The organism is Novosphingobium sp. BL-S-20, assembly GCF_055521635.1.
Genome location: NZ_CM145494.1, coordinates 622,381 through 677,936 on the forward strand (window position 1 = coordinate 622,381; position 55,556 = coordinate 677,936).

The 55,556-nt window shown below is 66.1% G+C and carries 56 protein-coding genes and 1 tRNA gene (2 of these 57 only partly in view); 29 read left to right on the top strand and 28 right to left on the bottom strand.

Going from position 1 to position 55,556, the window contains the following annotated elements:
* The 3 genes from ACZ1II_RS10620 to ACZ1II_RS10630 form a co-directional block, all read right to left on the bottom strand.
* Positions 1-1,134, bottom strand: partial view of an MFS transporter gene (locus ACZ1II_RS10620; RefSeq protein WP_465146400.1) — the 5' portion only. The gene continues 102 nt to the left of window position 1, outside the view; the window shows 1,134 of its 1,236 coding nt (coding positions 1-1,134); it begins with the start codon at positions 1,132-1,134; its stop codon lies beyond the left edge, outside the window.
* A gap of 289 nt (positions 1,135-1,423) precedes the next feature.
* Complete coding sequence (locus ACZ1II_RS10625; RefSeq protein WP_465146401.1) at positions 1,424-2,491, bottom strand: LLM class flavin-dependent oxidoreductase; 1,068 nt, start codon at positions 2,489-2,491, stop codon at positions 1,424-1,426.
* Positions 2,488-3,408: an aldo/keto reductase gene (locus ACZ1II_RS10630; RefSeq protein WP_465146402.1), complete on the bottom strand. Its 921-nt coding sequence runs from the start codon at positions 3,406-3,408 to the stop codon at positions 2,488-2,490. Before ACZ1II_RS10630 ends, ACZ1II_RS10625 begins: the two co-directional genes overlap by 4 nt.
* 30 nt (positions 3,409-3,438) lie before the next feature.
* Here ACZ1II_RS10630 and ACZ1II_RS10635 point away from each other — a divergent pair, with 30 nt between their 5' ends.
* A complete protein-coding gene (locus ACZ1II_RS10635; protein ID WP_465146403.1) occupies positions 3,439-4,527 on the top strand; it encodes a Gfo/Idh/MocA family protein in 1,089 nt (362 codons plus the stop codon).
* Between the two features lie 130 nt (positions 4,528-4,657).
* Here the strand turns inward: ACZ1II_RS10635 and ACZ1II_RS10640 are convergent.
* A tRNA-Cys gene (locus ACZ1II_RS10640) sits at positions 4,658-4,731 on the bottom strand.
* Between the two features lie 73 nt (positions 4,732-4,804).
* A complete protein-coding gene (locus ACZ1II_RS10645) occupies positions 4,805-6,196 on the bottom strand; it encodes an RNB domain-containing ribonuclease (protein WP_465146404.1) in 1,392 nt (463 codons plus the stop codon).
* Positions 6,197-6,334: 138 nt separating this feature from the next.
* Between ACZ1II_RS10645 and mobA the strand changes: the two genes are divergently transcribed.
* Positions 6,335-6,904: a molybdenum cofactor guanylyltransferase gene (gene mobA / locus ACZ1II_RS10650; RefSeq protein WP_465146405.1), complete on the top strand. Its 570-nt coding sequence runs from the start codon at positions 6,335-6,337 to the stop codon at positions 6,902-6,904.
* A gap of 6 nt (positions 6,905-6,910) precedes the next feature.
* Here the strand turns inward: mobA and ACZ1II_RS10655 are convergent, their stop codons facing one another.
* Complete coding sequence (locus ACZ1II_RS10655) at positions 6,911-7,633, bottom strand: winged helix-turn-helix domain-containing protein (protein ID WP_465146406.1); 723 nt, start codon at positions 7,631-7,633, stop codon at positions 6,911-6,913.
* Between the two features lie 196 nt (positions 7,634-7,829).
* Complete coding sequence (locus ACZ1II_RS10660; protein ID WP_465146407.1) at positions 7,830-9,029, bottom strand: LL-diaminopimelate aminotransferase; 1,200 nt, start codon at positions 9,027-9,029, stop codon at positions 7,830-7,832.
* A gap of 217 nt (positions 9,030-9,246) precedes the next feature.
* On the opposite strand from ACZ1II_RS10660, the gene ACZ1II_RS10665 reads away from it, so the two are divergent.
* From ACZ1II_RS10665 to clpS, 3 genes are all read left to right on the top strand, one after another.
* Positions 9,247-11,124 carry a PHA/PHB synthase family protein gene (locus ACZ1II_RS10665; protein ID WP_465146408.1) on the top strand — a complete coding sequence of 626 codons (1,878 nt, stop codon included), beginning with the start codon at positions 9,247-9,249 and terminating at the stop codon, positions 11,122-11,124.
* A 514-nt stretch (positions 11,125-11,638) separates the two neighbouring features.
* Entirely contained in the window at positions 11,639-12,727 is a 1,089-nt protein-coding gene (locus tag ACZ1II_RS10670; RefSeq protein ID WP_465146409.1) for a phasin family protein, read from the top strand.
* A 146-nt stretch (positions 12,728-12,873) separates the two neighbouring features.
* On the top strand, positions 12,874-13,305 hold the full coding sequence (gene clpS, locus ACZ1II_RS10675; protein WP_465146410.1) for an ATP-dependent Clp protease adapter ClpS: 432 nt from the start codon (positions 12,874-12,876) through the stop codon (positions 13,303-13,305).
* A gap of 5 nt (positions 13,306-13,310) precedes the next feature.
* Here the strand turns inward: clpS and ACZ1II_RS10680 are convergent, their stop codons facing one another.
* Entirely contained in the window at positions 13,311-13,817 is a 507-nt protein-coding gene (locus ACZ1II_RS10680; RefSeq protein ID WP_465146411.1) for a hypothetical protein, read from the bottom strand.
* A gap of 340 nt (positions 13,818-14,157) precedes the next feature.
* Here ACZ1II_RS10680 and lptF point away from each other — a divergent pair, with 340 nt between their 5' ends.
* Together lptF and lptG are read left to right on the top strand one after the other, a co-directional pair.
* Positions 14,158-15,384: an LPS export ABC transporter permease LptF gene (gene lptF / locus ACZ1II_RS10685; protein WP_465146412.1), complete on the top strand. Its 1,227-nt coding sequence runs from the start codon at positions 14,158-14,160 to the stop codon at positions 15,382-15,384.
* Position 15,385: 1 nt separating this feature from the next.
* Positions 15,386-16,483 carry an LPS export ABC transporter permease LptG gene (gene lptG, locus ACZ1II_RS10690; RefSeq protein ID WP_465146413.1) on the top strand — a complete coding sequence of 366 codons (1,098 nt, stop codon included), beginning with the start codon at positions 15,386-15,388 and terminating at the stop codon, positions 16,481-16,483.
* A 64-nt stretch (positions 16,484-16,547) separates the two neighbouring features.
* Here the strand turns inward: lptG and ACZ1II_RS10695 are convergent, their stop codons facing one another.
* Positions 16,548-17,639 carry a fatty acid desaturase family protein gene (locus tag ACZ1II_RS10695; protein WP_465146414.1) on the bottom strand — a complete coding sequence of 364 codons (1,092 nt, stop codon included), beginning with the start codon at positions 17,637-17,639 and terminating at the stop codon, positions 16,548-16,550.
* A gap of 147 nt (positions 17,640-17,786) precedes the next feature.
* Here ACZ1II_RS10695 and ACZ1II_RS10700 point away from each other — a divergent pair, with 147 nt between their 5' ends.
* Positions 17,787-18,953, top strand: coding sequence for an N-acetyltransferase (locus tag ACZ1II_RS10700; protein WP_465146415.1), 1,167 nt, complete (start codon positions 17,787-17,789; stop codon positions 18,951-18,953).
* A gap of 24 nt (positions 18,954-18,977) precedes the next feature.
* Here ACZ1II_RS10700 and ACZ1II_RS10705 read toward each other — a convergent pair whose 3' ends face one another.
* Positions 18,978-19,298: a hypothetical protein gene (locus tag ACZ1II_RS10705; RefSeq protein WP_465146416.1), complete on the bottom strand. Its 321-nt coding sequence runs from the start codon at positions 19,296-19,298 to the stop codon at positions 18,978-18,980.
* On the bottom strand, positions 19,295-20,002 hold the full coding sequence (lipB, locus tag ACZ1II_RS10710) for a lipoyl(octanoyl) transferase LipB (protein ID WP_465146417.1): 708 nt from the start codon (positions 20,000-20,002) through the stop codon (positions 19,295-19,297). The genes ACZ1II_RS10705 and lipB overlap by 4 nt, the downstream gene beginning before the upstream one ends.
* 82 nt (positions 20,003-20,084) lie before the next feature.
* Between lipB and ACZ1II_RS10715 the strand changes: the two genes are divergently transcribed.
* Positions 20,085-20,897: a DUF7847 domain-containing protein gene (locus ACZ1II_RS10715; protein WP_465146418.1), complete on the top strand. Its 813-nt coding sequence runs from the start codon at positions 20,085-20,087 to the stop codon at positions 20,895-20,897.
* Positions 20,898-21,129: 232 nt separating this feature from the next.
* Here the strand turns inward: ACZ1II_RS10715 and ACZ1II_RS10720 are convergent, their stop codons facing one another.
* From ACZ1II_RS10720 to ACZ1II_RS10740, 5 genes are all read right to left on the bottom strand, one after another.
* Positions 21,130-21,762, bottom strand: a complete 633-nt coding sequence (locus ACZ1II_RS10720) for a class I SAM-dependent methyltransferase (protein ID WP_465146419.1) — start codon at positions 21,760-21,762, stop codon at positions 21,130-21,132.
* Between the two features lie 102 nt (positions 21,763-21,864).
* A complete protein-coding gene (arsC, locus tag ACZ1II_RS10725; RefSeq protein WP_465146420.1) occupies positions 21,865-22,209 on the bottom strand; it encodes an arsenate reductase (glutaredoxin) in 345 nt (114 codons plus the stop codon).
* Positions 22,206-22,778, bottom strand: coding sequence for a (2Fe-2S)-binding protein (locus ACZ1II_RS10730; RefSeq protein ID WP_465146421.1), 573 nt, complete (start codon positions 22,776-22,778; stop codon positions 22,206-22,208). Before ACZ1II_RS10730 ends, arsC begins: the two co-directional genes overlap by 4 nt.
* Before the next feature lie 82 nt (positions 22,779-22,860).
* Positions 22,861-24,882: a TonB-dependent receptor gene (locus ACZ1II_RS10735; RefSeq protein WP_465146422.1), complete on the bottom strand. Its 2,022-nt coding sequence runs from the start codon at positions 24,880-24,882 to the stop codon at positions 22,861-22,863.
* Positions 24,883-24,888: 6 nt separating this feature from the next.
* Positions 24,889-25,581 (bottom strand): fumarylacetoacetate hydrolase family protein, encoded by a 693-nt coding sequence (locus tag ACZ1II_RS10740; RefSeq protein WP_465146423.1) that lies wholly within the window; start codon positions 25,579-25,581, stop codon positions 24,889-24,891.
* A gap of 313 nt (positions 25,582-25,894) precedes the next feature.
* Here ACZ1II_RS10740 and ACZ1II_RS10745 point away from each other — a divergent pair, with 313 nt between their 5' ends.
* A complete protein-coding gene (locus ACZ1II_RS10745; RefSeq protein ID WP_465146424.1) occupies positions 25,895-26,404 on the top strand; it encodes a YqgE/AlgH family protein in 510 nt (169 codons plus the stop codon).
* A gap of 14 nt (positions 26,405-26,418) precedes the next feature.
* Here ACZ1II_RS10745 and ACZ1II_RS10750 read toward each other — a convergent pair whose 3' ends face one another.
* The 4 genes from ACZ1II_RS10750 to ACZ1II_RS10765 all read right to left on the bottom strand — a co-directional run bounded on the left by ACZ1II_RS10750 (position 26,419) and on the right by ACZ1II_RS10765 (position 30,224).
* The gene (locus ACZ1II_RS10750) at positions 26,419-26,982 is read right to left on the bottom strand and encodes a nucleotidyltransferase family protein (RefSeq protein WP_465146425.1); all 564 of its coding nucleotides are present in this window, start codon (positions 26,980-26,982) and stop codon (positions 26,419-26,421) included.
* Positions 26,979-27,992 (bottom strand): XdhC family protein, encoded by a 1,014-nt coding sequence (locus ACZ1II_RS10755; RefSeq protein ID WP_465146426.1) that lies wholly within the window; start codon positions 27,990-27,992, stop codon positions 26,979-26,981. Before ACZ1II_RS10755 ends, ACZ1II_RS10750 begins: the two co-directional genes overlap by 4 nt.
* A 91-nt stretch (positions 27,993-28,083) precedes the next feature.
* A complete protein-coding gene (locus tag ACZ1II_RS10760; protein ID WP_465146427.1) occupies positions 28,084-28,806 on the bottom strand; it encodes a murein L,D-transpeptidase catalytic domain-containing protein in 723 nt (240 codons plus the stop codon).
* Between the two features lie 173 nt (positions 28,807-28,979).
* A complete protein-coding gene (locus ACZ1II_RS10765) occupies positions 28,980-30,224 on the bottom strand; it encodes a polyhydroxyalkanoate depolymerase (protein ID WP_465146428.1) in 1,245 nt (414 codons plus the stop codon).
* Between the two features lie 188 nt (positions 30,225-30,412).
* On the opposite strand from ACZ1II_RS10765, the gene ACZ1II_RS10770 reads away from it, so the two are divergent.
* From ACZ1II_RS10770 to ribA, 8 genes are all read left to right on the top strand, one after another.
* A complete protein-coding gene (locus tag ACZ1II_RS10770; RefSeq protein WP_465146429.1) occupies positions 30,413-32,305 on the top strand; it encodes an ABC transporter transmembrane domain-containing protein in 1,893 nt (630 codons plus the stop codon).
* A gap of 203 nt (positions 32,306-32,508) precedes the next feature.
* The gene (locus ACZ1II_RS10775) at positions 32,509-34,581 is read left to right on the top strand and encodes a M13 family metallopeptidase (RefSeq protein ID WP_465147280.1); all 2,073 of its coding nucleotides are present in this window, start codon (positions 32,509-32,511) and stop codon (positions 34,579-34,581) included.
* A 182-nt stretch (positions 34,582-34,763) separates the two neighbouring features.
* Entirely contained in the window at positions 34,764-35,576 is an 813-nt protein-coding gene (locus tag ACZ1II_RS10780) for an undecaprenyl-diphosphate phosphatase (protein WP_465146430.1), read from the top strand.
* 15 nt (positions 35,577-35,591) lie between these two features.
* Positions 35,592-36,386, top strand: a complete 795-nt coding sequence (ppk2, locus tag ACZ1II_RS10785; protein ID WP_465146431.1) for a polyphosphate kinase 2 — start codon at positions 35,592-35,594, stop codon at positions 36,384-36,386.
* A gap of 304 nt (positions 36,387-36,690) precedes the next feature.
* Entirely contained in the window at positions 36,691-36,858 is a 168-nt protein-coding gene (gene rpmG, locus ACZ1II_RS10790) for a 50S ribosomal protein L33 (RefSeq protein ID WP_021232219.1), read from the top strand.
* A gap of 63 nt (positions 36,859-36,921) precedes the next feature.
* The gene (locus ACZ1II_RS10795; protein WP_465146432.1) at positions 36,922-37,578 is read left to right on the top strand and encodes a LolA family protein; all 657 of its coding nucleotides are present in this window, start codon (positions 36,922-36,924) and stop codon (positions 37,576-37,578) included.
* A gap of 505 nt (positions 37,579-38,083) precedes the next feature.
* Positions 38,084-38,872 carry an exodeoxyribonuclease III gene (xth, locus tag ACZ1II_RS10800; protein ID WP_465146433.1) on the top strand — a complete coding sequence of 263 codons (789 nt, stop codon included), beginning with the start codon at positions 38,084-38,086 and terminating at the stop codon, positions 38,870-38,872.
* Positions 38,821-39,939: a GTP cyclohydrolase II gene (ribA, locus tag ACZ1II_RS10805; protein WP_465147281.1), complete on the top strand. Its 1,119-nt coding sequence runs from the start codon at positions 38,821-38,823 to the stop codon at positions 39,937-39,939. Before xth ends, ribA begins: the two co-directional genes overlap by 52 nt.
* A 10-nt stretch (positions 39,940-39,949) precedes the next feature.
* Here the strand turns inward: ribA and ACZ1II_RS10810 are convergent, their stop codons facing one another.
* The 4 genes from ACZ1II_RS10810 to ACZ1II_RS10825 all read right to left on the bottom strand — a co-directional run bounded on the left by ACZ1II_RS10810 (position 39,950) and on the right by ACZ1II_RS10825 (position 42,710).
* Complete coding sequence (locus ACZ1II_RS10810; protein WP_465146434.1) at positions 39,950-40,906, bottom strand: SH2 domain-containing protein; 957 nt, start codon at positions 40,904-40,906, stop codon at positions 39,950-39,952.
* Between the two features lie 77 nt (positions 40,907-40,983).
* Positions 40,984-41,568: a hypothetical protein gene (locus ACZ1II_RS10815; RefSeq protein WP_465146435.1), complete on the bottom strand. Its 585-nt coding sequence runs from the start codon at positions 41,566-41,568 to the stop codon at positions 40,984-40,986.
* On the bottom strand, positions 41,565-41,786 hold the full coding sequence (locus ACZ1II_RS10820) for a type II toxin-antitoxin system antitoxin (protein WP_465146436.1): 222 nt from the start codon (positions 41,784-41,786) through the stop codon (positions 41,565-41,567). Before ACZ1II_RS10820 ends, ACZ1II_RS10815 begins: the two co-directional genes overlap by 4 nt.
* A 12-nt stretch (positions 41,787-41,798) precedes the next feature.
* Entirely contained in the window at positions 41,799-42,710 is a 912-nt protein-coding gene (locus ACZ1II_RS10825; protein WP_465146437.1) for an SPFH domain-containing protein, read from the bottom strand.
* Positions 42,711-43,000: 290 nt separating this feature from the next.
* Here ACZ1II_RS10825 and ACZ1II_RS10830 point away from each other — a divergent pair, with 290 nt between their 5' ends.
* The 5 genes from ACZ1II_RS10830 (at position 43,001) to ACZ1II_RS10850 (ending at position 45,765) form a co-directional block, all read left to right on the top strand.
* Complete coding sequence (locus ACZ1II_RS10830) at positions 43,001-43,186, top strand: DUF465 domain-containing protein (protein WP_465146438.1); 186 nt, start codon at positions 43,001-43,003, stop codon at positions 43,184-43,186.
* Between the two features lie 74 nt (positions 43,187-43,260).
* Positions 43,261-44,238, top strand: a complete 978-nt coding sequence (locus tag ACZ1II_RS10835) for a TerC family protein (protein WP_465146439.1) — start codon at positions 43,261-43,263, stop codon at positions 44,236-44,238.
* A 196-nt stretch (positions 44,239-44,434) separates the two neighbouring features.
* Entirely contained in the window at positions 44,435-44,983 is a 549-nt protein-coding gene (locus ACZ1II_RS10840; RefSeq protein WP_465146440.1) for a pseudouridine synthase, read from the top strand.
* Positions 44,984-45,304: 321 nt separating this feature from the next.
* Positions 45,305-45,574 (top strand): translation initiation factor IF-1, encoded by a 270-nt coding sequence (gene infA, locus ACZ1II_RS10845; RefSeq protein WP_334181947.1) that lies wholly within the window; start codon positions 45,305-45,307, stop codon positions 45,572-45,574.
* A 35-nt stretch (positions 45,575-45,609) separates the two neighbouring features.
* Positions 45,610-45,765: a hypothetical protein gene (locus tag ACZ1II_RS10850; protein ID WP_465146441.1), complete on the top strand. Its 156-nt coding sequence runs from the start codon at positions 45,610-45,612 to the stop codon at positions 45,763-45,765.
* Between the two features lie 116 nt (positions 45,766-45,881).
* Here ACZ1II_RS10850 and nadA read toward each other — a convergent pair whose 3' ends face one another.
* The 4 genes from nadA to ACZ1II_RS10870 all read right to left on the bottom strand — a co-directional run bounded on the left by nadA (position 45,882) and on the right by ACZ1II_RS10870 (position 48,840).
* Entirely contained in the window at positions 45,882-46,868 is a 987-nt protein-coding gene (gene nadA / locus ACZ1II_RS10855) for a quinolinate synthase NadA (RefSeq protein WP_465146442.1), read from the bottom strand.
* Positions 46,869-46,976: 108 nt separating this feature from the next.
* Positions 46,977-47,864, bottom strand: a complete 888-nt coding sequence (locus ACZ1II_RS10860) for an MBL fold metallo-hydrolase (protein ID WP_465146443.1) — start codon at positions 47,862-47,864, stop codon at positions 46,977-46,979.
* Positions 47,865-47,906: 42 nt separating this feature from the next.
* Positions 47,907-48,359, bottom strand: coding sequence for a DUF1465 family protein (locus ACZ1II_RS10865; RefSeq protein WP_465146444.1), 453 nt, complete (start codon positions 48,357-48,359; stop codon positions 47,907-47,909).
* A gap of 283 nt (positions 48,360-48,642) precedes the next feature.
* Complete coding sequence (locus ACZ1II_RS10870; RefSeq protein ID WP_465146445.1) at positions 48,643-48,840, bottom strand: YdcH family protein; 198 nt, start codon at positions 48,838-48,840, stop codon at positions 48,643-48,645.
* Positions 48,841-49,064: 224 nt separating this feature from the next.
* Between ACZ1II_RS10870 and ACZ1II_RS10875 the strand changes: the two genes are divergently transcribed.
* The 6 genes from ACZ1II_RS10875 to ACZ1II_RS10900 form a co-directional block, all read left to right on the top strand.
* Positions 49,065-49,220 carry a YdcH family protein gene (locus ACZ1II_RS10875; RefSeq protein WP_465146446.1) on the top strand — a complete coding sequence of 52 codons (156 nt, stop codon included), beginning with the start codon at positions 49,065-49,067 and terminating at the stop codon, positions 49,218-49,220.
* A 179-nt stretch (positions 49,221-49,399) separates the two neighbouring features.
* Complete coding sequence (gene ptsP / locus ACZ1II_RS10880) at positions 49,400-51,676, top strand: phosphoenolpyruvate--protein phosphotransferase (protein WP_465146447.1); 2,277 nt, start codon at positions 49,400-49,402, stop codon at positions 51,674-51,676.
* A 359-nt stretch (positions 51,677-52,035) separates the two neighbouring features.
* The gene (locus tag ACZ1II_RS10885; RefSeq protein ID WP_465146448.1) at positions 52,036-52,896 is read left to right on the top strand and encodes a helix-turn-helix domain-containing protein; all 861 of its coding nucleotides are present in this window, start codon (positions 52,036-52,038) and stop codon (positions 52,894-52,896) included.
* 144 nt (positions 52,897-53,040) lie between these two features.
* Positions 53,041-53,979, top strand: coding sequence for a tetratricopeptide repeat protein (locus ACZ1II_RS10890; RefSeq protein WP_465146449.1), 939 nt, complete (start codon positions 53,041-53,043; stop codon positions 53,977-53,979).
* On the top strand, positions 53,960-54,961 hold the full coding sequence (gene tilS / locus ACZ1II_RS10895; RefSeq protein WP_465146450.1) for a tRNA lysidine(34) synthetase TilS: 1,002 nt from the start codon (positions 53,960-53,962) through the stop codon (positions 54,959-54,961). The genes ACZ1II_RS10890 and tilS overlap by 20 nt, the downstream gene beginning before the upstream one ends.
* Positions 54,962-55,020: 59 nt before the next feature.
* A protein-coding gene (locus ACZ1II_RS10900) for an NAD(P)/FAD-dependent oxidoreductase (RefSeq protein ID WP_465146451.1) crosses the window boundary here: on the top strand, positions 55,021-55,556 show its 5' end (the start). Its footprint extends 1,123 nt past the window's final position; only the first 536 of its 1,659 coding nucleotides appear in the window; its start codon is at positions 55,021-55,023; its stop codon lies beyond the right edge, outside the window.

Below are 55,556 nucleotides of genomic sequence, written 5' to 3' on the forward strand. Positions count from 1 at the left end.
GAGCGGGCCGTAACCCAGCCCCGCCGCCAGCACGAGACCGGCGATCTTGCTGATCGCGGTGCCGCCCAGATTGCCGCAGAAGGCGCCGAAGCCCGTCACCCGGCCGACCTTGTGCCGCGGGGTCACGTCGGCGATCAGGCCGAACAGGTTGGTGGAAAAGCCCTGATGCCCGGCCAATGTCAGCGCCATCAGGCCGACGGCGGGCCAATAACCCTCGACGTGCAGCGCCAGCGGCACCGGCACCACGCAGAGCGCGGAAATCAGCATGAGCGTCTTGCGCGTGCGGTTGGCGCTCCAGCCGCTCGACAGCAGGCGGTTCGCCGCGAAGCCCGAGATCAGCGAGCCTGCCGCCGAGCCGCAATAGGCCAGCGCCAGCGGCGGGCCGAGGTCGGTGCCGGAAAGGCCGAACTGCCGGTTGAAGTAGTCCGGCATCCAGAACAGCATCAGCCACCAGGTCGCGTCCGAGAGCACTTTGGCCAGCGCGATCGTCCAGGTGCGGCTTTCCTTGAGGAACAGCCTGTCGCCCGAGATCAGGTTGCCCGAACCCGCAGGCTGGCGGTCGCCGAAGTCCACGCCCCGCGAAGCCAGAAGCCACGCCCCGACCCAGAACAGGCCGACCACGCCCGCCAGCACGAAAGCCGCGCGCCAGCCCCAGACCGCCGCCACCAGCGGGATTGCCAGCGGCGCCAGGATCGCGCCGAGGCTGTTCATCGCATTCGAAAGCCCGAAGCCCAGCGAGCGCAAGTTCGGCGGGAAGATCGTCGCGATGGTCTTCACCCCCGCAGGCGTCCCCATCGATTCCGTCGCGCCGAGACCGATGCGGCAGAGCACGAACTGGCTGAAGCTATGCGCCCAGCCATGCGTCATCGCCGCCAGCGACCACGCCGCGACGCCCGCTGCATTGGCCCACTTCGCCCCCAACCGGTCGACGATCCAGCCCGCCGCGAGGAAGCCGAACGCCGCGCCCGCCTGGAACCACGCGGCCAGGGTGCCGTAATCGTCGTCGCTCCAGCCGAGGTCGGCGGCGATCGTCGGCTTGAGGACCGAGATGATCTGGCGGTCGACGAGATTGAGCACACCCGCCGTCAGGGCAAGCGCGAAGAGCAGCCAGCGGCGGCGCGGGGAAAGAGTCATGCGCGGCGCGTCCGGGGCTTGGGGAATTTTTGCATCGCGGATCGTCTAGCGATGGTGGGGGGCAGGGGCGAACAAGAAATTCTAGGGAGAGAAGGAAGAGAAAACCCGGGGGATGATGCCCCGGACCCTCGGAATGTCCACGCCGCGCGCCACCTATCCGTCCTGCGCTCCTTGCGGCGCAGCCAATATGTCTCCCGACGCGGCCATGGGCGCTCGGCGGATAGGCAGGGCATGACCTAGACGGTAATGGGGATGCAGGGGGTGTTGACCCCCTGCTTTTCCCTTGTTCTTAAAGAACGAGCGGCCCGTGATCGATCCGGGGCAGCACATGCCGCGCGAACAGGTCGGCCTCGGCGGCGTGCGGATAGCCGGAGAGGATGAAGGCATCGATCCCGGCCTCGCGATAGGCCTGCAATTTCGCCAGCACCTGATCCGGGTCGCCGACGATTGCCGCGCCGCAGCCCGAGCGGGCGCGACCGATGCCGGTCCAGAGGTTGTCTTCGGCATAGCCGTCGTCGCTGGCGGTTTCGCGAAGGGCGGCCTGTGCCTTTACGCCCACCGACTGGGAATCGAGCGAGCGGGCACGGATCGCCGCGCCTTCTGCTGCGTCGAGGCGCGAGAGCAGGCGGTCGGCGGCGAGGCGGGCATCGGCTTCGGTCTCGCGCACGATCACATGGACGCGGTAGCCGAAGCGCAAGGTGCGGCCATACTTCGCGGCGCGGGCGCGCATGTCGGCGATGGTTTCCTTCACCGCCTCCATGCGGTCCGGCCACATGAGGTAGACGTCGCAGCCCTTGGCGGCGACTTCGCGGGCGGGTTCGGAGAGGCCGCCGAAGTAGAGCGGCGGGCACTTCGCGCCGGGCGCGATCATGCGCGGGGCGTCGAGCTTGAGGTTCCAGAAGCGGCCCTGATGGTCGAGCGGCTGGCCCGAGAGCAGGGTGCGCAGGATTTCGATGGCCTCGGTCGTGCGCTCGTAGCGGGCGCCGCCGTCGAGGGTTTCGCCCGGCATTTCGCTGGAGATGATATTGATGTTGAGGCGGCCACCAAGGATCTGGTCGATCGTCGCGATCTGGCGGGCGAGCTGGGCGGGCCACATCTCGCCGATGCGCACGGCCATCAGCAGCTTGATGCGGCGGACTTGGGTGGCGATGGCGGCGGCGAAGGCGGTGGTGTCGATGCCGAGCGCATAGCCCGAGGGCAGCAGCACGTTGTCGAAGCCGCCTTCCTCGGCCGTCGTCACGATATTGCGGCAGTGCTCCCAGCTGGAGCGCAGCATCGGGTCCGGCTGGCCGAGGAACTCGTAGTCATCGTCGCAGAGCGCCGAAAACCAGCTGATCTCGCATGGATCGCGTGTCACGGCAGGCGTGCTCCCATCGAGGCTTCGAGCACGGCATACCATTCCGCGGCCGTCCATTCGACCTTGAGCGCATCGCGCGAGGCGAGGATGCGCTCGGGGGTCTGCGAACCGACGATGGGGATCGCGCGCGAGGGGTGGGCCATGATCCACGAGAGCGCGGCGGCGGCGGCATCGGTGCCGTAACGCTCGCCCTGTGCGGCGATCAGCTTGGCGACCGGGTCTTCCGAACCGGCGGCAAGGCGGCCACCGCCGAGCGGCGACCATGCCAGCACGGCCACGTCGCGGGCCATCGCCTGGTCGAGGGTGCCGTCATAGAGCGGCGCATAGCGCGCGGCGGAGAATTCCGGCTGGGTCGAGACGATCGGGAAGGGCAGGTAGGCCTGAAGCGCGTCGAATTCGGCGGGGCTGTAGTTGGAAACGCCCACGGCCTTGACCTTGCCGCTCTCGACCATGGCGGCGAGAGTCGCGGCTACATCGCGCGGATGGGCGAGGAAGTCGCGGCGGTGGATCTGGTAGAGTTCGACCGAGGGCAGGCCGAGGCGTTCGAGCGAGGCTTCGAGCGCCTTGTTCAGATAGTCCGGGCTCGAATCGTAGGGAACGCCGAGCACGATGCCGCCCTTGGTGGCGATCGTCATGCGTTCGCGCAGGTCGGGGCGGGCGGCGAGCGCCTTGCCGAGCAGCAGCTCCGCGCCGCCGAAGCCGAGCGCGGCGTCGCAGCCGTAGATATCGGCAGTGTCGAACAAGGTGATCCCCGCTTCAAGCGCGGCCTCGATGCGGGCGACGATGGCGCCGATATCGTCGTTGCCGTCGGGTCGGGCGAGCCGCCACATGCCCCAGGCAATCGGAAAAACGGAAATTCCGCTCTTGCCGAGCGGGACGGGTTGGGCCGATAGGCGCGTCGTCATGGGCGTGGTCATGGGCCGCCACATGGCACATGGAGTCGTGAAATGGTAGAGACGCTGCGTTACGGAATTGTCGGCACCGGGATGATGGGTGTCGAGCACATCCACAATCTCAAGATCCTCGAAGGCGCCGAAGTGGTTGCCATCGCCGATCCCGAGCCGACCTCGCTCGGCTGGGCGAAGGATGCGCTGGGCGAAAAGGCCGAAGGCGTGGCCGAATATGCCGACAGCGCCAGCATGATCGCCAATGCGGGGCTGGACGCCGTAGTGGTCGTCTCGCCGAACTTCACGCACCGCGACGTGCTGGAACCGCTGCTGGACAGCGACGTGGCGATCCTCTGCGAAAAGCCGCTCTGCACGACGATGGAAGATGCCCGCTGGGTGGTCGAGCGCGCCGAGGCCCGCAAGGCGGTGTTCTGGACCGGCATGGAATATCGCTTCATGCCGCCCGCCAAGGCCTTCATCGACGAGATTCACGGCGGCAAGGTCGGTCGCCTGCAGATGCTTTCGATCCGCGAGCACCGCTTCCCGTTCCTCGTCAAGGTGCGCGACTGGAACCGTTTCTCGGTCAATACCGGCGGGACCATGGTGGAGAAGTGCTGCCACTTCTTCGACCTGATGCGCCTGATCACCCGGTCCGAGCCGGTGCGCGTCTACTGCTCGGGCGCGATGGACGTGAACCATCTCGACGAGCGCTATGACGGCCGCCAGCCGGACATCATCGACAACAGCTTCACCACCGTCGATTTCGCCGACGGCAGCCGCGCCTTGCTGGACCTCTGCATGTTCGCGGAAGGTGCCGAGCATCAGGAAGAGATGAGCGCGACCGGTGACAAGGGCCGCCTCGACGTGCTGATCCCGCCGGGCGATCTCGTCTGGTCGCCGCGCGTGCCGTGGCCGGGGCCGAAGTCGGTCGAGCGCTGGCATGTCGCGGTGGACGAGGCGGCGATGGACGCCGGTTCGCACCACGGTGCGACGTTCTACCAGCACGAGGCTTTCGCCCGCGCAGTTCGCGGCGAGGGCGCGGTTCAGGTGACGGCACGCGACGGGCTGATGGCGGTCGCCATCGGCGCCGCAGCTGAACTCAGCGCGCGCGAGAAGCGCGTGGTGGAGATGGCGGAACTGCTGGGCTGAGGCCGGTTACAGGACGTCGCCCCGGACCTGGTTTCGGGGTGACGGTCCGGTCCTGCAGGGCCCATGCGCCTTCGCGGTGAAGGCGCGCGTCTCGCAGATAAATCTGCAAATCGCTGAAATGTAAGGAAGGTGGAGGCCCGAGCCGGAATCGAACCGGCGTGCAAGGATTTGCAGTCCTCTGCGTCACCACTCCGCCATCGGGCCATCCGTGTGGAGAGACGCGCCCCTAACAACGGATCGCGGCTTGCGCAACGCCCATTTTCCAGAATCGCGGATTTTAATCGACAGGTTCGAAAGACAGCGTGCCCTCCACCGGATCGGCGCGGGTGAGGCGGAGCGTCAGCGATGCACCGGGGAAGGCGCCGGGCGCCGTGGTGGTGGCGATGATCGGCAGGTCCTTGAGCTGCACTTGCACTTTGCTCTCGCGCACGTCGGTCACGACGGCGGGGAATGTGCTGCCCTCGCGGCCATGGAGCAGTGTCGCTTCGGCAAGGTCGATCACCGAGCGGTCGATCTGGGCATCGCGCGAGGCGGCGCGGGCCATGACCGGCGGCAGTTCGGGCAGTGCCGCGAGGACCGGCTGTGGAATCGCCTCGCCTTTCGCCAGCGCGAGGACGCTGCGCAGGACGTAGCGGTCCGCCAGCCGTCGGAGCGGGGCGGTGGCATGGGCATATGGCGCGGCGACGGCGGCGTGCCAGGGTAGTTCGGCAGGGTCGTAGACCTTGTAGCTCGCGCCCGAACCCGAGCGGCGGATTGCGAGCATGAAGGCCGCCTCGGCAGGCTTGCCGGGGTCGAGGCGGCGCTGGAACTGGGCGAGCGGCATGGCGGCGGGCCAGTTCAGCCGCAAGGCCTGTGCCGTTGTCCGCAGGCGTTCCTCGGCTCGGGCGTCGGGCGAGGCCATGACGCGGAACAGGCCGGTCCCGGCCTCGATCATGGCCTGGGCGACGGCGAGATTGGTCGCCAGCGAGAGCGCTGCGTTCCAGCGCTCCGAAGGCAATTGCGGCCGGAAGCCCAGCGCGAAGGCGCCGTTGCCGTTGCTCTCCACGACCTGTTCGGGCGGATCGACGCGCTGCGCCCCGCGGCGGTCTTCGGCGCGGGCGATGCGCCGGGCGATCTCGTGGAAGCCGGGGGGCAGGTCGGCGTCCGTCACCGTGTCGTAGGCGAGCTTGGCGCGGCTGCGGATCACGCCGCGCTCCACGCCGTCGAGCCGGGGCTGACCTTCGGGATCGATGCGGACGGTGAGGATCACGGCGGGGCGCTCGACATCGGGCAGCAAGCTGGCGCCGCCTTCGCTGAGCAGGGGCGGATAGAGACTGGCCTTGCCGTCCGGCAGATAAGTGGTGGTGCCGCGCTGCCAGGCTTCCCGGTCGAGCGCATCGCCGTCCTCGACGAACCAGGCGACATCGGCGATGGCATAGTGGAGCAGCCAGTCCGGCCCGCTGGCCTCGATCGCGAAGGCCTGGTCGAGGTCGGTCGAACTGGCGGGGTCCAGGGTCACGAAGGACAGGGCGGTGCGGTCGGCATGGGACCGGGCATACGGGCGCTTTTGCGCAGCCTGTTCGGCGGCCTCCAGGACCTCGGGCGGAAAGGCGCCGGGGATCGTGAAACGGTTGCGGAGGCGGGCAAGGCCCTGGTCCAGCAGGCGACCGGGATCGACGAGCGTCTTCATTGCGTGAATTGGAGGACAGCTTGCCCGCAATTGCAAGCCTGTCCGGTGAAGGGCTTGCCCCGGCGGTCGGGAACGCGCCTAAGATGATCTCGTTACTCCGTCTGTAGCCATGGAAAGGCGTATCATGAGGCTGGATCGATGATTTTGGGAGCGGTTCTCGCGGGCGGACTTTCGAGCCGATTCGGCACGGACAAGGCGCTGGCCGAATTCGGCGGGCACACGCTGATCGCGCTGGCGGTCGATGCCTTGTCCGGCTGGTGCGAGAAAGTCGTGGTGGTTGGCCGCGAGACCGCCCCGGCGCCCACGCTTCCCGATTGGCCCAGAAGCGGCATGGGACCGCTGGGCGGCCTGGCGGCGGCGCTTCATGCCGCGCGTGACGAAGGGTATGACGCGGTGCTGACTTGCGGCGTGGACGCGGTGCTTTTGCCCGAGGACCTTCTCGCGTTGCTGGGGCCGGCGCCCGCCTGTCTTGCCCAGCAGCCGGTGATCGGCATCTGGCCTGCTTCGGCGGCAGCGGTGCTTGAGACCCTGCTGCACAGCGACGATCGCCATTCGATGAAGCGCTTTGCCGCACTTGTCGGCGCGCGCCTGATCGACATTCCTGTGCATCTGGCCAACGTCAATACGCCTGAAGACCTTGCGGCGCTTCAGGTCTCGGGAGCGAATCCGGCCCCAACTCCGACCCGCAGCAATCGCGAGCCGGACTGACGGTGTTCAGTGCGCGAGCGAGGCGACTTTCGCTTCGCGGCGCGCCGTGAGCACTTCCATAGAGGAAAGGCTGCGGTCGACTGTGCGATCCGGCCCGCGGTCGGGACTGCGATCGGGCAGCGGCGCTTCCTCTGGCATGCGCAGGCGATAGCCGCCTGTCGGCGATGTCTCGATGATCCCGGCGAAGCCGACGAAAGCCAGCTTGCGGCGCAGGCGCGACATGTGCACCGCGACGCTGTTGGTTTCCGGCACGAAGCCCATGCGCCAGACGTCGTAGATCAGCGCCTGCTTGCTGACGAACTGGTCGATCGAATCGGCAAGGCGCCAGATCAGCGCGAATTCGCGTGGGTTGAGGTTCAGCGGCTTGTTGTCGCCAAAAGCCTCGCGCGCGAGGAGGTCGAGCGTCAGGCGCCCGACTCTGCGGGTGCGGGGCAGCCATTCGTTGAACTGGGCCAGACGGTTGGCACGGGCGCCGAGTTCCTCGATCTCGATCCGCTCGGTGACGACATCGCCGAAGCCGATCTGGAGAAGCGAGGTGCGGTCGTGGGCTTCGCTGACCCCGGCCACGAGAACGCAGCGCCGCGCTTCGGGCATGAGCCACGAGAGCACCTGCATCCAGCCCACGCTGTCAAGGTCGGCAGCGTCGATCAGGCCGACGCAATTGGTCGCTGGTACGCCGTCGGGATCGAGGACCCAGCCGCAGCGTTGCAGGTCCAGCCGTTCAGGCATCGTATCGGGTGCCAGCCAGCGAAACCGCGGCGCGTGGCACTCACTCTTTCCCAGATAGGTCATACCCCCCCAATCTGCTGAGCCATAGGTGAAAACATGGCCTATATACTGGGATAAATGCCCTATGGAACAACACCTAAATTCTTACAGGCGGGCTATGAAAAATCTGTAATCGCCCGCCTGTAAGCCCGGAAAATCAACCTGCCGGGGTATTCACGCCCTTGGAGACGAGGAAGCGCTTGATATTACGCGCGGCCTGGCGGAGGCGCTGTTCGTTCTCGACCATGGCGATGCGGACGAAGCCTTCGCCGTCCTCGCCATAGCCCACGCCCGGTGCCACTGCGACTTCCGCTTCGGTCAGAAGCTGCTTCGAGAATTCGAGGCTGCCCATTTCCTTCAGGGCAGGCGGCAAGGGCGCCCAGGCGAACATCGAGGCCTTGGGGCTGGGAATGTCCCAACCGGCGCGGCCGAAGGCCTCGACCATCACGTCGCGGCGCTTCTGGTAGAGCTTGCGGTTCATCTCGACGATATCCTGCGGACCGTTGAGCGCGGCGCAGGCAGCGGCCTGGATCGGCGTGAAGGCGCCGTAGTCGAGGTACGACTTCACGCGCTTGAGCGCCGCGATCAGCTTGGCATTGCCCACCGCGAAGCCGACGCGCCAGCCCGCCATCGAGAAGGTCTTCGACATCGAGGTGAATTCCACCGCCACGTCCTTGGCGCCCGGCACTTCGAGGATCGAGCGGGTCGGGTTGCCGTCGAAATAGAGTTCCGAATAGGCAAGGTCGGACAGGATCCAGACCTTGTTCTCCTTCGCCCAGGCGACGAGGCGCTCGTAGAAGGCGAGGTCCACCGTCTCGGCCGTGGGGTTCGACGGGTAGTTGACGATCAGGATCGACGGGCGCGGCACGGTGAAGGCCATGGCGCGGTTCAGCGATTCCCAATAGCGCTCGTCCGGCGTGGTCGGCACCGAGCGGATCGTCGCCCCGGCGATGATGAAGCCGAACGTGTGGATCGGGTAGCTGGGATTCGGGGCCAGCACCACGTCGCCCGGCGCGGTGATCGCGGTGGCGAGGCTGGCGAGGCCTTCCTTCGAACCCATCGTCATCACCACTTCGGTCTCGGGATCGAGATCGACGTTGAAGCGGCGGCCGTAGTAGTTGGCCTGGGCCTTGCGGATGCCGGGAATGCCCGAAGACGCCGAATAGCCGTGCGCGTCTTCCTTGCGGGCCACTTCGCAGAGCTTGTCGATCACATGAGCGGGCGGCGGCAGGTCCGGATTGCCCATGCCGAGGTCGATGATGTCCTTGCCCGCCTGGCGTGCCGCATGACGCATCGCGTTGACTTCGGCGATAACGTAGGGCGGCAGTCGCTTGATGCGGTAGAACTCGTCTTCCATGACCTCTGAGAATCCATAAAACACGCGGCGAAAGTGCCGCGCGGGTTCCTGTAGGGGAATAAAGCCCGAGCGCAAATGGCCGATGCGCAATAGTGAGAGTCGCAAACGGTGGATTGCGCAACTTTTGTCCGGTTGGCGATCGTGCGAGCAGTCGATAGGAACAGCAGGAGAGGGGATTCGTCCGGGTCTCCCGATCCGCACCGGAGTTGCACCGCTTATGGCGACTGATGCCACCGAACTGTTCACGGAAATGGTCCGCAGCCAGTCTCAACAGATCGCCGAGCAGATCACGGGCCTGTTCGGCCAGATGGTCCCCGCCGAAGGCTCGCCCGAGGCGGAAAGCGCGGTGCAATGGGCGCAGATCGCCGGTCGCCTGCACACGATATGGACTGAATATCAGGTCGAGCAGCTCGGCAAGTCAAAGGGCAGCCCGCCCCATTATGCCGATCCGCTCAAGTGGATCGCCACCGGCGAGGGCGTTCTGCGGCAATTGCCGCTGGCCAGCCCCGAAGTGCAGCAGCGGCTGTGGAACGGGGTGTCGATGCTCATCAATGCGGTGCTGGCCCAGTACGGCCTCGGCCCGGATGCAGGCGGACAGGCACGAGAGGTAGAGCCGGACCTCCCGCTGCGCGATCGCCGCTTCGCCGATCCCGAATGGCGCCGCCAGCCGTTCTTCGCCGTTCTCCACCAGGTCTACCTGCTGCTCTCAGCGGAGATCATGGGACTGGCGGAAGCGACCGAAGGGCTGGAGCCTGCCAGGAAGGCGCAGCTGCTCTTTGCCACGCGGGCGATCGTCGATGCACTCAGTCCGGCCAACTTCCCGCTGACCAATCCGGTCGCGCTGGAGGCGGCCAGCCGGACAAAGGGCGAAAGCCTGGTGCGCGGGTTCGAGAATATGCTCGACGACTTGCGCAAGGGCCAGCTCACCCACACCCGCCCCGGCGCTTTCGTGCTGGGCGAGAACATCGCGGTGACGCCGGGCAAGGTCGTGTTCGAGACGCCGCTCTATCAGTTGATCCAGTACACCCCAACCACCGACAAGGTGTTGAAGACGCCGCTGCTGATCTTCCCGCCGTGGATCAACCGCTTCTACATTCTCGACCTCAACGCCAAGAAGAGCTTCGTGCGCTGGGCGGTGGAGCAGGGCATCACCGTGTTCATGGTCTCGTGGAAGTCGGCAGACGCCTCGCTGGCCGATCTCGTCTGGGACGATTACATCGCCGCGCAGATCGAGGCGATCGACGTGGTGCGCGACCGGCTGGGCGTGCCTGCCGTCCACACGATCGGCTATTGCGTCGCGGGAACGACGCTGGCTGCGACCCTCGCCGTGCTCGCCCGCAAGGGAGAGGCCGACAAAGTCGCAAGCGCCACCTTCTTCACCGCGCAAGTCGATTTCGAGGATGCGGGTGACCTCAAGAACTTCGTGGACGATGCGCAGATCGAGACGCTCGGCAAGCTCTCGCCCGAGGGCTATCTCGACGGGCGCTATCTTGCCGCGACGTTCAACGTCCTGCGCGGCAACGACCTGATCTGGAGCTACGTCGAGAAGAACTATCTCAAGGGCGAGGACTATCCCGCGTTCGACCTGCTGCACTGGAACGGCGACGTCACCAACCTGCCGGCGGGCTGGCACCGCGACTATCTGCGCGATCTCTACCGGGACAACCGGCTGGTCGTGGCGGATTCGATGCAGGCCTGCGGTGTGCCGATCGACCTCCACCGCATCGCCACGCCGGTCTATATCCAGGCCGGGCGCGAGGATCACATCGCGCCGCCCGAGAGCGTCTGGAAGCTGACGCATTATCTTGCCGGGCCCTGGACATTCGTGATGGCGGGATCGGGGCACATCGCGGGCGTGGTCAATCCGCCCAGTTCGAACAAGTACCAGTACTGGGTCAACGAGAGCCGCTCCGACACGCTGGAAGAGTTCGTGGACGGGGCGCGGGAGCATCCGGGAAGCTGGTGGCCGCACTGGGCCGACTGGCTACGCGGACTCGGCGAGAGCGAAGTGGCCGCACGCGGCAAGCGGCGGCCGGGTGGCCGCGGCGACAAGGTGATCGAGGATGCGCCGGGCCGTTACGTGACCATGCGATGATGAGGGGCGGGCGCCGGGCCGTGCACGGAACGTGATGGACGGTGCCTCGAAAAAATCGTCTCCGGATCGGCGGTTTCTGCCTCGCGGCCCGCAGGCGATATTTCCCTGTTTGCTTGTCGGTTCAAGGCTGACGTTGAGAGGCTGATCGGCGGTTCCACGCTCGCGGCTGCGGCGAAGAAATCGCCTTACCCTCAGATTTTCCGGTATTTTTCGGAACTTTTGCGGGCGCTAAGACGTTCGCAGAAGGAAGGAACAAGGTCCTGGTTCCGATAACTCAAGCGGTGTGCAAGCCTTGGTTTGCTGCGCCTGAAGAGGCTGTCACGGCCATGCTGCACTGCAACATAACGCGATTGACTTCGCTTCTGCACCGCCATATTGTGCATCGCAGCAAAGAGATTTTCCGAATCGCAGTCGGGAGAGGTTGGTCTGAACGCGGATGTCGATCCGCACTTCCAGCTGCCCGTCCGCGATCCGCCCGAGACCAGATCGCCAGCAGAAAAGCAGGAAGTGTCACATGGCCGGCCAGGAAGAGACGAAAGACGATGCGCTCGCTGAAAAGGCTTACGAAGCCGCAGCGGCCAAGACTCCGATTACACCGCCTAAATCGACTTCCCCTCAGTCGGCGCCTGCCGCCAAGGCGGAAGCCGTGAAGCCGGCGGAGGCCAAGTCGGCCCCAGCTCCTGCTGCAGCCTCCTCGACGCCGCTCCCCGGCCTTCCCCAACCCGTGGCTGCCAAGCCGGCTCCAGAAAAGCCTGCGCCGGCAAAGCCGGTGGTGGCGAAGGCGGCTCCGGTAAAGGCTGCTCCGGCGAAGACGGTTCCAGCCAAGGCGCCCGCCGCAGCGACGCCGAAGCCGGCTCCCGCCGCCAAGGCCGCTCCGGCGCTCAAGGCAAAGAAAGTTCCGGCCAAGCCCGTGAAGGCTGCCGCCGTGAAGCCCCCGGTCGCAAAAACGCCGGTCGCGAAGACTTCGGTCAAAAAGACTCCGGTCAAACAGACTGCCGTCGTCGCAACACCGGTGACCAAAGTTGCCAAGAACAAGCTCGCGCCTGCGGCAGCACCTGTCGCAGCGGCAAGCGCGTCCACGGCAACGACCAAGGCGGCAAAGACCGCCGAATCCAAGACCACTACGTTTGCAGGACTGTTTACCCCCTTCATCCTTGAGGAAAAAACGATGGACATTAGCGCTAACTTCGCCGGTTTCCAGGATGCCGTGACCGAAGCCCAGGCCAAGGCCAAGGCCGCTTTCGAAAAGAGCTCGGTCGCGTTCGGCGAAGCCGGCGATTTCGCCAAGGGCAACGTTGAAGCCGTTATCGAATCGGGCAAGATCCTTGCCGAAGGCCTCCAGGGCTTCGGTTCGGAATTCGTGGCCGAAGGCCGCACCGCTTTCGAAACCCTGACCGGCGACATCAAGGAACTTGCTGCCGCCAAGTCGCCGACGGACTTCTTCAAGCTTCAGGGTGACATCCTGCGCAAGAACTTCGACAGCGCCGTCGCCTATGGTTCGAAGAACAGCGAAGCGGCTCTCAAGCTGTTCAGCGACACGATCGCGCCTATTTCCGGCCGCGTCAGCGTTGCCGTCGAGAAGGCTCGCCAGGTCGCGGCCTGAGCCCGCGCCAAGCGACTTCTCGCCAGACATTCGAACGGTCGGATGGGGTTCCCATCCGACCGTTCTGTCGTTATCGGAACCGATCCGATCTGCAAATTCGGCACCGCATCTTGTTTCCGGGCGCCGCAATACGATATTCTCCCATCATGCTATCTCTTGCTGCCGATTCCAGACTGTCCTTTCCCGTGCCTGCTCGCGCCAAGGCAGAAGGAGCCTTGTCCGTCAGCGGGGCAGGCGAACATGGCTCCGATGAGCGGGATTCCGATCATGGCACCGATGGCGACGACCAGCTCGGTGTTGCGACCAAGACCCGCGCCAAGCCCAAAAAGCCAAGCCAGTTCAAGGTGCTGATGCTGAATGACGACTACACTCCGATGGAGTTCGTGGTCATCGTGCTCAAGCGCTTCTTCCATATGGACATGGAGCAGGCGACGCGGGTGATGCTGCATGTTCACCAGAAGGGCGTGGGCGTCTGCGGGATATTCCCCTATGAAATCGCGGAAACCAAGGTGAACCAGGTGATGGACTTCGCCCGGCAGAACCAGCATCCGCTCCAGTGTACGCTGGAGAAGGCCTGAGTCTCTCAGCTATCGGCGGTCTGTTGCTCGCCGATAATCGGCTGCTCGGCGCCCTCGGCCAGGCCTTGCGCCGCCTGCCTCAAGACTTGCGCGGCAAGCTGGAATAGCGCTGCCAGGAGCGCTGCGGCCACCGAATGAGCGGTCGCCTGCGCAGAGATTTCCAGTTCCGGGACCGAAATTCTGGCCCAGTCATGCAGCGGGCTGAGCGTTTCGACTTCGTAATCCATCCCGGCGGGCAGCAACGTCACCACCGCGCGACCGCAGATGCCGTCGTCCAGCAGGCGAGTGGCGCGTTCCTTGCGCGCCTGCCAACAGTCGGCGCTGATCGCGCGGCCCCATCGGCTCAGAACGAGCACGGCTTCCCTGACCAGAGTGGGCGCCTGGCCGCGCGTTGCGGTTCGGGCGCGCTGCGCGAAGCCGAGCAGTTCCCGCTCCAGCGCCGGATCGTCGAGATCGAGAATGTTGCGCCAGGCCGCGATCAACGCCTGCGCTTCGGATTGTTCTGTGAGCACGATAGGTTCGGGGGCTTCTTGGAAGGTTGGATGGCGGCGGCGGGCCGGTCGCCGGGCAAGCGGCCATGCGGAGATCGGCACCGCGAATGCAATCGCCGGACGGCCCATGTAACTGTGACATGATGTGAATCGGCCGCATTATCTCGCGGGCTTCGCCTGCCTGACCGTCGCCATGCCCGGCGCGTTTCGGCGCATCCGCGTTCCGGACTGTCGCTTTGAGGGGGGCGAGGTGCCGGGAAGAGGCGATCTGCCGAGACAATTCGCTTTGCCCCTAGCCGCCAAGCCGTTAAGGGCTTGGGGTGCACGGTTTTATGACGACACCCCCGGTGAAACTTTCAGCGTGAAATTTCTCAGCGCCATCGATCGCTATATCTTTCGCCTCGTGCTGGTGCCGATGCTCGGCATCTTCCTGCTCGCGGCGTCCCTGCTCGTGCTCGACAAGATGCTGCGGCTGTTCGACTTCGTGGCGACCGAGGGCGGGCCGATCGGCGTCGTCTTCAAGATGCTGGCGAATCTGCTGCCGGAATATGCCAGCCTGGCGATTCCGCTGGGCCTGATGCTGGGCATCCTGCTCGCCTTCCGCAAACTGGCGACCTCCAGCGAACTCGACGTGATGCGCGCGGTGGGGCTGAGCTATACCCGGCTGCTGCGCGTGCCCTACATCCTGGCGCTCCTGCTGGCGGCGCTGAATTTCGCGATCGTCGGCTATCTCCAGCCGCTGTCCCGCTATTACTACGAAGAGCTGAATTACGAGCTGAAGTCCGGCGCGCTCGGCGCCTCGATCAAGGTCGGCGAGTTCAATGCGCTCAAGGACCGTATCGCCCTGCGCGTGGACGAGAGCCGGGACAATGGCCGCCGACTGATCGGCATCTTCGCGCGCGTTGTAGACAAGAAGGGGCAGGTCCTCGCCATCTCTGCGCGTCAAGGGCAGTTCCTGGCGTTGAAGGGTGCTCCGGACACGATCATCCTGCGTCTGGACCAGGGCCAGATCATCCAGGACATTCCCGGCAAGGAGCCGCGCGTGCTCTCCTTCACGCGCCACGACCTGCCGATCGAGCTGCCGCAGATCGAGAAATTCCGCAAGCGCGGCGGCTCGGACCGCGAATACCTGCTGCCCGAACTCGCCCACCTCGGCTGGGACAAGGACCTTCCCAAGGAAGAGCGGATTTCCAGCCAAGCCAACTTCAATTACCGCATGGTCGAAGTGATCATGATGCTGCTGCTGCCGCTGCTGGCGGTGGCGCTGGCCATTCCCCCCAAGCGTTCGACTTCGGCGCTGGGCCTGTTCGTCTCGATCGTCATGGTCGTCGCCTATCACAAGGTGAACCAGTATGCGGCCGATGTCGCCTCGCTGGGCAAGATGAACCCGATCCTCGGCCTCTGGGGGCCGTTCTTCGTCTTCGCCGCGCTGATCCTGTGGATGTACTGGCGCGTCGCCTACGTTCCGGGCGGGCAGGCGATCGGCTGGCTGGAAAAGGGCGCCGAGATCGTCGTCAAGCGGCTCAAGTCCCTGCTGAAGCGCACGAAGCGCGGCCCGATCCTGCCCGAACCTGCGGACGCTTCCTGAGATGCAGATGGAATTCTTCCCTTCGCGTACGCTGACCTGGTATCTTGCGCGTGTTTTCGTGACGCGCATCCTGGCAGTGCTGTTCATGCTGGTGCTGGTGCTCCAGATGCTCGACCTGCTGGGCGAGAGCGGCGATATCCTCGCCTATCCCGGCAACGGGCAGGAGCAGCTGCTCTATTACGTCTCGTTGCGGGTTCCGCAGCTGATCGCCCGGTTCCTGCCCTATTCGGTGCTGCTGGCGACGATCATCACGCTCGCCACGCTGAACCAGAACAGCGAGGTCATCTCGATGAAGGCGGCGGGGCTTTCGGCGCACCAGGTGCTGGCGCCGCTGATCCTGACGGCGCTGGTGATCTCGGCGGGCAGCCTGGCCTTCAACGAGCGCGTCGTCACCCGTTCCACCGCGACGCTGAATGCCTGGCAATCGGTGAACTACGGGCCGATTCCCAAGGACCCCGGCGTCAAGGCGAACCTCTATCTGGCCGACGGCCGGGACCTGCTGATGGCATCCAGCCTCGAAGGGCAGGGTACCGGCATGGTCCTGCACGGGGTGACCTTCTATCGCCGCGATGCCAGCGACATCATCGTCGAGCAGTATCGCAGCGACCGTGCGGTTTTCGCCAATCCCGGCTGGCGTTTCGAGAACCCGAGCCGTTTCGTGGTGGCGACGACCACCGCGACCAGGCTCGGCCCCACGGTCCTTGCCCCCGGCATCACGCCGGAGAAGATCACGCTCTCCAAGGTCGATGCCGATTCGGAGGATCTGTTCCAGCTTTCCTCCTCGATCGAGGCGATGAAAGTGGCCGGGCGCCGGACCAGCGAACTGGAGGCGGCCTGGTGGCACAAGCTTTCGGGGCCGTTTTCCTCGGTGTTGATGCCGCTGCTGGGTGCCGTTGCGGCTTTCGGTCTGGCGCGCTCTGGTCAATTGCTGATCCGCGCGGTGATCGGCATGGCGCTGGGCTTCGCCTACTTCGTGCTCGACAATGCGGCGCTGGCGATGGGGAACTTCGGTGGCTATCCGCCGCTGATCGCGGCCTGGGCGCCGTTCGTGCTCTTCGCCCTGATCGGCGAGACGGTGCTGATCCGCACTGAAGAATAAGCGGCCCACAAAAAAAGCCCCGCTATCCATGCGGGGCTTTTTCGTTTCAGGCTGTCCGGCTTTTTCAGCGCGCGCCCATCGTGCTCTTCGCGAGACGACCAAGCAGCGGCATCAGCCCCGGATAGTTCGCCTTCGAATAAGTCGAACCCGAGCCGAACTGCGCGGCGAGGCGGCGGTGGGCCTCCGCCAGCGAGTGATAGGGCATCGAGGGCAGCAGGTGGTGCAGCGCGTGATAGCGCAGGCCGACCGGCGCCCAGAGTTCCGAGAACTTGGCCGGCGGCGGTACGTTTACCGAATCGAGGTACTGCGCGGTGACGGTCATGGCGTCGCCGTCGTTCTCCCAGAGATGGGCGACGAGGGTGCGGACCTGGTTGAGGAAGGCCGTCAGCGAGACCACGCAGAGCGCGATCAGCAGCGGACGCCAGCCATAGGCATAGCTCGCGGCGAGCACGGCGATGGCCCAGACCGAGCTGCCGAGTTCCTGCCAGAACACCATGCGCGCGAACTTGCCTTCGGGCGGACGGCGGGCGAACTGCGGGTTGATGGCGAGCGCCGAGGCGCGTTCCCACACGAGCTTGCGCAGCGGCGGAATCACCGCACCGAGCGGCACCAGCACGGCGGAGCGGATCAGCAGGGCCACCGGCAGCAGGATCGCGGTGAGCGCGAAGACCGGCAGGCTCCACGGCTTCATCAGCGCCAGCGGGAGGTATTCCGGGTCTTCCACGGTGCCGTAGCGGGTGCGGGTGTGGTGGATCGTGTGCACGCCCTCGTACATCAGCGAGGGGATCAGCATCGGAATGCCGACCAGCAGGTTCCACGCGAAACGGAAGCCGGGCAGGGCGTCGCGGTGGATATGGGTCAGCTCGTGGATGAACAGCAGCGCGCGGTAGAGCGCCAGCGCCGAGAGCAGGCCCAGCGCCACGGCGGCCCAGGCATTGCCGACCAGGATGGCCCCTGCCAGCGCGGCATAGCCGACCGCGGCGGAGGCCAACATGTCGGGCCAGTAGATTCCGGGGCGCGCAGTCGCGATGTCGCGGGTCAGTTCGACGGCGGCGCGCAGCATCGCCTTGTCGTCGGGGATTTCCGACGAACGGGGGCGAGAGGCCGCTTCACGCGGCGCCGCTGGCGACAGATCGATGGCTTCCTGGGCAATCATACAATTCTAGTCCAAAGTCTCCGGGCATAAACGGCCCGGTGCGTGTTTTGCGGGCGGTCCTGCGGTCGGTCCCGCTTGACAACATGCCGGGACCGACCGCAGGTCGCGATCCAAGCAATTCCCATAAGGCGGAACAAAGGCAGGATCGTGGCCAAAGCCGAACTAGTCATCACACCCGTTTCCAGCAAGGCCGACAGGATCGCCTTTGTCGATTACGCTTATCGCCACAATGCGGCAGATCAAAACTGGGTGCCGAATCTGCGCTCGGAGGAAATCTCCAAGTTCACGCCGGGCAAGAATCCGTTCTGGGACCATGCCCACGGGCAGCTTTTCCTCGCCAAGCGGGGCGGCGAAGTCGTCGGGCGCATATCGGCGCATATCGATGAACTGGCGCTGAAACAGCCTGCGGAGCAGGGCATGGGCCGGGGCACCGGCAACTGGGGCGCGATCGAGGCCGAGGACGAGGAAGCCGCCCGCGCGCTGATCGCCGCCGCCGAGCAGTGGCTGCGCGAAGAGGGCATGACCCGCGTTCTGGCGCCGATGAACCTCTCCGTCTGGGAAGAGCCGGGCCTGCAGGTTCTTGGGCACGATCACGCGCCGATGGTGATGATGGCGCATCACGATTCGGCCTATCGTCCCTGGATCGAGGGCGCCGGTTACGAGCGGGTGAAGACGCTCTACACGTACGACCTCGACGTCACGAAGAACTTCCCGCCGCTGGTCCAGCGTATCGTCGCTTCGGGCGAGAAGAACGCCAAGATCCGCATTCGCGAGGTCGATCCCAAGCGATTCGACGAGGAAGCGGCGCTGATCTGCGACATCCTCAACGACGCCTGGTCGGACAACTGGGGCTTCGTGCCCTTCACCGAAAAGGAAATCGAATATACCGGCAAGGCGCTGAAGCCGCTGGTCCATCCCGAACTCATCCGCATCGCCGAATACGAAGGCGAGGCGGTGGCCTTCATGATGACCTGGCCGGACCTCAACCAGGCGCAGAAGCGCTTCAACGGCCCCAAGGGCAAGCCGGGCATCTTCGGCCTGATCAGGCTGCTGCTCTGGCTGAGGAAGCCGAATCCGGCGGATATGCGCGTGCCGCTGATGGGCGTGCGCAAGAAGCTCCAGTCCTCGCGACTCGCCAGCCAGCTCGCTTTCATGATGATCGAGTACATCCGCCGCGCCGCCACCGCCAAGTTCGGGGCGAAGCGCGCCGAGATCGGCTGGGTGCTCGATGATAACCAGGGCATGGTTGCCATCGCGGGCGCCATCGACAGCAAGGTGAACCGCGAATACGCCGTCTACGAAAAGGCGCTGTAATGAGCGCCTGATCGTTTTCGATCCTTACTGAACAGGCCCTGCGGCTGCGGCTTCCACATCGGCGGCTGCGGCCGCAGCCGCATTGGCGGCAGTGTCTTCCGGGGTAGCGGCCTCGCTGGCGGTAGCGCGCGGCGTGCTACCACCCGGACCGGAGGCTTCGGGCGCTGCGAGCGGGGACTGCGAGCGCACAGTGTCATAAGGCAGCATGTCGTCGCCTACCGAGCGCGGCAGAATCTTCGCACCCGCTGCCGCCTGCTGGGAGGGGCTTTCCTCTTTCTTGCAGGCGCCGAGGGCGAGGCAGCCGGAGGCCGCAAGGAGCAGCGCCAGATTCCGGGGCAGGGTCATGCGGGCGTCTCCGGGGGGCAGGGGCGGTCGAGTGCGGCGAGGAAAGTGGGCGCGCGGGCGATCAGCGCTTCGTCCCAAGTGGCGAAATCCACTTCCTGCCCGAGTCGCGAGAGGCTGGTGACGCCGAATTCCTCGATCCCGCAAGGCACGATGCCGGTGAAGTGGGCAAGGTCCGGGCGGATGTTCACCGCGAAGCCGTGCATCGTCACCCACTTGCGGATGCGCACGCCGATCGCGCCGATCTTGGCCTCGCGCCCGTCGATGTCCTGGGTCCAGATGCCGATGCGACCTTCGCTGCGGAAGCTCTCCACGCCGAAGTCCTTCAGCGTCTCGATCACCCAGCCTTCGAGGCCGTGGACGAAGCCGCGCGCGTCGCGGGCGCGTTTTTTCAGGTCCAGCAGGACATAGGCGACCCGTTGGCCGGGGCCGTGATAAGTATAGCGCCCGCCGCGCCCGGCCTCGACGACTTCGAAGCGCGGGTCGAGCAGTTCGGTGAGATCGGCGCTGGTGCCGGCGGTATAGACCGGCGGATGTTCGAGCAGCCAGATCAGTTCGCGCGCCTCTCCGGCGGCGATCTGCGCATTGCGCTCGGTCATTTCCTCAAGCGCGGCGCGGTAGGGCACGGGCTCGGCGCTCACGCGCAGTTCGATATCGCCCGGAAGCGTGGGGGGAAGCGTGGCCGGAAGCGTGGACGGAAAAGTCATGCCGCGTTGCGTGGCGTCATTCCCTGCGGTTATCAAGTCACTTTGAAAGGCCGGCTCTCATCTGGCGGCATCAGGAGCAGTTATGAAGTTCGACAGCAACAGGGCCTGGACCCAGGCATCCCAAGCGGTTTCCGCCAACCGGGAGGTCGTGCTGGCGCTGGCGGGCGTGTTCTTCCTGCTGCCGCAACTCGCTTTCGCGATCTTCTTCCCGCAGCCCGAGATCGCCAACGGGGCGGATGGGCCGCAGGTCATGACGGCGGTGAAGGCCTATTACGGCACGATTCTGCCGGTGATGATCCCGCTCGCACTGCTTCAGGCGCTGGGCACGCTTTCGCTGCTCTGCCTGCTCGACAGTGACCGCCGCCCGACCGTGGGCGAGGCGATTCGCGCGGGCGTGAAGGGGCTGGTGCCCTATCTGGTGGCGCAGATCCTGCTCGGCATGGGGCTGGGCGCGGTGGTCCTCGTCATCGCCGGTCTGCTCGGCGCCATCGGCGGGAGCGTGGGCGCGGTGATCGGTTTCGCCATCGCGCTGGCTTTCGCGATTGCGGTGTTCGTGCGGTTTTCGGTGACGGCGCCGGTCGTTGCGGTGGAGAAGACGCTCAACCCGATTCTGGCGCTAGGCCGGTCGTGGACGCTCACCAAGGGCAATACCGCGCGCCTGCTCGGGTTCTATGCCCTGCTGGGCCTTGCCATGGTGGTGCTGATGATCTTCGGCAATATCCTGACGCTACCGGTCACGCTGCTGGCGCCGGGTGAAGCGGTTCGGATCACGGCGGCGGTGGTCGAATCGATCATGGCGACGATCATGGCGCTCTACTTCGTCGCGGTGATCGCGCAAGTGCACCGCCAGCTCGCCGGACCGAGCGAGGAGCGGGTGACGCAGACCTTCGAGTAAAACGAAAAAGGCCGGTGCGAGGAGCACCGGCCTTTTTATATCGGGAATGCTTCGAGGCCTCGGGACCTACGGTTTCCATCCCACGTCGCCCCCGCGAAGGCGGGGGGGGCGCTTGTTCTCGGGCCTCTCGTCGCGCCGCAAGGAAAGCGGGGCCCCCGCCTTCGCGGGGGCGACGAGAGAGATTTCAAGCGGGGTATCAGTCAGGCCACCTCGCTGCTGGCGCGCTGCCGCCTTAATCTTCGTCCTTCCAGCCCCAGAACAGGAAGCAGGGCGGGACGTTGATCGGCTCCATGCCGTTGTCGATCCGCTTGAAGTGGCGGGCCATGAATTCGCGCGCCTTGGGCGTGAACTGATAGACCAGGAAGGCGCCGCCCTTGCGGATGACGCGGTAGGTGGCAGACGCGATCGCCGGACCCACGCCCTCGGGCAGGGTCGAGAACGGCAGGCCGGACAGCACGTAGTCCGCCTTTTCATGGCCGTGCGCGCGCACGATGTCCTCGACGTCCGCCGCCGAGCCGAGCACCGGGATGAACCGGCTGTCGGTGATGGTGCGTCGCAGATAGTCGATGAACAGCGGATTGGTGTCGATTACGATCAGCTGTCCGTCGCGACCGAGACGGTCGAGCACCGGGCGGCAGAACGTGCCGACGCCGGGGCCATACTCCACGAACAGCTTGCAGTTGGCCCAGTCCACCGGGGCCAGCATGCGATTGATCGTGAAGCGTGAAGACGGAACGATCGAACCGACCATCACGGGATTGCGCAGGAAGCCTTCGATGAACACGCCCCAGGGCCCAAGGCTGTGTTTGATCTTCCGCTTGATCCGCTGGGGCAGCGCCTCTCGGGCAAGCTCGGTACTGGTCATGCTTGAGGAAGCTCTCGCGTTTGTTGTCGTCCGGCGAAGGGCGATTCGGTGACAGATCGGGGCCGACTTTGCAAGCAAGCGTCGGCCAATGTTACGTGGAGGTTACAGAATCTCGTGGACCTTTTCCTGCGGACGGCACAGCCGCGCGCCTTTTTCGGTCTCCACCAGCGGGCGTTCGATCAGCGCCGGTTCGGCCGCCATGGCGGCCAGAACCGTGGCGTCGTCGGCTTCGGAGAGGCCGCGTTCGGTAGCGTCGGTGCCGCGCAGGCGCAGGCCCTGCTGGGGGGTGATCCCGGCATCGCGGTAGAGCTGGGCCAGCTTTTCGGCCGAGGGCGCGGTCTTGAGATATTCGATCACTTCGACTTCGATGCCCGGCGTTTCCTCCAGGATCGCGAGAGTTTTGCGCGAAGTGCCGCATTTCGGGTTGTGCCAGATGGTCGCCTTCACGGGCGTTTCTCCTGTTGATCGGGTGATGTCGTTTTCAGAGGGGCCAGGGCTGGCACCTTGCGCGCCGCGTCGCGCGGGGCGATGCCCGGCGCGGGCGCGGCGCTGATGGTTTCCTCGCGCCGCAGGACCCGGCCTGCGCGCTGCACGGCGGCGATCAGGCGCGGATAGACCCCGCAGCGGCAGAGATTGGGGATCGCCTCGCGGATTTCCGCTTCGCTCGGATTCGCATTGCGCGCCAGCAGGGCGGCGCCGCCGATGACGATGCCGGGCGTGCAGAAGCCGCACTGGATCGCCTGCTCGGCGACCATGGCCTGCTGCATCGGGTGCGAGCGGTCTGCCGAAAGCCCTTCGATCGTGGTGACGAAGCGGCCTTCGCACTCGCCGAGCGTGACGAGGCAGGCGCGCAAGGCGGCTCCATCGACGAGGACCGTGCAGACGCCGCAATCGCCCACGCCGCAGCCGTACTTGGTTCCGGTGAGATTCGCGCCGTCGCGCAAGGCCCAGAGCAAGGGCACTTGCGGGTCCATGGCGATTTCGACCGGATGATCGTTGACGGTCAGGCGCGGCATCGCGCCTCCTTATGCGCCCGCGCCCCGTCGCACCAGAGCGACGGGTGCGACGGGGCGGTGCTGCTGCACGGCCTATCGTGCATCAGCGGAGCGCCACGCGGATACCGGCCCAGAAGGTGCGCGGGGTGCCGAGGTCCATCGAGCCGTTCTGGTTGCGGGTGACGATGGTCTCGTCGGTCAGGTTCTCGGCGCGCAGGACGAGCGAGAAGGCATCGCTCACCGGAACCTGCACATAGCCGTCGAGCGTCGTCGCGGCGGGCAGCACGTATTTCTGGAGATCGTCCTCGTACTGGGCGCCGACATGGCGCAGCGTTGCCGCGACGCGCCAGCCTTCCGCCGGAATCCAGGCGACCGTGCCGCTGGCGGCGAACTTCGGCGTCTGCGAGGGGCGAAGGCCGTCGAGGTCGGGATCGTCGGCGCGGACCTTGGCGTCGGTCCAGGCCAGCGAGCCGTCGAAGCGGACCTGGCCGAGGTCGAGTGCGGCGGCCGCCTCCAGCCCGCGCGAGCGGATGGCCTTCACGTTCTGCCGCTCGCGCACAGTGTCGCTGAGGGTCACGTTGGCGACCGCATCCTTCACCTTGTTGTCGAAGGCGGTGAGCGAGAGGGTCAGGGCTTCCAGCGGGTGCAGGTCGATCCCGGCCTCGTAGCCGCGCAAGCGTTCGGGCTTGAGGTTCGGATTGGCCTCGGTGGTGATCGGGAAGACCACGAAGGGGCGGTAGAGTTCGTTGAGCGTCGGCAGGCGCATGCCGGTATAGGCGGCGGCGCGCAGGCTCACGGCCTTGCTGGCGTGCCAGACCAGACCGGCACGCCCGTTGCCCATCCAGCCCGAGCGGTTCGCATAGGCATCGTCCTTGAGCACGGCACCGGCGGGGCTGACCGAGCGATAGAAGCCGTTGCGGATGGTCCAGCGGTCGGCGCGGCCACCGGCGGTGAGCACGAGGTCGCCCAGCGTCCAGTCGTCCTCGGCATAGAAGCCGAGGTCGGACTGGTTGCCGCCCGCGCGGCGGACATCCTGCTGACCGGTGTAGGAAAGTTCCAGCAGGCGTCCGTCACTCAGGCGCAAGTCCGTCCCGATGCGCAGGACATGGTTCTCGCCCACCGGCGGGCGCAGTTCGGCCTTGCCGCCGATCGCGGTGGTCGGCGTGCGGTGCTGGTCGAGCGTCTTCCTGTACGTGCTCGAACTGATGACGACGTTCGAGAAGTCCTGTGCCTGCACGTAGCCGAGCACGTCGAACTGCCAGTCTCCCCGGCCGACCACTCGCAGCGAGGCCTGCTGGCCTTCCGAGGTCGAATCGGCGCCCTTGAAGCGCAAGGTGCGCTGGTCGCCATAGGCGAGGGCGGAGGCCTGGAGTTCCACGTCCCCGCTCAGCGGCGCGACGGCGCGCAGCGAGGCCGACCAGCTGTCATAGGCGGCGCGGGCCGAAGCCGGGACGCGCTGGTCGCGGGGCGTCGTCCAGAAGCCTTCGCCCCGGTCCCACTGGACGCTGGCGACAAGGAAGCCCGCGCCCAGTTTCGGCGCGATGGTGGCCGAGGTCTGGGTCTCGCCGCGGTCGTTGACGAGGGCGCTGCCTTGCAGCGTGCCGATCTGGTCGGGACCGGCGCTGGTCATCTCGATGGTGCCCGCCACCGCGCCCGAGCCGAAGGCGCCCGAACCGCCGCCGCGCGTCACCCGGATCGACGAGAGCCGCTCCGGCGCAATGGCGCTGTAGGGGATATAGCCGAAGAACGGGTTCGCCACCGGCACCCCGTCGAGCAGGACCAGCGTGCGGCTCGACGCATTGCCGCCGAGCGCGCGCAGGGTCGCGCCTTGCGAGGAAGGATTGGCCGAGCGGCTGTCCGAGCGGCGGAACTGCGAGAAGCCCGCCACCGAATTCAGCACGTCCTCGATCCGGCCCGAGGCGCTGGCGATCACCGCGTCGCGCTCGATGGTCTGGACATCGTAGGCCGGGGTCGCCGGGCCGGATTCGAGGCCGTGGCCGGTGACGATGATCGGCGCGGTCGGAATCGAGGTGGTCGGTGCGTCGCTCTCGTCGGCGAGAGCGGGCGCCGCAAAAAGGAGAGCGCTGCTGGTGACGAGGGCGGCGCGGTAGTTCAGGCAGGTCATGTCAGGTCAGGGAGCTTCGATTTCCAGAGTTACGGGTTCCAGCCCTTCGACGCGGCCTTCCAGCCGGTCGCCGGGGGTAACGGGGCCGACGCCCGCGGGGGTGCCGGTATAGATGAGGTCGCCGGGGGCGAGGTGATAGAGGCGGGAAAGGTCGGCGATCAGCTCGGGCAGGCTCCAGATCATCTCGGAGAGCGGTGCGTCCTGTTTCGTCTCGCCGTTCTTCGCGAAGGTGATGCGCTGCTCGCCGGGAACGCCGAACACCTCGGCGGGAGTGATCGGGGCGATCACGGCGCCGTTCTCGAAGTCCTTGCCGGTGTCCCAGGGATAGCCCTTGGCCTTGGCGGCGTTCTGGAGGTCGCGCCGGGTCATGTCCAGACCGCAGGCATAGCCGTAGACGAGGTCCATCGCCTGCTCGGGGGCGATCTCGAAGCCGTGGCCGCCCAGCGCGACGACAAGTTCCATTTCGTAGTGGCAGTCCTGCGTGCCCGGCGGATAGGTGATCGCGCTGCCGGAAGGACAAAGCGCTGCCGGGGCCTTGGTGAACCAGATCGGCGCCTCGCGGTCCACCGCGTTGCCGAGTTCGCGCGCATGGGCGGCGTAGTTGCGGCCGACGCAGAAGATGCGGCGCACGGGATAGCGGCCTTCCTCGCCCAGCACGGGGACGGAGGGGGTTTCCGGCAGTTCGAACAGCAGGCTCACGAGCGATTTTCCTTCCCTGATTCCGGGAGGGCATAGAGCCCGGCAGCGTATCGGGAAAGCGCAACCCGCTTGCCGTCCCCCGCGAAGGGCTTGGAGTTTGTTTGAAAATCCGCCGCGGGCGGATTTTGGCGGCACCGGCCCTCTCCCCCACCCGACCTCCCATTCAGTGTATCCTAGATGGGAGGTCGGGTGGGGGAGAGGGCCGGTGCCGCTATGAAAATGCCCTATGGGCATTTTCCCGAGGCACTCTTACACTTGGGATGTGACCGAGAAACAATACTTATCCGGACGGCTCCTACTGGCAATGCCGGGCATGTTCGATCCCCGCTTCGACCACAGCGTGAGCGTCCTGTGCGTCCATGACGAGAACGGCGCGCTGGGCATCGGCATCGGCCGGCTGCGCGACGGCGTGCGCTTCCACGAAATCCTTGAAGAACTGGGCATCGACCCCGGTGTCGCGCCGAATTGCGAAGTCCATGAGGGCGGTCCGGTCGAGCCAGGGCGCGGTTTCGTGCTCCACTCCACCGACTGGGGCGGTAGCGACACGATCGAGGTCCATCCGCTCTGTTCGCTTTCCGCCTCGATGGACGTGCTGCGGGCGATTGCCGAAGGGCGTGGGCCGAAGCGCTGGCTGATGTCGCTGGGTTATGCGGGCTGGGCACCGGGGCAGCTCGAAGGCGAGATGCGGCAGCACGGCTGGTATGCGGCGGACCCGCATCCGGAAATCCTGTTCGACACGGCGGTAGACGACCGCTGGACCGCGACCTGGCGGGCCGAAGGGATCGATCCGGCCTTGCTGTCGAGCCAGACCGGCAGCGCCTGACGGTTCGGCGCGGATTATCGGCTGCGCAGGGCGGCAAGGTCCTGCGGGCGATCGATGTCGAGGTGGATCGCCGGATCGTCGGTCTCGACGAAGGCCACATCCCCGCATCCGCGCAGCAGGCGTCCCGCGCCTTCGTCGCCGGAGAGCCGCGCGATCTCGGGGTAGAGGCGCGAGGACAGCAGCACCGGATGCCCCGGTCTGCCGTCGTGGCGGGGCAGGGCGGCGCTACCGTCGCCTATCCCGGCTGCGAGGCGCGCGGCCATGTCGTGCGGGACGTGAGGCATGTCGCCGAGGAACACGAAGACGCCTTGCGCATCGTGCAGCGCGGCGATCCCGGCTTTTAGCGATTCCGACAGCGCCTCGCTGGCGATGCGCAGCACTTCCACCGGCGGGCTGTCCGGCCATGTTCCGCAGTCGAGACCCTCTCGCGCCACCACGAGCACGCGCGAAACCGGCGCGGCGCGGGCGGCGCGGATCGCGTGGAACAGCAGCGGCTCGCCGTCCAGCGGGGCCGAGAGCTTGTCGCCGCCGAACCGCCGCGAGGCGCCCGCTGCGAGGACGATGGCGGCGAAAGTCATGCCCGCTCGCGCGCCGGGTTCAGCGCCTGCATGATCTCGGCGATGATGCCCGTGGCGACTTCCCAGGGCGACTTGCCCAGCCCCGCCACTCCCGGCGAGAGATGGAGCCGGGCCAGTTCCTCTGGGGTCGCTCCGGCATGTTCGAGCGCGCCGCGCCGCGCCGCCGCGCGTGACTTCGCGCCGATCATGCCGACATAGCCCGCCCCGCCGCGCAGGGCGGCGAGGCAGCCGCCGAGATCGTGGTGATCCTCGTGCGTGGCGCCGAGATAGGCGGTCCAGCGGTCCACCCCCAGCTCTGCTAAGGCGGTTGCGGGATCGCTGCGCATGTAGCGAGAGACGGGAAAGGGGGGCGGCTCCATCGGGCCGTCCGGACGCAGCAGGATCGTCTCGAACTGCGAGAGGGCGGCCAGCCGGGCGGCGGCCAGGGCACCCGGATCGCCGCCGGAGACGATCAGGCGGCGGGGCGGGTCGAAGCGGCGGGCGATCGAGAAGGGCGCTTCGGAGAGGTCGAGCAAGGGGCCATCGTCGGCAGTGACGTGCTGCGCGGTACCGTCACTGTGCCAGCGGCAGGCGCGGCGCGCTGCGGAGTGGCGCAGCAGCTCGGTCGCTGCCGCACTGTCCGCTTCGACCCGCTCGACCAGGACATGGAGGGCGCCGCCGCAGCGCAGGCGGATGTCGATCCATGGACTGCCGCTGCCGTAATGGAGGCGGCGCGGGCGGCCGTCCGCCAGGACCTGCATGGCATGGCTCGCCACGTCGCCTTCGATGCAGTCTCCGGAGAAATAGCCGCTGGCGGCGATCTCCCCGCCATTCTCGCCGTTATTTTCATCATCATGGCCGGGCGCGACGAACAGCATCTGCGCGCCGGGGCCGCGCGGCGCGCTGCCTTCGACCCGGTAGAGTGTAGCGAGCGCAGCGGGGCGGTCGCTTTCCAGCGCTTGCGCCAGAGGGCCGCGGATATCGTCGATCCAGCCGAACAGCGGCCAGTCGGTATCTTCAATTCCGTTCATGATCGATCCGCACTACCCCGCCTCAGCGGGCTATAAACCGCCGGGGAAGGCTTGGGTACGGCGGATTTCAGTATACGGTGATGAACCGGATTCAATATTCCCCGATACGGTCGGCGAACAGCAGGCGCCCGCCTGAAAGGTGCCAGAGCGCCTCGTTGAAGTCGGTGTTGCTCATTGCGAAGCAGCCTTCGCTGCGGCCGAGCTTGCCCCACTTCTGGATCATCGCGGCATCGACGTACCACGCCGGGTGCATCACGATCGCGCGTTCGAGCGCCATCGAATTGTCGTTGTCCAGCCCCTTGAGGCGGATCGAGGTGCCGTACTTGCCCGAGTACCATTCGCAGGTCAGGAAGGCCCCGCGCGAAGTGGCTTCCGATCCGGGCAGGTTGGAAAAGCTCTGCAGCCAGCCGCTGTGCGCCGGGTCCGAGCCGCGCCCGTGGGCGAGCAGGAACGAGCGCACCGTGCCTGCCTCGATATTGGCGAAGTGGAGGCGCGGTTTCCACGAGGGCTGGGCGAAATCGGCGATGCCGACGAGGTCGGTGCGCCAGATCTGCCCGCGCACGCGCTGCACTTGCCGCGAGGCGACATCGAGAATGCGGCGCTGATAGGGGGTGAGGGCGCTTGGCACCGCGTCCAGCGTGCTCATGCCCCCGTTCATCCCGCCGCCGAGAGCGGGCAGCCCGGCAGGACCGATCTGTCCCGTCGCCGTTCCTGCGGTGTTTTCTGCTGCCAGCACGCGCGACGGCAATGCCAGGCTTGCGCCCGCCGCCAGTCCGCCCATGAGGACAGCGCGTCGACCCAACGTCTGTTCCATACCGGCACGTTAACCTGAATGCGCGGGACTTTCCAGTCCGATCGATGCCGGGTTCCCGCCTGCAGGGCAGGTTGTCGCAAAGGTTAACCGCTTTACCGACCCACGCGGGGGCTGGCCGATTCGCAGACTTGGCCCGGCGGCGACAAAATGCGCGCGCCGGGCCAGGGGAATCGTCAGGCCGCGACTTCCAGCGGCTTGCGGGCGTGCTGGCGCATCCAGTCTTCCAGCACCGGGGCGATGCGGGTGCGCCACTTGCTGCCGTTGAAGATGCCGTAATGCCCGACGTTTTCGGCGAGCAGATACTTCTTCTTGCTGTCCGGCAGGTGGGTGGCGAGCTTGAGCGCGGCCTTGGTCTGGCCGATGCCGGAAATGTCGTCGCGCTCACCCTCGACCGCGAGCAGGGCGGTGTCGAGAATCGCGGAAGGATCGATGCGCTCGCCGCGATGGACGAACTCGCCCTTGGGCAGCGAGTGCTTCTGGAACACGTGCTCGATGGTCTGGAGATAGTAGTCCGCGGTCATGTCGCAGACCGAGCGGTACTCGTCATAGAAGGCCTTGGTGGCCGCCGCGCCTTCGCCGTCGCCTTCGACGAGGTGCTTGAACATGCCGTAGTGGCTCATCATGTGGTTGCCGAGGTTCATCGCCATGAAGCCCGCGAGCTGGAGGAAGCCCGGATAGACCTTGCGACCGGCGCCCGGATACGTGATCGGAACGGTGGCGATGACGTTGTTCTCGAACCACGAGAGCGGCTGCTGCATGGCCACATCGTTGACGCTGGTGGGCGCCTCGCGGGTATCCACCGGGCCGCCCATCATGGTCAGCGTCGCCGGGCGGCAGGGGTGCCGCTGCTTGCCCATGATCGCCGCAGCCGCGAAAGCCGGGACCGAGGGCTGGCAGACCGCCAGCATGTGCGCGCCGGGGCCGATATGCTCCAGGAAGCCGATCACGTAGTCGATATAGTCGTCAAGATCGAAGCGGCCGGCGTCGGCGGGCACCAGCTTCGCGTCGGCCCAGTCGGTGATGTAGACTTCGCAGCTTTCCAGCATGCGTGCGACGGTGCCGCGCAGCAGGGTGGCGAAGTGGCCGCTCATCGGCGCGACGACCAGCAGCTTGGGCGCATCCTTGGCAAGGCCGGGATGCGTGAAGCGGATCAGGTCGCCGAACGGACGGCGCAGCACGATCGATTCGGTGATGTCGTAAGTCTTGCCGCCGGTGGTGACGGTCTCGATGTCGAAAGCGGGCTTGCCGCGCGGCGCAGCGGCATGGGCGAAGACGTCAAGCGCCGATGCCATGACCGGACCGAAGCCGAAATAACCCATGGGAAGGGCGGGATTGCTGAGAAGTTCGGAACCCACCGAGGCCCAGGCGGCGGCGCCGCTCAGCATGGTGCGCTGCAATTCGTAGGCGTTGTAAAGCAAGATGCATCTCCCGAACGGCAATGCGACCAGGCCGTCCTCGCTAGGTATAAAGGCCATTTGGGACCGAATCGTTGCCTGCGCAATGCGGTAAACCCGGTTTCGGTGATCGCCTGGAGCGAAGACTTTGATCGGAAAGGCCCTTTTCATATATCTTTTCCTTGAGCCGGGGACAGGATAAGGCCGCGCCCATGGACGCCAACGCAGGGCAGGCAGGTCTGCCCGAGAACGAGAACGCCGCCAGCTTCGACGGTGGCAAGGAATCCGCGGCTTCGCGGGGCCAGAGTCGCGGGAAAAGTGGTCGCGGGAAGAATCTGGGCGCGCTGCGCATGGTCTGGCGGGAGTTGTTCAACTACCCCGGACGCATGGCCGTGGCCGGTCTGGCACTGCTGACGACGGCGACTTCGACGCTCGCGATTCCCTACGGTTTCCGCCAGATCGTCGATCAGGGCTTTGCCCAGGGCGCCGATCCTGCGGCGATCCGCTGGTGGTTCGTGATGCTGCTGGGTGTCGTCACCGTGCTTTCGGTGGCGACGGCGATCCGTTTCTACAGCGTCTCGTGGCTGGGCGAGCGCGTCGTCGCCGACGTGCGTCTGCGCGTGCAGCGCCACCTGCTGACGCTGTCGCCCAGCTTCTTCGAGGAAAACAGCCCCAAGGAAATCGCCTCGCGCATGACGGCGGATACCGCCATCATCGAGACGGTGGTGGGCACCACGGTTTCGGTCGCGCTGCGCAATGCGATCATGGCGGTGGGCGGGGTGGCCTATCTCTTCGTGCTGGCGCCGACGCTGACGCTGGGTCTTGTCGTCGCGATTCCGGTGGTGATCCTGCCGATCGCCGCCTTCGGCCGCCGCTTGCGCGCCGTCGCCCGCCAGAGCCAGGACCGCGTGGCCGACATCGGCGCCACCACCAGCGAGGTCTTCGGCGCCTTGCGCGTGGTCCAGGCCTTCAACCAGGAAGGCCGCGAACTGGAGCGCTTCTCCGGCGCGGTCGAGCGCACGTTCGAGACCGGCAAGCGCCGTATCGCCCTGCGCGCGGTGATGACTGCGGTGATCATGTTCCTGATCTTCGCCTCGATCACCGTCATCATGTGGCGCGGCGCGATCGGCGTGGCCGAAGGGACGATTACCGGCGGCACGATCGCGGCGTTCGTGGTGACGGCGGGCATCGTTGCGGGCGCTTTCGGCTCGCTGACCGAAGTTTACGGCGATCTCGTGCGCGGTGCTGGTGCCGCCAGCCGTCTGGCCGAGCTGCTGAGCGAGCACCCGACGATCACCGCTCCGGCGCGTCCGCTCGCCCTGCCTTCGCCGGGACGCGGCAAGCTGGCCTTCGAGCGGGTGACTTTCCGCTATCCCTCACGCCCCGAACTGGCGGCGCTTCACGATTTCAGCCTCTCGGTCGAGCCGGGCGAGACGGTGGCGATCGTCGGGCCTTCGGGGGCGGGCAAGTCCACGTTGTTCCAGCTGGCCGAGCGATTCTACGATCCCCAGAGCGGCGCCATCAAGATCGACGGCGTGCCGCTGACGTCCGCCGACCCTTCCGAAATCCGCCGCCGCATCGCGCTGGTGCCGCAGGAAGGCGTGCTCTTCGCCGCTTCCGCGCGCGACAACTTGCGCTACGGCAACCAGAACGCGGACGACGCGGCGATCTGGCAGGCTGCCCGCGCCGCCAATGCCGAAGGGTTCCTGCGCGAACTGCCGCAGGGCCTCGACACTTTCCTGGGCGAGGACGGCGCGCGCCTGTCCGGCGGCCAGCGCCAGCGTATCGCCATCGCCCGCGCGCTGCTGCGCGATGCCCCGATCCTGCTGCTGGACGAGGCGACCAGCGCGCTCGATGCCGAAAGCGAGCGGCTGGTGCAGGACGCGCTCGAACACCTGATGGAGAACCGCACGACGCTGGTGATCGCGCACCGTCTCGCCACCGTGCGCAAGGCGGACCGGATCGTGGTGATGGACGGCGGCCGCATCGCGGAACAGGGCACGCACGAGAGCCTGAGCCGGGCGGGCGGCCTCTATGCGCGGCTGGCATCGTTGCAGTTCGATGCCGATGCTGTTGCCGCCTTCACCCGTTCGACGAACGTCTGACCGGGGCCGACGAACGACATTTCGGGACTGGCGTTGCCGAATATGGCAATTATGTTGCGCTCCTATCGACGGGCCGTTGCGGTTCGTCGCCAGACCGTTCGTGTCATGCAATTCAGAAAGGTGGGACCATGACCCGCATTCTCGGCCGGGTGCTCGCTTCGACGGCGCTCGCTACCGCACTCAGCTTTTCCGCCGTACCGGCCATGGCCGAAACGCCTGCCTCTTCGGACCCGATGCAGATCGACCCGGCGAAGCTGGACTGGGGCAAGTCCGGCATCCAGACGCAGTGGCAGGACAAGGCCGCCAAGCCCGGCGCCGACTTCGACAAGTTCGTGAACGGCAAGTGGGAAGCCGCCGTCGTGCTCCCGGCCGACCGCACCAACTGGGGTTCGTTCACTGCCCTGCGCGACCTTTCGGAACAGCGCGTCCACGCCATCATGGACGAGCTGATCGCCTCCAAGCCCGCGCCCGGCAGCGATGCCGCCCGCGTCGAGGCGGCCTATGCAGCCTTCATGGATGTCGACGCGATCAACAAGGCCGGTCTGGCCCCGGCGCAGCCCTATCTTGAGCGCATCTTCGCGGCCAAGACGCCCGACGATCTGATGAAGATCTTCGCCTCGCCCGGCTTCGCCTCGCCGATCGGTGCCTATGTCGGTCCGGACGAGAAGCAGAGCGACATCAATGCTTTCCAGGTCGGTGTCGGTGGCCTCGGGCTGCCCGACCGCGACTACTACCTGAAGAACGACCAGCGTTCGCAGGACCTGCGCGCCAAGTATACCGACTACCTGACCTTCCTGCTCGGCAAGGCGGGTTATGCCGATCCGGCGACCGCCGCCAAGTCGGTCGTGGCGCTGGAAACCCGCATCGCCCAGGCCGACTGGGACCGCGCCGCCAGCCGCGATCCGGACCTCACCTACAACAAGCTGACCCTGGCCGAATTCGAGGGTCTTGGCGCGCCGGGCCTGCTGCGCACGTTCATGGACACGATGGGCGCGGGCAAGGCGGGCTACGTGCTCGCCACCGAGATGCCGCCGACGCCGGAAGAGCTGAAGGCCGCGCGCATCGATCCCGCCAAGGCGCAGACCCTGTTCGGCGGCGGCGTTCCCGCCGTGGCCAAGCTCGTCTCGGACGTGCCGGTCGCCACCTGGCAGGCCTGGCTCGCGGCGCACTTCCTGCGCGGCAATGCCGCCGTGCTGCCCAGCGACATCGACGATGCCACTTTCGCCTTCTACGGCAAGGTCATGAGCGGTCAGCCGGAGCAGCGCGCCCGCTGGAAGCGCGGCGTTGCGGCGGTCGAGGGCATGGCCGGTGAACTGGTCGGCAAGATCTATGCTGAGAAGTACTATCCGCCCGAGGCCAAGGCAGCGATGACCGACCTCGTCGCCAACTTGCGCAAGGCCATGGCGGTCAACCTCAAGGACCTGGCCTGGATGGGCCCGGAAACCCGCAAGGAAGCCCAGGCCAAGCTCGATGCCTTCAATCCCAAGATCGGCGCCCCGGCGAAGTACAAGGAATATGAAGGCCTGACCTTCTCGGCCACCGACCCGCTCGGCAACGCGATTGCCGCCGGTTCGTGGGAGAACGACGACCAGATGAAGCGCATCGGCCAGCCGGTCGACAAGACCGAATGGTTCATGCTGCCCGAGACGGTCAACGCCTACTACAACCCGCCCTTCAACGAGATCGTCTTCCCGGCCGCCATCCTCCAGCCGCCGTTCTTCAATGTTTCGGCCGATCCGGCGGTCAACTATGGCGGCATCGGCGCGGTGATCGGCCACGAGATGGGCCACGGCTTCGACGACCAGGGCGCCAAGTCGGACGGCACCGGAAACTTGCGCGACTGGTGGAGCGCGACGGACAAGGCCAACTTCCAGAAGCTCCAGGACCGTCTGGAAGCCCAGTACAACAGCTTCTGCCCGTTCGATGACGGCAAGACCTGCGTCAACGGCAAGCTGACCATGGGCGAGAACATCGGCGACCTCGGCGGCCTCAGCCTGGCCTACCGCGCCTACAAGCTCTCGCTGAACGGCAAGGAAGCCCCGGTGATCGACGGCCTGACCGGCGACCAGCGCTTCTTCATGGCCTGGGCGCAAGTCTGGCGCAGCAAGTACCGCGAGGAATCGGTGCGCCAGCAGCTCATCACCGACCCGCACTCGCCCGCGCATTACCGCATCAACGGCATCGTCCGTAACTTCGACGAATGGTACAAGGCCTTCGATGTGAAGCCCGGAGACGCCCTGTACCTCCCGCCCGCCGAGCGCGTGCGGATCTGGTAAGAAAACGGTAAGAAAACGCTTAAAAACAGGGGGCTCGGTCCGGCATGGACCGGGCCCCTGACTTTCCCGAAACCCCTTTTTGATCCAAAACGCGCCCAACTGTACTTTCTGAACGACTATAGGGTCCGCAGCTTCTCCCGGCGGGTTGACTTGACCGATGCGTCCGGCATGACCTGCTGCCTATGAGCTTGACCCTTACCGCGATCCTCCTCGGCATAGTCGAGGGCCTCACCGAATTCCTGCCCGTCTCCTCGACAGGACATCTCATCCTCGCCACCCGCCTGTTCGGGTACGATTCGAGCCAGTGGGCCACTTTCAACATCGTCATCCAGCTGGGCGCGATCCTGGCGGTGATCGTGCAGTTCTGGCGCACGTTCTGGGCGGTCGGAATGGGGCTGCTTCAGCTCAATCCCACCTCGATCCGGTTCCTGCGCAACGTGCTGCTGGCGTTCATTCCCTCGGCCGTGCTGGGCCTGCTGTTCAACAATTACATCGAGGGCCTGCTGGGCGAACCCGCGGTGGTCGCCTGGGCGCTGATCATCGGCGGCATCGCCATCCTCGGGATCGAGAAAGTGGCGAAGCCCGGCCCGCTTACCGGCGTTTCCGAACTGCCCGCCGTCAAGTGCATCGGCGTCGGCCTGGCGCAGTGCCTGGCGATGGTCCCGGGCGTCAGCCGGTCCGGCGCGACGATCATGGGCGCACTGTCGATGGGTGTCGAGCGCCGCACGGCGGCCGAATTCAGCTTCTTCCTGGCCGTGCCGACGATGATCGGCGCGACGACGCTGGAACTGTTCAAGCATCACGAGGAACTGATGGCAGGCGCCGGCCCGGTGGGCTGGGGCGAGATCGGGATCGGCTTCGTCGTCTCGTTCGTGGTGGCGCTGGTCGTCATCAAGGCCTTCATGGCCTTCGTCAGCCGCTCGGGCTTTGCACCTTTCGCCTGGTATCGTATCGTTGCGGGCGCTCTTGCACTCTTCCTGCTTTCGCGGGTCTGATCAGGGATTTGAACCATGGCCGAGAACGATCACAAGAAGCTCGGCCGTAAAGACTACGAAAAGCTGCTGGAGCCGATGCAGGAGGAACTCGTGGGCATGGCCCGCTGGGCTTCCTCCACCGGCGCCCGCATCGTCGTCCTGTTCGAGGGACGGGACACGGCGGGGAAGGGCGGGGCGATCAAGGCCGTCGGCGGCCAGCTCAATCCCCGCCAGTGCCGCACCGTCGCGCTGACCGCGCCCAGCGAGCGCGAGCAGGGCCAGTGGTACTTCCAGCGCTATGTCGAGCACCTGCCGACCCGCGGCGAGATCGTGCTGTTCGACCGCAGCTGGTACAACCGCGCCGGGGTCGAGAAAGTCATGGGCTTCGCGACCGGATCGGAAGTGAAGCGCTTCCTCCAGCAGGTCCCGGTGTTCGAGCGCATGCTCGTCGATGACGGCATCCTGCTGTTCAAGTACTGGCTCGCCTGCGACCAGGAGAAGCAGGAGGAACGGCTGCACGAGCGACTCGACGATCCGCTCAAGCGCTGGAAGCTCTCGCCGATCGACGTTGCCGCGCGCGAGCGCTACGAGGACTATACCAAGGCGCGCGAGGTCATGCTCAAGGCCACGCACAAGAAGCACGCGCCGTGGACGGTGGTGGACTTCAACGACCAGCGAATCGGCCGGCTCACATTGGTCCGCGATCTGCTGGACCGCCTGCCGGACACCAAGGTAGAGCCGCAGACGATCAAGATGCCGAAGCTGAATCACGCGCCGTACAACGAGAAATTCGGCGTTCTGAAGCCCATCGACTCCTTCGACGAGTCTTAGTTGAGTGCGCCATTCGCATCCGCGAATGGCTTGCTGCACCGGCCCACACCCCCACCCGACCTCCCACTCCGTGTATCCTTGATGGGAGGTCGGGTGGGGGCGTGGGTCGGTGCCGCACAAAACGGCCGGATGGCCGTTTTGCCTGGGCGAGAGCCCAGTGGAAAAGACTCTTACGCTTGACTTTGGGCCGTCACTATCGCATGGGCCGCAACCTTGAGGGGCGGCGCTCGATTGCCGCCCTGAAATTTTTCAACGGAACGCCGGCCGGCCAGGGCGGCTGAAACGAGAGATACAGGAAACCGCCATGGCGAAGCCCGCAACCGTCAAGATCCGTCTTGTCTCGACCGCCGACACCGGCTTCTTCTACGTCACCAAGAAGAACCCGCGCAACACGACCGAGAAGATGACCTTCCGCAAGTACGACCCGGTCGTGCGCAAGCACGTCGACTTCAAGGAAGCCAAGATCAAGTAAGGTTCCCTTAGGGAACTTTGCGATTAAGGGGCGGTTCAAGCCTGCAAACCCAATGGGAGCATCATGAACCGCACCTTCAAGATCTTTCGCTCTTGCGTAAGCGCGGCCGCTTTGGCCGCGCTTTGCGTTCCTGCCCTCCTTCCGGCAACGTCCGCGCTTGCGGCCCCGTCTGCCGACGCGGCGCAGCTGAACCAGGCCGTCGAGGCGCTTCGTGCAATCTCGACAATGAAGGCCAGCTTCGTCCAGACCGACCGCAACGGCCAGAGCCTGACCGGCGAACTGACGCTGATGCGTCCCGGCAAGATCCGCTTCCAGTACGAGAAGAGTGCCCAGATGCTGATCGTCAGCGACGGCAAGGCGCTGACCATGATCGACTACTCGGTGCGGCAGGTGCAACGCTGGCCGATCAGCAACAGCCCGCTCGGCGCATTGCTCGATCCCAAGCGCGACGTGGCGAAGTTCGGTACCGTCAAGCAGACCGGCAATCCCAACGTCGTCAGCATCGAGGTCCGCGACCGCTCGCACCCCGAGTACGGCGTCATCACCCTGATTTTCACCCGCAAGGCCTCGGCGCCGGGCGGGCTTGAGCTGAGCTACTGGGTCTCGCTCGATTCGCAGAACAAGCGCACGACGATCGCGCTGTCGAATCAGCGCTACGGCGTTCCGGTGACGGACAACGATTTCCGCTGGAACGACCCGCGGCCCCGCACTCGTCGATAAGGCGCACCGCCTGGTCGCGAGTTGCCCGCTGGTTGCGACGGAATGCGACACTTTTCTGAATTCCGTTCACTTGCCAGCAAGCCAAGAGCACCTACATTGAGATGGTCAGAGCGGCTCGAGGCGGGTTTCCCCCCTGTTGCCCACGCCTCCACAAGGGTCCTCTGATTTAGCGTGACGAACGCTTACATGAACCCTCGGTCCTCTGCCCCCGGACCGAGGGTTTTTGTTTTTTCGGGCCTGTGGTTTGGCCCATGCCGGGCTGCGAACGGCACCGGTCTGCGCTTCCGGTGCTCACGGCCAGAAGGCCGCTCCGCTCCGGTTCTCGACCGGCACCATTCTCGCTCCGACCTGGACCAAACCACAGGCCCGAAAAAGAGCGCCTTTCTCCCCCTTGGGGGAGGGGGACCACGCGAAGCGTGGTGGAGGGGCACGGGCAGTTTTCGCCCAAGCCTGTTTTCACCGCCACCTCTGGAAATTCGCAAAGGGCATCCCTATTGCCTGCGGCATGAAGATCGCCACCTGGAACATCAATTCTGTCCGCCTTCGCATCGACCAGGTCGAGCGTTTCCTGACCGAGCAGTCGCCTGACGTGCTCTGCCTCCAGGAGATCAAGGTCGCCGAGCACCTCTTCCCGCACGATATGTTCGAGCGACTCGGCTATACCCACCGGGCGATCCACGGGCAGAAGGGCTACCACGGCGTCGCCACCGTCAGCCGTGTGCCGTTCACCGAGTTCAGCCGCCATGACTGGCAGGACAACGGCGAGGCCCGCCACGTCGGCGTGGAACTGCAAGGCGCCGGGCAGGGCATGATCCTGGAGAACGTCTATATCCCCGCAGGCGGCGATATCGCCGACCGCGAGGTGAACCTGAAGTTCGGCCAGAAGCTGGACTTCCTCGAACGCATGACGCGCTGGGCCGACAAGATCGACCGGCCCACCCTGATCGTCGGCGATTTCAACATCGCCCCGCTCGAATCGGACGTCTACAACCACAAGGCCCTGCTCAAGGTCGTCAGCCACACGCCGATCGAGGTCGAGACGCTGACCCGCTTCAAGGATGCGCACGGCTGGGTCGATCTCGGCCGCGAGTTTATCCCCGCGCCGGAGCGCAACTATTCCTGGTGGTCCTACCGCAGCTACTGGCGCCAGAAGGACCAGGGCCGCCGCCTCGACCACATGTGGGCCTCGCCCGATCTCGCGAAGCAGGCGCGCGCGCACAGCTTCGTCGAGGAGACCCGCCGCTGGGAACAGCCGAGCGATCACATTCCGCTCGTCACGGAGTTCGAACTCTGAGCACTGAATTGCCCGCCGCCGGGGCACGCCGCGTCGCGCTGGCGCTGGACGCGCTGCGCCATGGCTGGCCGGTGCGGATGGGGGAGGGTGTCGTTCTGCTCCCGGCCGAGACCGGCTTCGCGCCCGGCGTCACCGCGCCCCGGATGCTGATCTCGGCGGCACGGGCGGTGACGCTCAAGCTCGCCAACCAGCGCGAGGCCGCCGTTCCCGAGGCGCCCGTGCTGATTCGCGCGGCCGAGCCGTTCGATCTCGAAACCGCCCGCGCCGTCGCGGACCCGGCGCTCGATCTGGCGCACCCGATGAAAGGCCCGTTCGCAGCCGAGCATATCGAGGACATCGATCTCGCTCGCACGGCGATGGAACTGGCGCGGCTCGCCGGTATCCTGCCTGCTTTCCTCGTAGCGCCCGACCTTGATGGCGAGGCGCAGTCCGTCTCGCCCGCCGATCTGGCGGAATGGAAGGACACCGGCCGCATCGTCATCGCCTCGCGCGCGCGCCTGCCGGTGGCGGCTTGCGAGGAGGCGGAGATCGTCGCCTTCCGTTCGCTGGATGATCTTCGCGAACATGTCGCGCTGGTCATCGGCGAGCAGGACGGCGACCGGGCGCCGCTGGTGCGGCTCCACTCGGAATGCCTGACCGGCGATATTCTCGGCAGCTTGAAGTGCGACTGCGGCCCGCAACTCGATGCGGCGCTGCGGGCCATGGCCGATGAGGCGAAGACCGGCGGCTGGGGCGTGCTGCTCTACCTGAGGCAGGAAGGGCGCGGCATCGGTCTCGTCAACAAGTTGCGGGCCTACAGCCTTCAGGACCTCGGCTACGACACGGTGGATGCCAACAACCGTCTCGGCCTGCCGACCGAAGCGCGCGACTTCCCGGTGGCGGCGCGGATGCTCGATCTGCTGGGGGTCGGAGCGATCCGGCTGATGACCAACAACCCGGCCAAAGTCGCCGCGCTCGAAGGCGTGGGTGTCGACGTGGTCGAGCGGGTGCCGCACCAGTTGCCGCCCAACCCGCACAATGCCCGCTATCTCGAAACCAAGCGCGACCGCACCGGGCATATTCTTTGAAGTAAGGCGCTCAGCGCTTCTCGAAAGCGGCCAATCCGGTTCCCAGCGCGTTGTCGCTCAGCTTCAGCGGCTCTCCGGACCAGTCGGCCACGAAGGCGCTGTGGCGGTCGATACCGGGGGCGAAGCGGGCATTGTTGTCCTCCACGATCAGGCCTGCCGAAGGGTGGCTGCGGTGCTCGGCGGCGACGGCGATGAAGGCGGAGTAGTTCTCCTTGTCGCGGCCCTGCACGAACCAGTTACCGGCGATGCGCCCGGTGGCGCCTTCGGGCAGGTCGATCATGTAGTTGGTGCTGCGCCCGGCGGAATCGTCGAAGCTGGAGTTCAGCACTTCGACCCGCGCCGCGCGGCTCTTCACGTAGTGGCCGCCGGTGCCTGCCTCGAAGCGGCTACGGGTTACCGTCAGCGCGCCGTAGTTGCCGATATAGAGCGAATGCGCACAGCCCGATCCCTCGCAAGTGCCGAGGCGGGTGAAGGTGGACTTGTCGATCAGGATCGTGCCCTGCGGGTCCTCGCCGCTGAGCAGGCCCTGCTCGCTGTCGCGGAACCAGGCCTGCGAGACCGAGAGGTTGCCGTGCTCCAGCCGCACGCCTGCGCCGTTCTTGTCGGGCACGCGGATATTGGCGAAGGCCAGCCCCTCGATCCGGGCGCCGCGCCCGCGCAGGACCAGCGCCGCCTTGTCCTCGCAGGCCTTGCCGTCGAGCACCGACTGGCCGGGGACCTCGGCCTGATAAGTGATCTCGCCCTTGCTCTGCACCGCGCAGTCGGAGAAGCGCAGCGAGGCGAAGCGGATCGTGCCGTTGCCCTCGCCGATGGCGTCCACCGCATCCTGCAGGCGAGTGAAGCTGCGCCCGGTCTCGACCACGGTGTAGGGCGCGGCATTCTCCGACTGGCCGAACGAGGTGGCGGCGGGAACGGCGGCGAGCAGCGGAAGGCCGCAGGCGAGAGCGAGTCGGGTCGAGCGGTTCATGGCACCGGTCTAGCGCCTGCGGAGCGGAACGCTGCACCGCCTTTTGCCGCGTCCCACGGCGGGACAGAGCTTTTGCGTCAAGGGCGATCCTTCCGGTGGCGGCGTTCCGGTTTCGGCTCCGCCTTGAGGTCCACCACCTCGCTGTGGCTGACGACCCAGATCATCATGACGGCGGTCCACACCGCCACGATCAGCGTGAAGGCAACGACGATGGCCGTCACATTTTCCGGGAAGCGCAGCAGCAGCCATGCCAGTCCGAGGCTCAAGGGCAGGAACGGAAGCGTCCAGCCCACAAGGGCCAGCCATCCGGCCCGGCCGCGCGGCTGGCAATTGAATTTCCAGCCGCTGCGATAGCAGACGAACAGGGTGTCTTCCTGGGGCATGTGGACTTCATCCTTGAGGGCGATCTCGGCAGGACCTGTTTTGCGTGCGGTGCGCCTCTTCGCGATCACCAGAAAGATCGCCGTAAGGGGCAGGAACAGCGCGAAGCCGAAGGGCTTGCCGCCAGACCAGGCGGCATGATCGAGCCACTTGATGCCCGCGAGCGCGGCGAGATAGGACCCGAGCAGCAGCCAGCCCTGCCAGGCGATCGGCAAGCCGACGCCAAGGCCGAAACGGCGGGCGGCGAACCAGGCGGTGTCGCTGTGTGGTTCGGGCATCATGCCTCGTTCTCCGGACTGTCGGGCGCGGTAGGCGGGCGGCCCCGGCGGGCCGGGGGGCTGGCTTCCACTTTCACACCGCGCCGGGCTAGCGCCTCGCGCAGCAGCACTTCGACCTGGGCATTGACCGAGCGGAAGTCGGCCGCGGCGCAGCGTTCCAGCGCTTCGTGCAGCGCCGGGTCCAGCCGCAGGGCAAAGGCCTTCTTGCCCGGACTCGCCATCCGCCCGCGATCCTACTGGTAGAGCGTGCCGGTGTTGACGACCGGCTGGGTGTCGCGCTCGCCGCAGAGCACGACCATCAGGTTCGAGACCATCGCCGCACGGCGCTCGTCGTCGAGCTCGACCACGTTCTTTTCCGAGAGCTGCGCCAGCGCCATCTCGACCATCGAGACCGCGCCTTCCACCAGCTTGCGGCGGGCGCCGATCACGGCTTCGGCCTGCTGGCGGCGCAGCATGGCCCCGGCGATTTCCGGCGCATAGGCGAGATGGGTGAGGCCGCATTCGTCCACGGTGATACCCGCCACGCGCAGGCGCTCGATCAGTTCGGTGCGCAGTTCGGCGTTCACCTGCTCGTGGCTGCCGCGCAGGGTGATTTCGGCATCTTCCACATCGTCATAGGCATAGCGCGAGCCGATCGAGCGCACGGCGGCCTCGATCTGCACGTTCACGAAGGCCTTGTAGTCGTCTACGTCGTAGAGCGCCTGCGCGGTATCGGCGACGCGCCAGACGACATTGGTGGCGATCTCGATCGGATTGCCGCGCAAGTCGTTCACCTTGAGCTTCTCCGACACAACGTTGTTGGCGCGCACCGAGATCTTGCGCTTGGCCATCCACGGCCAGACCCAGCGCAGCCCGGCGACGCGGTCGGTGCCGCGATAGGAGCCGAACAGGGTCACCGCCGCTGCCTGGTTCGGCTGGATCATGTAGAAGCCCGAGGCGATCAGCACCTGGGCGATAATGGCGGGGACGATGAAGACCAGGAAGCCGAGCACGGTGGAAGGGGAGGGTTCGCCGCTGGCCAGCGTCACCACGCCCATGACGATCGCGGCGAGCACGCCGAGGAAGACCAGCAGCATGAGGTAGCCGCTCATGCTGGAGGCTTCGGTTTCCCGGCTGGAATTGATCGGAAGATGCGTATCGGCCATCGCGCGTTTCCCCTCTTAAAGTGATATCACCTTAATATCATAAGTGCACATTCGGTCAAGCAGGCCAAAGGGGCAGGGTTGAAAAACGCAGGCGCGATGGCTATGTGCGCTTTGCGGGCCGGGCCCCTCTGGCGCGGCGTTTCTCTGGGGAACGCCTCGTGATGTCGGACCGCATCGGGTGAAACCGATGCAGGTTCCGGGGACCCATTCAGCCCCAAAAAGCTCAGGCAACAGGAACCTTGCGCCGGGTCATCCGATCGAACCACCAACTGTTCGATAGGGATTTGACTATGACCGACCGGATGTTCCGCCTGCTCGAGCGAAACCAGAAGCTCGACGTCCTGCTGCGCCTCGCGCAGGGCAGACGCTTTGCCGATCCCCTTGAGATCGCAAGGCTGAAGAGACTGAAACAGGAGTTCAGGGGCAGACTCGCGCGGTTGCTACCCCCCCCAGCAGCCGTTGCAGGCAGTCTGTAACCCTTGCGCCGGCGCGTTCCCCCCCATTTTCGCGCCGGCGCTTCCTGTTTCATCCAGCTTCGGGAGCAACCCCCGTGGATTTTCTCTTCACTGACGTGCTGGGCACACCTGCATGGTTCTGGCTGGCCTTTGCCGGCCTCGTCTTCGTTCTGACCGCCTTCGACCTCGGCTTCCTGCACAAGGAGGACCGGGAGATGGGCATTGCCGAATCGCTGAAGCTCTCGGTGTTCTACATCGCCATCGCCATGGCGTTCGGCGGCTGGGTCTGGTGGGCCAAGGGTTCGGAAGACGGCATCGCCTACTTCACCGGCTACTTCATCGAGAAGGCGCTCTCGATCGACAACGTCTTCGTAATCTCGATGATCTTCGGCTTCTTCGCGATTGCGCCCAAGTACCAGTATCGCGCCCTGCTCTGGGGCATCATGGCGGTGATCGTGCTGCGCGGATTGATGATCGCGGGCGGGGTGGCGCTGGTGTCGCAGGCGCACTGGGTCATGTATATCTTCGCCGCTTTCCTGGTGTTCACCGGCGTGAAGATGCTCTTCGCCAAGGAGCAGGACCCGGATATCGGCAACAACCCGGTGATCCGCTGGATTTCGCGCCACATGCGCGTGACCAAGGCGCATTACGGCGAGCATTTCTTCGTGCGCGAGCGTAACGATGCGGGCAGGCTGGTCTGGGCGGCGACGCCGCTGTTCCTGGCACTGGTGGTGATCAACCTTGCCGATCTGGTCTTCGCGGTGGACTCGGTTCCGGCGATCTTCTCGATCACCACCGACACCTTCATCGTCTATACCTCGAACATCATGGCGATCCTCGGCCTGCGCGCGCTCTACTTCGCGCTGGCGGCGATGGTGCACCGCTTCCACTACCTGAAGTACGCGCTGGCGCTGGTGCTGGTGTTCATCGGCGCGAAGATTCTGGTGGCCGATTTCGTGCTGGGCGGCGCGAAGTTCCCGCCGCTTATCAGCCTCGGCGTGACGCTGGCGCTGATCGCGGGCGGCGTGGGCTGGTCCTTGTGGAAGACGCGGGGGGAGGTCGCGGCTCACTGATCCGGGGATTGCGGGATGGCCCTGACAGATCGCCCTAAAACCCCGTCGCCCCCGCGCAGGCGGGGGCCCCGCTTTCTTCAACCTCTCGTTCTAACCCAAAGATAAGCGGGGTCCCCGCCTTCGCGGGGACGACGGGGTTAGTGTGGAACCTGCCTTTTGCAGGGACACTCCCGCCGCGCGCTGCTAGGGCGGGCGGATGGCGCGCCTCATCCTGTTCAACAAGCCCTACGATGTCCTCTCGCAGTTCACCGACGCGCGTTCGCCCACGCCGCGCGCGACGCTCTCGGATTTCATCGATCTGCCCGGCGTCTATCCGGCGGGACGGCTCGACCGCGACAGCGAGGGGCTGCTGCTGCTGACCGACGACGGCCGCCTCCAGTCGCGGATTTCCGACCCGCGCTTCAAGACCGCCAAGACCTACCTCGCGCAAGTGGAAGGCGAACCGGACGAGGCGGCGCTCGAAGCATTGCGCAAGGGCGTCGTGCTGAACGACGGACCGACTCGCCCGGCTTCGGCGCGGCGGATCGAGGACCCGCAGCTCTGGCCCCGCAATCCCCCGGTGCGATTCCGCAAGACCGTAGCGGATTGCTGGATCGAGCTGACGATATCCGAAGGCCGTAACCGTCAGGTCCGCCGCATGACCGCCGCGGTCGGCCACCCGACCCTGCGCCTCGTGCGGCAACGAATCGGGGACTGGTCGCTCGGCGATCTGGCGCCCGGAGAATGGCGGGAACTCACCATCTAGGGCCTTTGGGATTCAGTCCAGGCGGAGCCGAGAATGGTGGACTTTCGTGACCCGGAGCGCAGCGTACTTTTGGTACGTGAGCACCGGAAGCGCGAAAGGCCGCCGTTCGCAGGCCCGCAGGGGCTGAATCCCCCCAGGCCCTAATCGCCGGACTTGCATTTTTCGCGATATAGCCTATATGGGCGGTGCTACGTCGCCTGCGACGGGAACCGTGGCTGCAACCGGCAGCCTCTTCTCCCCATTTCAGCTGCCTGGCCCTCAAGGCCTAAACGTGCCTTGTGCGCGGCAGTGTTGGGGCAACCCTTTTTCGGACTGGATGCTTTGGCCAAGGAAGAACTGCTGACCATGGAGGGTTTCATCGAAGAAATCCTTCCCGACGGACGTTTCGCTGTCGTGCTCGACAACGAGCACCGGATCATCGCCTATACCGCAGGCAAGATGCGCAAGTTCCGCATCCGCTCGGTGGTGGGTGACCGCGTGCACGTCGAAATGACGCCTTACGACCTGACCAAGGGCCGGATCGTCTTCCGCGAACGTACGCCCGGTCAGACCGGTGGTCCGCCGAAGCGGCGCAGCAATTTCAGAAGATAACAAGGTGCGGCCTGCGGGCCGCCTATAAGGATAACATGAACTACCATCGACCGGACGCCTTCAAGCGCGTCCACGCCGACCCGATCCGTTTCCCGCTTCCCGCCATGCCCGCCGCTTTCGCGCGGAGCCTCGGTGAAGGAGCGCTCTCCCGTCAGGACCTCAGGCGCATTGTCGCCGATATGGTCGACTGACCGGGACGATCCGGACGGACAAACGAAAACCCCCGCAAGGCCCTGTGCCCTGCGGGGGTTTTCGTTTGTTTGCGCCCTAGGCGGATTTTGGCGGCGCGCGGTGACGCCGCCCTGACTCAACGACTGCCGAGATCGCCCTTGCCGACGGTGCCGCTGGCCATGTCCAGCATGCGGTCGAGGCTCTTCTTGGCGTCGAGGCGAAGCTGCTCGTCGATCTCGATGCGCGGCTCCAGATCGCGCAGGGCCACGTAGAGCTTCTCCAGCGTGTTGAGCGCCATGTAGGGGCAGATATTGCAGTTGCAGTTGCCGTCCGCACCCGGCGCGCCGATGAAGGTCTTGTCCGGGATCGCCAGTTGCATCTGGTGGATGATGTGCGGCTCGGTGGCGACGATCAGCGTGTCGGCATCGGTGGTCTTGGCGTACTGGAGAATGCCGCTGGTCGAGCCGACGTAGTCCGCGTGGTCGACGATGTGCGGCGGGCATTCCGGATGCGCGGCGATCGGCGCGGCCGGGTGCTGGGCCTTGAGCTTGAGCAGTTCGGTCTCGCTGAAGGCCTCGTGGACGATGCAGACGCCCGGCCAGAGCAGCATCTCGCGATTGAACTTGCGGCTGAGATAGCCGCCGAGGTGACGGTCCGGGCCAAAGATGATCTTCTGGTCGGCGGGAATCTGCTGGAGGATCGTCTCGGCGCTGGAGCTGGTGACGATGATGTCGGACAGCGCCTTCACCTCGGTCGAGCAGTTGATGTAGGTCAGCGCGATGTGATCGGGATGCGCGGCGCGGAAGGCGGCGAACTTCTCCGGCGGGCAGGAGTCCTCAAGGCTGCACCCGGCTTCGAGGTCGGGCAGCACGACGATCTTGTTGGGCGAGAGGATCTTGGCGGTTTCGGCCATGAACTTCACGCCGCAGAACGCGATCACGTCGGCATCGGTCTCGGCGGCCTTGCGGCTGAGTTCGAGGCTGTCGCCCACGAAGTCGGCGAGGTCCTGAAGCTCGGGGCGCTGGTAATAGTGCGCCAGGATGACCGCATTGCGTTCCTTGCGCAGCCGTTCGATTTCGGCGCGCACGTCGATACCGGAAAGGTCGGCGGGCATTACGGTCATGGTATCCCTCTGTCTGGTCGCTCCGGCGTTTTACCGATGCTCGGCTGCCGGGATTTGGCGCCTATCTAGGGATGCTTGCGGCGAGACCCAAGGAAAATATGGCGCGGGTCAGGCATCGGCTGCGAGGAGTGACCAGATGTCGCCGCAGCGGGTCACGAGGCCTCGGCGTTCCAGATCGAGCAGATGCGCCAGCACCGAGCGTCCGGCGGCAGGCCAGAGGCGTTCGTCCACGCCCTTGTACATCAGCGGCACCATTGCCGCGACGGTGTGGTTACCGCCTTCTATCTGCCGGAGAATCTGCCGCTCGCGCTGGCGGCGATGGCCGATCATCCCGCGCACCAGCTGGCGCGGCTTCTCCACCGCCGGGCCGTGGGCGGGGAAATAGACGCTGTCCTGCTCGCGCTCGTAAAGCTTCTGGAGGCTGGCGAGATAGTCGGTCATGTCCCCGTCCGGCGGGGAGACGACGCTGGTGGACCAGCCCATGACGTGATCGCCGGTGAACACCGCGCCGGTCTGGGTAAGGGCGAAGCAGACATGGTTGGACGTGTGACCCGGCGTGGCGACGGCTTCCAGGGTCCAGCCCTCGCCGGAGATCGTCTCGCCATCGGCCAGCACGCGGTCGGGGCGGTAGTCGGGGTCGAAGGCGGCATCGGCGCGGGGGCCGTCGTCGTCGAGCGTCAGCGGGGCGCAACCGACGATCGGCGCGCCGGTCAGCGCTTTCAGCGGCGCGGCGGCGGGCGAGTGGTCGCGGTGGGTATGAGTGCAGCAGATCGCGACGACTTTCGCGCTGCCGACGGCGGCCAGCATCGCATCAATATGTTCGGGATCGGCCGGGCCGGGATCGATCACCGCCACTTCGGCGCCGTCGCCGACGATATAGGTCTGGGTGCCGGTGTAGGTGAAAGGCGAAGGGTTGCGCGCCAGCACGCGGCGCACCAGCGGAGCGATCCGCTCGGCTTCGGCATAAGGTCTTGCGATGTCGTTCAGCGCGTCCATGGCGCCGATATGGGCATTGGCGAGGGACCTGTCGAGCGTCTCTCAGCTCGCGAGCCGTCGTTCCAGACGCTGGCGCAGGCGCTCGATCGCGCTCGGCTGCGCTTCGCCGGAAAGACGCCAGCGGCTGTCGAGCCGCAGCAGCCTTTCATAGAAGCGCTGGGTGGTCTCGACCAGATCGGCGATCTCCGGGCTCAGGCGGGCTAGTTCCGCCGTTTCCGATTGACGCAGGTCGGGTGAGAGGCGGCCGTTGCGGCGCAGCTGGAAGTGGCTGATCTCGCCCATGAAATAGGCGCGGTGGTTCAGCAGCCAGCCGATCGCATGCATCATCCGCGTGGTCGTGCGCAGGCCCTCGCTCGACAGCGCCAGGCGCAGCGGCTCGTTCTTGCCCGCATCTTCCGGCAGGTCGAAGACATGGCGCACTTCGTCCGCCAGCAGCAGCGCCTCGCAGTAGAGCGCCTCGACGATGCGGGGATTTATGGTTGCGGAGTTCGGCATGCGTTGCCGGTATTTCCGAACAAGGAGTCCGGAGCAACTGTCCGAACGGCATTTTCCGAGACGAATCCGGCCCTTGTCTCCAATCGGTACGGTTTTTCCCGTACTTAGAGTGCGGAGCGGGAGCCGAAATCGGGCAAGGGAGAAGGTTCCGCCTGCCCCACCGTCGCCCCCGCGAAGGCGGGGTTCCCGCTTCTTTCTGCGTTTCTGCGCTACGTCCGAAGAACAAGCGGGGTTCCCGCCTTCGCGGGGACGACGAGTGTGTGAGGGGAAGGGGGGGAAGCTGCTAAGCGATGATATCCGGAATCAGGAAGTCCTGAATCACCGCGATCTGGTCCTTCAGCCGCAATTTGCGCTTTTTCAGGCGTGCGATCTGCAGCTGGTCGCCCGCGCCGGGCGTTGCCAGGGCATCGATCGCCGCGTCGAGATCGCGATGCTCGATCTTGAGGATTTCTAGGCGTTTACGCATTTCCTCTTCGGTCACGCCGGGATTTCCTACTCTCGAATGGCAGTCTGCGGATGCGAATTTTCCATGCCCTGCTCGACGCAGCAGACACGCGATTCACCGATATGAAGCATTAGCGGTCTTCGCAAGATGGGCCGGATGTGGTTCCATCCGTTTTGCGCCGGATTGCTCATGCCGAGTCGCCAAAAGAGGTCGCAGGCATGGGGGCCGGCCCACCCCCCGAAAATAGAGGAGAACCGTCCATGGATAGTTCGCACGTCAGCGCTCTGCAGCTCAAGCATGCTGGAATTGAAAGACAGCTTCATGACGAGATGAGCCGCCCGATACCTGACGCAGCCATGATTCAGGCCCTCAAGAAGCGGAAGCTCAGGATCAAGGAAGAGATCTCCCGCCATTAAGCGCGCATAACGCTTCCCCAGGCGCCCCCGGTGCAGCTCCTTTCGAGGGGCGCATCGGGGGCAGCCGAGTCCGGCCTGAAGATCCGGATCGCGGGAGTGCAAACTTCCCTTTCCCCGCTAACACATCTTTTAACCGGCACCGCGTTTCCAAAGCGCTCGCTTTGGGTTACTCGGGTTTCATGACCAGCGGCGCCGTCGAAGCAGCACGAAACATCCTCACCCGCCTCCACGAGGTCATGGCGTCGCGAAATCACGCCCAGGCCAAGCTGAATACCGTGGTCGAAGTGATCGGCGAATGCCTCAACAGCGAGGTCTGCTCGATCTACCTCCTGCGCGAAGGCATGCTGGAACTGTTCGCGACGCGCGGTCTGGCGCAGGAAGCCGTCCACGTCACCCGCATGGCGGTGGGCGAAGGCCTCGTCGGCTCGATCGCCGACCGGATCGAGACGCTGAACCTCGCCGAAGCCGCCGCGCATCCGGACTTTTCCTATCGCCCCGAAACCGGCGAGGACCGCTTCCACTCCTTCGCGGGCGTGCCGATCGTCCGCCGCGAACGGGCGGCGGGCGTGCTCTGCGTCCAGCATGTCGAGCCGCGCCGCTACGAGGAAGTCGAGATCGAGGCGCTCCAGACGGTCGCCATGGTCCTCTCCGAGCTCATCACCAATGCCGACCTGATCGACGAGGTCGATGTCCACGGGCCGGGCGCGGCGCAGACCGGGCCGGAGCAGCTGCGCGGGCTGACGCTGGTGAAGGGCCTCGCTTCAGGGCAGGCCGTCTATCACCAGCCGCGCGTCAATATCGAGCATGTCGTCGCCGAGGATACCGAGGCCGAGCGCCAGCGCGTGATCCACGCGTTCGACAAGATGCGCGAGCAGATCGACCGCATGGCCAGCCAGGCCGAATTCGGCATGGGCGGCGAGCATGAGGAAGTGCTCGATACCTACCGCATGTTCGCTTACGATGAAGGCTGGACGCGGCGGATCAACGAGGCGATCGATTCCGGCCTCACCGCCGAAGCCGCGATCGAGCGCGTGCAGCAGCGTACCCGCATGCGCATGCGCCAGATCGACGATCCCCTGCTGGCGGACCGCATGCACGATTTGGAGGATCTGGCGAACCGCTTGCTGCGGATCGTCTCCGGCCAGATCGGCACCGCCGCCTCGCTGGGCCTGCGCAACGATGCAATCCTGATCGCCCGCAACCTCGGCCCGGCCGAACTGCTCGAATACGACAAGCGCCGCCTCAAGGGCGTGATCCTCGAGGAAGGCTCGCTCACCAGCCATGTCGTGATCGTCGCGCGGGCCATGGGCATTCCGGTGCTCGGGCGCGTGCGCGGCCTGCGCGGCGTCGTGCGCGAGGGCGACCAGCTCCTGCTCGACGCCGATCAGGCCAGCGCGATGGTCCGTCCCCCGGCCGGGGTGATCGAGGCTTTCGAGGCGCGCTTCGCCAAGAGCCGCGAGCGTCAGGCCGCCTATGCCGCCTTGCGCGAAGTCCAGCCGACCACGCGCGACGGCACCCGCATTCAGGTCACGATCAACGCCGGCCTGCGCGACGATATCGCCAATCTCAGCCAGACCGGCGCCGACGGCATCGGCCTGTTCCGCACCGAGTTCCAGTTCCTCGTCTCGGCCACGCTGCCCTCGCGCGAGCGGCAGACGCGGCTCTATCGCGACGTGATGGAGGCTGCCGGGGACAAGCCGGTGAAGTTCCGCACCGTCGATATCGGCGGCGACAAGACCCTGCCGTACCTCCGCCATGACGACGGCGAGGGCGAGGAGAACCCGGCAATGGGCTGGCGCGCGCTGCGCGTCGCGCTCGAACGCGAGGGGCTGCTCAAGGTCCAGGCCCGCGCACTGCTCGAAGCGGCGGGCGGGCGCACGCTCCATGTGATGTTCCCGCTCGTCGCCGAGCCCTGGGAATTCGATCAGGCCAAGGCCGTCTTCGAAAAGCAGCTGGCCTTCCTGCGCAGTCAGAAGAAGCTGCTTCCCGAGGCGATCCACTACGGGATCATGCTCGAAGTCCCGGCGCTGGCCGAGCAGCTCGACCTGCTGGCGCCGAAAATCTCGTTCCTGTCGATCGGCACCAACGATCTCACCCAGTTCCTCTTCGCCGCCGACCGCGCCAACCCCAAGCTGGCCGAGCGCTACGACTGGGTAAGCCCGGCGATCCTGCGTTTCCTGCGCCGGGTGGTCCGCAGCGTCGAAGGGCACAATGTCGATGTCGCAGTCTGCGGCGAGATGGGCGGTCGCCGTCTGGAAGCGCTGGCGCTGCTCGGCCTCGGCATCCGCCGCCTGTCGATCACCCCGGCTTCGGTCGGGCCGATCAAGGACCTCGTCGGTCAGATCGATCTCGGTGAGATCGAGGCGGCCATGGCAGAGTGGCTGGCCCATCCGCCGCAAGACATGCGCGCGGCGCTCACCGCATGGGCAACCGAGCGCGATATCTCGGTGGATTGAGGTTTCTTCCGGGCGATCAGACGTCTTCCGTCATGGCTGAAGCGATCCGGCGCTCTCAAATAAGCCCCTCCGTCGCCCCCGCGAAGGCGGGCGGCGGCAAGAGGCCGTTGGGGAAATGCCGAATTTTCTCCGGATTTCCCCCGATTCCCGCCTTGAGCGAGAATTGACATAAAGCGGACTTGCGAGGATGTTACCCGCCGTGCACGGGGTCGCATCCACCGCAAAGCAATCGAGTTGTCCGTTCTATCGTGATTGACTTTCGATTCTTCCGCGGTTTGGTGGATTCCCGTCAGGTTCAGATCTACCATCCCTTCGGGAGCGGAATGGAAAACGTTGAAAATCAAGGGCCGTCCGAAGGTTTGGCCAGTGCTGCGGCCGGAACGTCGTCGTCCACGGTCGGTGCGACCTTGCGCAAGGCGCGCGAAGCGGCGGGGCTGACCCTCGCGCAGATCGCCGTCAAGACGAGGATCGCCGAGCGCCACCTCTCCGCCATCGAGGAAGACCGGCTGGGCGACCTTGCCGCGCGCACCTATGCCGTTGGTTTTTCACGCACTTATGCCCGCGCGCTGGGGCTGGACGACAAGGCGATCGCCGAACAGGTCCGTATCCAGCTCGATGCCGAAGGCGTGCGCGAGCCGGTTGTCGTGCCGCATTTCGAGCCGGGCGATCCGGCCCGCGTGCCTTCCGTGCGCCTTGCCTGGGTTGCCGCAGCCGGTGCGGTGGTGGTGATCGCGCTGCTGCTGGTATTCTGGAGCAGCTATCTCTCACCCGAGGGGCAGCTTCCCGATCTGACGTCCGACGCACCGAAGCCCGCCGCCACGGTCGCCGCGACGCAGGCCCCGGCGCCTGCACCCCAACCGACGAACGGCCCGGTCGTGCTGACCGCCACGGTCGATGGCGTCTGGCTGCGCGTGACCGACAAGACCGGCAAGCTGCTGGAAAAGACGCTGAAGCAGGGCGAAAGCTGGACCGTGCCGCAAGGCGCGCAGGCGCCGCAACTGCGTCTTGGCCGTCCTGACGGTCTGGCTATCACAGTCGGCGGCAAGGCGCTCGCACCGCTGGCGACCAAGCCCACGGTGATGTCCGGCGTCTCGCTGCTTCCCGCCGACCTGCTGGCGCGGGGACAGGCCACGGCGCCGGTCTCGGCACCCACTCCGGCGCCAGCGGTTCCCACCGCGGGCGCCTCGGTTCCGGCACCGCTTTCCACCACTTCCAACTGAGCCTGCCTCGACAAGAGGGCGGCGCTTGCGGCAATTCCGTCTGCAAGACATTTCTGGTTAACGAGCGGTTCCGTTTCTCCTGTCCATGGCGTCGCGGAACCCGATAGGGCGCGCGGGGCGCCCTGACACGGAGTAGACTTGGCGATGAACCGTTTTTCCATGGACCTGCGCCGTATGCGCCTCGCCGCGACGAGCGTGGTTGCGCTCGTGCTGGTGGGTGCAAGCCTGCCCGCCCAGGCGCAGGACAACACCAATGCCCGCCTGAACAAGGTGGAATCCGAAGTGCGCGCCCTCCAGCGCAAGGTGTTTCCGGGCGGCGACGGCAAGTTCTTCGAACCGCAGATCACGCCCGCCACGCCGACCCCTACGCCGATGCCGGGTCAGCCCGCCTCGACGCCGATCGCCGATGTGCTTGTCCGCATCGACGCGGTGGAAGGCCAGTTGCGCCAGCTGACTTCGCAAGTCGAGCAGAACACCAATCGCATCAATCAGCTTGAAGCGCGTCTGGCCGCCGGTGCCGCCGCCGCGCCGGAGCCGGGTGCGATGTCGCCCGCGCCGATCCAGCAGCAGCCCGCTTCCGGCCTGTCGCCCGCGCCTGCGCCGATTCCGATAGCCACGGCTCCCTCGCGTCCGGCTGCGCCGTCGAACTCGCGGATCGAGGCGGTTCGCGCGATCGTCAAGCCGCAGACCGGCGATGCCGCCGACGACGAATACAGCTACGGCTTCCGCCTCTGGGAAGCGAAGTTCTATCCCGAGGCCCAGCAGCAGCTGAAGCTCTACCTTGAAAAGTATCCCAAGCACGCCCGCGCCAGCTGGGGTCGCAACCTGCTCGGCCGCGCCTATCTCGACGACGGCAACGCGATGGAAGGCGCCAAGTGGTTCGTTCAGAACTACCAGACCGACAAGCGCGGCGATCGTGCGCCGGACAGCCTGCTCTACCTCGCCGTCTCGATGAAGCAGCTCAAGGACAGCAAGCGCGCCTGCATCGCGCTGGCAGAATTCAGCGAGACTTATGCGGCAGAGGCTGCCGGTCGCCTCAAGAGCACCTACGATTCCACGCGCAATGGACTCAAGTGCGCCTGATCCGGTGCTGACCGCTGCCTTTACACCCGAGACCGTCCAGCGGTTTCGGGCCGGGCTGGCGGCGGTCTGGCCGGAGATCGAGAGTGACGCCCGGCTGGCCGTGGCCGTTTCCGGCGGGCCGGACAGCACTGCGCTGCTGCTGCTGGCTCATGCCGCCCTGCCGGGGCGGGTGGAGGCGGCGACGGTCGATCACGGGCTGCGCTCCGAAAGCGCCGAGGAAGCTGCCGGAGTCGCGGCGCTCTGCGCAAGGCTCGGGGTTCTGCACGAAACCCTGAAGGTCGAAGTCGCGCCGGGCAATGTCCAGGCCGAGGCGCGCGCAGCACGCTATGGGGCGATGGCGGCGTGGATCGAGCGCCGGGGTCTCGCTGCGCTCGCCACCGCGCACCATGCCGACGACCAGGCCGAGACCCTGCTCATGCGCCTCAACCGCGCCAGCGGCGTCGCCGGTCTGGCGGGCGCGCGCGGGCGCGGGGTGGTGCCCGGCACCGCGATCCCGCTGCTGCGCCCGGTGCTCGACTGGCGCCGCGCCGAGCTTGGGGCCGTGGTGGAGCAGGCCGGTGTCGCGACCGTGCAGGACCCCAGCAATACGAACGATCGCTTCGACCGGGTGCGCATCCGCAAGGCGCTCGCCGGGGCGGACTGGCTGGACGTTGCCGCTATGGCCCGCAGCGCCGAGCATCTCGCCGAAGCCGATGCCGCGCTCGAATGGATGGCGGCGCTGGAATGGCGTTCCTGCGTGAGCAAGGAGCCGATGGGCCTGCGCTATCGCCCCCAGGCACCGCGCGCGGTGGTGCTGCGCGTGCTGGCGCGCTGCGTCACCGAACTCGGCGGCGAGGAGCCGCGCGGCAGCGCCGTGGCGCGGCTGCTGGAAAGCCTTGGCGAAGGGCGCCCGGCCTCGATCGGCGACCTCGTGGCGCGGCCCAATGCGGGTGGCTGGAGCTTCGCGCGGGCGCCGGTCCGCGCGGCGCGGAAGAAGACATAGCGGCGGGTTCTCCCGCAAATCCGTGGCGTCGCGGGCCGAACGGGTATAAGGGCGCGCGGATGTTACGCTTGTCCGACCTTACCCTGCCGCTCGACCATGCTTCCGAGGACCTCGACGCCGCCGTCTGCGCGCGGCTGGGAATCGCCTCGGACGAACTGGAGCGCGTCACCGTGGTGCGCCGGGGCAATGACGCGCGGCGCAAGAACGCGATCAAGCTGGTCTACACGCTCGACCTCGTGGTGAAGGACGAGGCGAAAGTGCTCGCCGCCCACCACGGCGACCAGCATGTGCGGCCCACGCCGGATACCTCGTACAAGTTCGTCACTCACGCCCCCGAAGGCTTCGACGGGCCGCGTCCGGTGGTGATCGGCGCCGGTCCCTGCGGGCTGCTGGCGGCTCTGGTGCTGGCGCAGATGGGCTTCCGGCCGATCATCGTCGAGCGCGGCAAGGCCGTGCGCGAGCGGACCAAGGACACCTGGGGCCTGTGGCGCCGCTCGGTGCTGGACACCGAAAGCAACGTCCAGTTCGGCGAGGGCGGCGCGGGCACCTTCTCCGACGGCAAGCTCTACAGCCGCATCAAGGACAGCCGCCATCT

Bases quoted from the DNA above. Each gene is read 5' to 3' on its own strand.
- ACZ1II_RS10630 (WP_465146402.1), bottom strand. From the start codon at position 3,408: ATGACCACGCCCATGACGACGCGCCTATCGGCCCAACCCGTCCCGCTC.
- ACZ1II_RS10635 (WP_465146403.1), top strand. From the start codon at position 3,439: ATGGTAGAGACGCTGCGTTACGGAATTGTCGGCACCGGGATGATGGGT.
- ACZ1II_RS10645 (WP_465146404.1), bottom strand. From the start codon at position 6,196: ATGAAGACGCTCGTCGATCCCGGTCGCCTGCTGGACCAGGGCCTTGCC.
- mobA (WP_465146405.1), top strand. From the start codon at position 6,335: ATGATTTTGGGAGCGGTTCTCGCGGGCGGACTTTCGAGCCGATTCGGC.
- ACZ1II_RS10655 (WP_465146406.1), bottom strand. From the start codon at position 7,633: ATGCCTGAACGGCTGGACCTGCAACGCTGCGGCTGGGTCCTCGATCCC.
- ACZ1II_RS10660 (WP_465146407.1), bottom strand. From the start codon at position 9,029: ATGGAAGACGAGTTCTACCGCATCAAGCGACTGCCGCCCTACGTTATC.
- ACZ1II_RS10665 (WP_465146408.1), top strand. From the start codon at position 9,247: ATGGCGACTGATGCCACCGAACTGTTCACGGAAATGGTCCGCAGCCAG.
- ACZ1II_RS10670 (WP_465146409.1), top strand. From the start codon at position 11,639: ATGGCCGGCCAGGAAGAGACGAAAGACGATGCGCTCGCTGAAAAGGCT.
- clpS (WP_465146410.1), top strand. From the start codon at position 12,874: ATGCTATCTCTTGCTGCCGATTCCAGACTGTCCTTTCCCGTGCCTGCT.
- lptG (WP_465146413.1), top strand. From the start codon at position 15,386: ATGCAGATGGAATTCTTCCCTTCGCGTACGCTGACCTGGTATCTTGCG.
- ACZ1II_RS10695 (WP_465146414.1), bottom strand. From the start codon at position 17,639: ATGATTGCCCAGGAAGCCATCGATCTGTCGCCAGCGGCGCCGCGTGAA.
- ACZ1II_RS10705 (WP_465146416.1), bottom strand. From the start codon at position 19,298: ATGACCCTGCCCCGGAATCTGGCGCTGCTCCTTGCGGCCTCCGGCTGC.
- lipB (WP_465146417.1), bottom strand. From the start codon at position 20,002: ATGACTTTTCCGTCCACGCTTCCGGCCACGCTTCCCCCCACGCTTCCG.
- ACZ1II_RS10715 (WP_465146418.1), top strand. From the start codon at position 20,085: ATGAAGTTCGACAGCAACAGGGCCTGGACCCAGGCATCCCAAGCGGTT.
- ACZ1II_RS10720 (WP_465146419.1), bottom strand. From the start codon at position 21,762: ATGACCAGTACCGAGCTTGCCCGAGAGGCGCTGCCCCAGCGGATCAAG.
- ACZ1II_RS10730 (WP_465146421.1), bottom strand. From the start codon at position 22,778: ATGCCGCGCCTGACCGTCAACGATCATCCGGTCGAAATCGCCATGGAC.
- ACZ1II_RS10735 (WP_465146422.1), bottom strand. From the start codon at position 24,882: ATGACCTGCCTGAACTACCGCGCCGCCCTCGTCACCAGCAGCGCTCTC.
- ACZ1II_RS10745 (WP_465146424.1), top strand. From the start codon at position 25,895: ATGTTCGATCCCCGCTTCGACCACAGCGTGAGCGTCCTGTGCGTCCAT.
- ACZ1II_RS10750 (WP_465146425.1), bottom strand. From the start codon at position 26,982: ATGACTTTCGCCGCCATCGTCCTCGCAGCGGGCGCCTCGCGGCGGTTC.
- ACZ1II_RS10755 (WP_465146426.1), bottom strand. From the start codon at position 27,992: ATGAACGGAATTGAAGATACCGACTGGCCGCTGTTCGGCTGGATCGAC.
- ACZ1II_RS10760 (WP_465146427.1), bottom strand. From the start codon at position 28,806: ATGGAACAGACGTTGGGTCGACGCGCTGTCCTCATGGGCGGACTGGCG.
- ACZ1II_RS10770 (WP_465146429.1), top strand. From the start codon at position 30,413: ATGGACGCCAACGCAGGGCAGGCAGGTCTGCCCGAGAACGAGAACGCC.
- ACZ1II_RS10775 (WP_465147280.1), top strand. From the start codon at position 32,509: ATGGCCGAAACGCCTGCCTCTTCGGACCCGATGCAGATCGACCCGGCG.
- ACZ1II_RS10780 (WP_465146430.1), top strand. From the start codon at position 34,764: ATGAGCTTGACCCTTACCGCGATCCTCCTCGGCATAGTCGAGGGCCTC.
- ppk2 (WP_465146431.1), top strand. From the start codon at position 35,592: ATGGCCGAGAACGATCACAAGAAGCTCGGCCGTAAAGACTACGAAAAG.
- rpmG (WP_021232219.1), top strand. From the start codon at position 36,691: ATGGCGAAGCCCGCAACCGTCAAGATCCGTCTTGTCTCGACCGCCGAC.
- ACZ1II_RS10795 (WP_465146432.1), top strand. From the start codon at position 36,922: ATGAACCGCACCTTCAAGATCTTTCGCTCTTGCGTAAGCGCGGCCGCT.
- xth (WP_465146433.1), top strand. From the start codon at position 38,084: ATGAAGATCGCCACCTGGAACATCAATTCTGTCCGCCTTCGCATCGAC.
- ACZ1II_RS10810 (WP_465146434.1), bottom strand. From the start codon at position 40,906: ATGAACCGCTCGACCCGACTCGCTCTCGCCTGCGGCCTTCCGCTGCTC.
- ACZ1II_RS10815 (WP_465146435.1), bottom strand. From the start codon at position 41,568: ATGATGCCCGAACCACACAGCGACACCGCCTGGTTCGCCGCCCGCCGT.
- ACZ1II_RS10820 (WP_465146436.1), bottom strand. From the start codon at position 41,786: ATGGCGAGTCCGGGCAAGAAGGCCTTTGCCCTGCGGCTGGACCCGGCG.
- ACZ1II_RS10825 (WP_465146437.1), bottom strand. From the start codon at position 42,710: ATGGCCGATACGCATCTTCCGATCAATTCCAGCCGGGAAACCGAAGCC.
- ACZ1II_RS10830 (WP_465146438.1), top strand. From the start codon at position 43,001: ATGACCGACCGGATGTTCCGCCTGCTCGAGCGAAACCAGAAGCTCGAC.
- ACZ1II_RS10840 (WP_465146440.1), top strand. From the start codon at position 44,435: ATGGCGCGCCTCATCCTGTTCAACAAGCCCTACGATGTCCTCTCGCAG.
- ACZ1II_RS10850 (WP_465146441.1), top strand. From the start codon at position 45,610: ATGAACTACCATCGACCGGACGCCTTCAAGCGCGTCCACGCCGACCCG.
- nadA (WP_465146442.1), bottom strand. From the start codon at position 46,868: ATGACCGTAATGCCCGCCGACCTTTCCGGTATCGACGTGCGCGCCGAA.
- ACZ1II_RS10860 (WP_465146443.1), bottom strand. From the start codon at position 47,864: ATGGACGCGCTGAACGACATCGCAAGACCTTATGCCGAAGCCGAGCGG.
- ACZ1II_RS10865 (WP_465146444.1), bottom strand. From the start codon at position 48,359: ATGCCGAACTCCGCAACCATAAATCCCCGCATCGTCGAGGCGCTCTAC.
- ACZ1II_RS10875 (WP_465146446.1), top strand. From the start codon at position 49,065: ATGGATAGTTCGCACGTCAGCGCTCTGCAGCTCAAGCATGCTGGAATT.
- ptsP (WP_465146447.1), top strand. From the start codon at position 49,400: ATGACCAGCGGCGCCGTCGAAGCAGCACGAAACATCCTCACCCGCCTC.
- ACZ1II_RS10890 (WP_465146449.1), top strand. From the start codon at position 53,041: ATGAACCGTTTTTCCATGGACCTGCGCCGTATGCGCCTCGCCGCGACG.
- tilS (WP_465146450.1), top strand. From the start codon at position 53,960: ATGGACTCAAGTGCGCCTGATCCGGTGCTGACCGCTGCCTTTACACCC.